We start from the raw sequence: 57,671 nt of genomic DNA, 5'->3' as shown, positions 1-57,671 counted from the left end.
GGTGCTGCTCGCCGGGGTGCTGCAGATCGTGCTGGCAATCTGCGGCGTGGCGAAGCTCATGCGATTCATCCCGCGCAGCGTGATGGTCGGCTTCGTCAACGCGCTGGCGATCCTCGTCTTCAGCGCCCAGCTGCCCCAGCTCATCGATGTGCCGTGGCCCGTGTACCCGCTCGTCGCGCTCGGCCTGCTCATCCTGGTCGCGATGCCGCGCCTCACCCGGGCGGTGCCCGCTCCGCTCGTGTCGGTCGTGCTCGTGACGGCGGTCGCCCTCGTGTTCGCGATCCAGGTGCCGAACGTCGGCGACCAGGGCGAACTGCCCCGCAGCCTGCCCGAGCTGTTCGTGCCGAACGTGCCGCTCACTTGGGAGACGCTCACCATCATCGGCCCCTATGCGCTCGCGATGGCGCTGGTGGGCCTCATGGAGTCGCTGCTCACCGCCAAGCTCGTCGACGACGTGACCGATACGCACTCCAACAAGACGCGCGAATCGTGGGGCCAGGGCGTAGCGAACATCGCGTCGGGTTTCTTCGGCGGCATGGGCGGCTGCGCGGTCATCGGGCAAACGATGATCAACGTGAAGGCCTCCGGCGCCCGGACGCGCATCTCGACGTTCCTGGCCGGCGCCTTCCTGCTGATCCTCATCGTGCTGCTCGGCGATGTTGTGGCGGTCATCCCCATGGCGGCGCTCGTCGCGGTGATGATCATGGTCTCGATCGGCACCTTCGACTGGCACTCCATCGCGCCCTCGACACTGCGGCGCCTGCCGAAGAGCGAGACGGCGGTCATGGTCATCACCGTGGCGGTCGTGCTCGCGACCCACAACCTCGCGATCGGCGTGGTCGTGGGAGTGCTCGTCGCCGCCGTCATGTTCGTGCGCCGAGTCGCGCATCTCGTCAACGTGCAGCGGGAGGTCACGTCCGAGGGCGGGGCGACCGTCGCCCGCTACACCGTCGAGGGGCAACTCCTCTTCGCATCGAGCAACGACCTCACCACGCTCTTCGAGTACGCCGACGACCCCGAGCGCGTCGTGATCGACCTCTCACGCTCGCACGTCTGGGATGCGTCGACCGTCGCGGCGCTCGACGCGATCGAGACGAAGTATCGTCAGCACGGCACGTCGGTCGAGTTCGTCGGCATGAACGCGGAATCCAGCGCGTTCCACACGCGGTTGAGCGGAGGGCTCGGACAGGGGCACTGAGGGGGCGCCGGCGGGGCCCGGGTCTCGATTCGACCTGCCCGCTACAGGTCCCCGAGCTCCTCGAGCACGCGCTGCGCGACGCCGAACGCGGAGTTCGCCGCCGGCACCCCGCAGTAGAGCCCGGCCTGCAGGATCACTTCCTTGATCTCCTCGACCGTCAGCCCGTTGGTGCGCGCGGCGCGCACGTGCATTGCGAACTCCGTCTCGTGGCCGAGCGCGATCAGCGCGGTGAGCACGGCGACCGAACGCGAACGCCGGTCGAGGCCGGGTCGCGACCAGATGTCACCCCAGGCCGTGCGGGTGATGAAGTCCTGGAAGTCGGCGGTGAACGGGGTCGCCTGAGCGTTCGCACGGTCCACGTGCGCGTCGGAGAGCACCGCGCGTCGCACGACCATGCCCGTTGGAGGTGACGGATCGCGCAGCGTCGTGCGCCGGGCGTGGCTGGCGGTCGCAGGACCGGGTCGTTCCGCGAGTATCCATTCGCCTGGTTCGGGGTGCTCTGCGAGGCCCCGCCGAGTGCGAGCGAGCTCATCTACAGCAACCCCGCCGACGGGTTCGCGCTGATCAGCCGGCGATCCGACACCGCAGCACATGTACTTCCAGTGCGATCCGAGCACTGACCCCGACGCGCTCTTCGAGGCCGAGATCTGGGAGACGCTGCAGCGCCGCGTGCCCGGCACGCAGCTCGCCGAGGGCCCGATCTTCCAGCGCTACGTGCTGCGCTTCCGCAGCTTCGTCGCGGGCGAGCTGCGCCGCGGGCGGGCCGCGCTGGTCGGGGACGCGGCGCACACGGTGCCGCCGACCGGCGCCAAGGGCATGAACCTCGCCGTCGCCGACGTGCTGCTGCTCGGCGATGCCCTCCGGCGGCTGCTGGGCGAAGGTGACGAGCGCGGCGTCGACGCCTACGCCGAGCGTGCGCTGCGCCGCATCTGGAAGGCGCAGCACTTCTCGTGGTGGATGACGAGCATGCTCCACGCGGCGCCCGGAAGCGACGCGTTCGACCGGCAACGGCAGCTCGGCGAGCTGCGCAGCGTCACGGAGTCGGAGGGTGGGCGGCACTACCTGGCGGAGGCGTACACGGGGTGGCCGCTGGAGCGCTGAGCGGGGCGCCCCGCTTCAATGCGCGTGGTCTCGATTAGCCTGATGAAGTGACGAAGAGGACAATGGGCGTTGTGAGAGCAGGCGACGACAACTATTCGAATGCAGTCTCCTCAGTGAAGACCGGGGTTCAGACCACCGCAACGTCGAAGGCTGCATACCGCGTCGCCGAGCATTTCGTGGCGCGAACGCTGTCGTCGAGGAGTAACGGCTCGAGGAGAGTTCGGTGAGTGCGCACACGCACATGGAGGATGCGCGTGATTCCGAGGCCGACGAGCAGCGCGCCCTCGGCATCCGACTGCGCACGCTGCGCAAGACGAAGCGCATGTCGCTGCGCGAAGTCGCGGCACTCGCCGAAGTCTCCGAGAGCTTTCTCTCGCAGATCGAGCGTGGGCTCACGAGTCCGTCCATCGCTTCGCTGCGACGCATCTGCGCGGCGCTGGGCGAGAGCATGGGGGCGCTGTTCGATGACTCGCGCGAACCCGATCAGGCCGACCCGCACCTGGTGCGCTACCAGGATCGCCGCCGCATATTCCGCCCCGACGGCAGCGCCAATTACTTGATCACGCCCTTGATCGCGAAGGACCTCGAGATTCACCAGAATGTCATCGCGCCGGGTCGCAACTCAGGTGCCGAGCCTTACAGCCACCAGGGCAAAGAGGAATGCGTGATCGTACTCGAGGGCCGGCTCCACTTCGAGTGGAACGGGAACACTTACGAACTCGGCACGGGCGACGCCGTGCTGATCGATCCGAAGATCGGGCACTCGTTCTCGAACGACACCAAAGAGAACGCTGTAGTGATGTGGGTGATCTCGCCGGCAAGGCACGACATCTAAGGGCGAGACGCGTCCACAGGCCTGCTGAAAGTCATAACGCGATCTCGCGGAGATCAACCTCGATGAGCGTCGGCCGATGCTGCGCGAGCGCCCAGGCAAGCGTCTCGCGGAACTCGATCTCATCCGCACCGTCTGCGATGATCGAGCGAGCCTCGACATGGAATCCTCGAGAGAGCGATACGAAGTCAGGGGCGGGGAAGCCGACCCCGACCGGTCGAATGCCCGCGCTCTCCATGCCGTCACGGATCTCCTGGTATCCCCCGTTGGTGAAGACGATGGTGATGATGGGCAGCCCGTATTCTGAGGCCGTCGCAAGTTCCTGCACGCTGAAGAGCATGCCCCCCTCGCCGGTGATGGCGACGACTCGGTCGACCTCGCCGGTGAGCGCGGCGCCGACGGCCGCGGGGATCGCGTAGCCCAAAGTGCCGTACCCGGCCGGGTAGAGGAAGCGGTTCGGGCGATTCGCTTTCCAGTAGGTGGCGGTGCCGAAGTAGGTGGCCTGCGAGGAGTCCCCGGTCACCGCAATGTCGAGCTGATCGGTGAGTTCCTGCAGGTGCTCGTGGAAGACGCGGTACACCTTGCCGTCCCGGGCGAGATCTTTCTCGACCGCACTTCCCGCGGAAGCCGCCCACTCCGCAGATGGCTGGGTTGGGAGACAGCACTCCAGGCGCTCGGCGAGCCGCGGCAAGATGCATTCGCTGCGACCGGCAAGGGCGAAGCGCGGCGACGCGTTCGCCGACATCGCCTCGGCATCGACGTCGACGCGCACCATCCGCCGTGCGTCTCCGGGGAAAGGCCCCCAGAACTCGGAGCTGCCCAAGTCACTGCCGACGACGAGCAGTACGTCAGCACGTTCGATGAGGCTCTTACCCGCCTTGAGGCGCAGTGATACTCCCAGCGAGAGCGCGTGCCGTTCATCGAGCACTCCCTTCGCGTTGGCCGTGCTCATCACGGGTGCCTGCAGACGTTCAGCGATTGCGCGCACCGCCTCCGCTGCCCGACGGTTCGTGGCGCCCCGACCGACGATGATGAGCGGCGACGAGGACGATGCGAGGAACTCGGCCGCCCGGTCGATTCCCTCGTCGGCAGAGTAATCCCAGGCCGCAGGTGCAGAACGCTCGGCAGGGAGCTTCGGGGGAATCTTCGCAGCGACATCGAAGCAGTCGAAGGGTACCTCGAGATAGGCGGGCGCGGGCCGCTCCGTCGCCCAGGATCGCGCAACATCATCGATGAATTCGACGGCCTCGACGCCGCTGCGCACTCGCATGCTTCGCAGCAGCTGGCTCATGAGGCCGATCTGCGACGGCAGATCGTGCAACCACCCCTCTTTCCTGCCTACACCCCGCTCAGGGATGCCGGGCGCGATCGCGAGTACGGGCACGGAGGCCGCGAGAGAGGTGGCGAGAGCGGTGATGATGTTGGTGATGCCCGGACCGGTCGTGGTGATCACTACCGCAGGCTTTCCGGTCACCCGCGCATACGCATCGGCAGCGTAGCCGAGGCCCTGCTCGTGATGCGCCGACACCACCTCGATGCTCGTCGCGTCGAAAGCGCGGAACAGCTCAAGGTTGTGGGTCCCGGGGATGCCGAAGACCCGCTCTACGCCGTACTGCGCGAGCCGCCGCGCAATCGCGTCAGCGACGGTCGCTCCTGACGGATGGCCGCCCGAAGTCTGCATCATTGCGCGGCGCTCGCAATGAAATCGGCAGTCGCGCCACTGGGCGGGTCGCCCTCGAAGGAGCCGTACACGACCTCGCCGCCGACGACCGCGGCGAGAGTGCGCACACGGTCGAACTCGTCGGCTGGAGTATCGAAGGGGTCCCGATCCACGACAGTGAGATCTGCGAGATATCCGGGCTTGATTCTTCCCTTCTGCGCCTCCTGCTTCGTAGCGTAGGCGGCGTCGACCGTGAAGGCTTTCAGCGCCGTATGCACGTCTACAGTTTCGGTGGCGTTGATCTCGACGCCGTTCTTGTTCCTGAGTTGCAGCATGCACTGCATTGTGAACCACGGATTGGTCGTGAACGGCTGCGCACCAGCCGTGTCCGAGTTGCCGGGAATGAGGCCCTGGATCCGATCGAGCGTCTTCAGCGCGTATTTGGCAGCACCGGGCGGCTGGCGACGTGCCGGATCGTCTGGCTCGGCGAACACGAAGCCGGGGTTCGGTACCGCAAGCCCGCCAGCTGCGACGAGCCGTTCAAGGTTCACCGTGTCGAAGCTCTCGTTGAAGAAGTGCTCGATGCGCAGGCGGTGGTCCAGATCCGGGAACACCTGATGAACCCGCTCGACTGCAGACACCGCGATCTCCTGCGCCAGATTTCCGATAGCGTGCGTGCACACCTGTAGACCGGCGCGCACCGCGGTGATGAGTTCGTCGACCAGCGTCGGGTACAGTCGCGTGAGAAGTCCCCAGCCGTCGGCCGGCCCCCGGAGGTCCTCGGTGCGAAAGGCACCGTCACGGCCACCGTCCATGAAGATCTTGATGCCCTGCACCCAGTAGCGGTTGTCGCCGAGCTGCGCACCGAGAACCTCGACCACGCGATGAGAGATCTCGATGAGCGGTTGGTGGCCGGGCTTCGCAGTGAGCAATACGCCGAGGCGGGGAATCTCTCGCTCGCGTGCCAAGCCCTGCATTGCACGCAGCCCGTCAGAGGTGCACGCGATCTCATGCACGGTGGTGACGCCGTTGCGGAGGAACAGCTCCCGCAGCGACTCTCGAATCGCCGGTGCAAGGCGCTCGCGCGAGTACGGTGGGATCGCGAGCAGATCCCACGCCTCCTCGAGCACACCATTCGGCCGACCGTCGGAGCCTCTCTGGATGCGAACGCCGGGGCCGGCGGAAGTGGTTTCATCAATGCCACTCGCGTCGAGGGCGGCCTGATTCACGACGTACTTGTGCATCGTCCACCGCACCGCTGCCGGTCGATCCGGAAAAGCCGCGTCGAGTTGCGCCTTGCTCGGCAGCTTTTGGCCGAACGTGCCCTGGCCGACTACCCAGTCCTCGGCCGGAAGTCCTCTCGCACGCTCGAGCAGTCGAGACACGATGGCTTCGGGCTCGGTGAGGTCGCGCACGTCGATCCAGAAGTGCCTGGAGAGCGCGATCATCTCTACATGCGTGTGCGCGTCGATGAAGCCGGGCAGCACCGAAGCGCCCGCGAGGTCGATCTCGGGTACACCCGGAGCTTCCATGCGCACCTCGTCGAGACGGCCTACCGCCAAGATCTCCCCGGCCGAGACTGCGATCGCCTCGGCGCGGGGAAGCTCATCATCCATGGTGACGACGTGGCAATTGCGCAGAACGTACTCTGCAGGTGCGGCGCTCATGGCCGAGGGTCGCCGATTGCGAAGTTGCCGAGTTCGCGGGGCTCGACGCGGCCTCCGCGCCAGTAGAACTCCCACGGCTTGCTCAGCGCCTTCGAGTGCGAGATCGCCGAGAAGAGTTTCGACCGCAGTGGCGTGAGCGACCTCGGCCACTTGTAGTTGAGCACGTCGTAGGTCGTGGTGAGCGCTTGCACCATGTTGATCCGGGGGCGAGCAGTCATCTCCCAGTCGTGCAGTGCATCGCGCACGTCGTCCTCGGCTGCGAGGCACTCTGCCAGCTCCCAAGCCGCGCAGATCGCCACTCCGGCGCCCTGCCCGAAGTTCGGCGGCTGTGCATGCGCGGCGTCCCCGATGATCGCAACGCGACCTTTCACCCAGCTATCGCACACCACGACCTCGTGCCGGTGGTGCACAGACAGCTCGGGTGTCACAGCGTCGAAGTACTGGGCGAGGTGCGGGAAGTTCCGCTTCCAATACGGCTTATCCAGGGGCACCCGTGTGGCACGGCGATCCTTCTCGGGACCGATGATGAACATGTATGTGTACTCGTCGGAGCACGGCGCGATGCCCACCCGCAACTGGCCCGACCAGTGCTCGGTGCTGTAGCGACCCTCGTTCGGATGCTTGGGCACGAGCACGCGAGTGGCGCCGTCGCCGAGGCCCACCTTCAGACGCGCGAGCTGCAGCGAGTCGCGCACGCGCGAGTGCAGGCCGTCTGCGCCGATCACGAGGTCGGCGTCGACGCGCTCGCCATCTGCGAAAAGCAGTACGCCCTTGGGATCAGCGCCCACGACGCGGCGGCCGGTGTGCACCCTGGCGCCGAGCTCGAGCGCCTTATCGCGTAGCGCGTTGTGCAGCTCCGAGCGGAGCGCGACGACCAGGCGCTCACGGCTCACATCGCGGCTCGTGACGATCACCTGGTCCTGGTCGACGATGCGGGCGGCATCGATACGGACTCCGACCTCGCTGATGCGTTCGCTGAGCTCGAGCTCATCGAGCACGTCAAAGATGTTCTCCTTGATGTAGATTCCCGCGCCGATCTCGCGCAGGTTGTTCCCCTGCTCGTAGACGTCGACGTCGAAGCCGAACTTCGCGAACGAGGCAGCGGCCGCGAGGCCCGCGATGCCGCCGCCTGCGATGGCGATATGTTTCGTCATTCTCTTCTCTCTCCTCTTAGTCCGGCGGAGCCGGCTGTTCATAGTGGTGCTGCGCTGCTAGCCCGCCATAACGGTGACGTCGGCAGCGGCGAGATGCACAGGCACCGTTTCACCCAGGCTGACACCCGTCCCGGTGCCGATGGGGCGCCGGATGACTGCGCCCTGTGTCCCGGGAATCGAGAGCTCGACCTGCTCGTTCTCGCCCAGCAGATTGATTTCCTCGACCCTGCCCGTGAGCTGAAAGCCGGGAGCATGCGAGGGAAGGTCCCCGATTCGGGTCATCCCAGGTCGCGCGGCAAGCTTCACGTCGCCCGTCAGATCGGATTCCACGCGAGCGCTCTGGCCGAAGGCCCGCAGCTCGCCGTCCGAGATCTCGGCGTCGAAGACGTTGGAGTCGGAGAAGAACTTGGCTACGAATGAGTTCGGCGGGTCTTGAAACAACCGCATGGGAGTGTCGAGGCCGGCGAAGTTGCCCGCATTCATGATCGCGACCCGGTCCGAGAGCACGAGCGCCTCTTCCTGGTCGTGCGTCACGTATATCACCGTCGTGCCGACCTGCCGGTGCACCCTCTTAATCTCCGACTCCATCTGCAGGCGCAGACTGCGGTCGAGCGCGCCGAGCGGTTCGTCCATGAGCAGGATCTCGGGTTCGTAAGCGAGTGCGCGGGCGAGTGCGACGCGCTGCTGCTGGCCGCCTGAGAGCTGGGCCGGCTTGCGGTCGCGCAGGTGCTCGAGACCCACGACCTCGAGCATCTCGTTCACCCGCTTGCCGCGCGCGGCACCGCGCACCTTGCGCACCTTGAGGCCGTACGCAACATTGTCAGCGACCGTCATGTGCGGGAACAATGCGTAGTTCTGGAAAACCATGCCGAGCTGACGCTCGGAGGGCGTAAGGCTCCGCAGATCGGTGTCTCCGATCCTCAGCTCGCCACTGGTCGCGTTCTCGAAGCCGGCGATGATCCGCAGCAGCGTCGTCTTACCCGACCCCGAAGGGCCCAGTAGAGTCAGGAATTCACCGTCGCTCACGTCAAGATCGAGTGCCTTCAGCACCTCCGTGTCACCGAAGTTCTTAACCAGTCGGCGAATGCAGAGCTTCGTCTTCCGGGTTTGTGCGGCGTTCCTTCCGAACTCAGAAATCATTTCTTTCCCTTTCGAAGCGTGGTGGCGAGCAGCATCAATGCGGTCGTCGTGACCATGAGCAGTGTGGCGATAGCGGTGATGGCCGGATCGACGGCGTACTGCACTGAGTCGAAGATGTACTTGGGGAGCGTGATGAGCCCGACGCCGCCGAGGAAGGTAATCAGCACCGCTTCGTCGAAGCTGGTGATGAAGCCCATGAGGAATCCCGCGAGAACGGACGGCATGAGCAGCCGCAGAGTGATCGTCCCCCAGGCCTTGATACGCGAGGCGCCCATCGTCATGGCGGCGAGCTCGAGATCTGGTGTGATCTGCTCGAGTGCGGTCGAGAGCACGATCACCACCAACGGCAGCGAATAGACGGTGTGGGCGAGGATGACGCCGAACTTCTCCCCGAGCAGACCGAGCTGGGCGAACACTCCGTAGAGACCGACCGCGTATGCAGCGACGGGGATCACGAGCGGCGCGATAGCGGACCCCTCGAGCGCTCCCCTTCCACGCAGCGTGCTGCGCTTGAGCGCGAATACGAGCGGGAGAGCGACGATCAGTGCGAGCGCGCCAGCCCACAAGCCGATCTCGATCGAGAGCGCGGTCGGCGCACCCCATTTGCCCGAGGTGAACACCTCGACATAGCGGCCGAAGCCCCACTCCCTAGGCGGAAATGAGATGCGCCTGTCGTCGGCGAACGACATAACGACGATCGCGAGCGCGGGGGCGAGCAGGAACACCAGACCGATGAGGGCGACGAGTCGGCCGAGCCACTTGCTGATCTGATCGATCGCACGCGGTCCGCGCCGAAGTTCTTGGTTCCTCGTGGAGTGAGTCATCCGCCGAGACCTCCTTTCAGCGCCTTCGCGCCGACTGAGCGCAATGCCGCGAACAGCACGACGAGCGCGATCACAAGCAGCACCACTGAGGAGGCTGCGGCCCGTGGGTAATTGAAGAAGCTGAAGATGTCATCGCCGATCACCGATGCCATGAAGGGCACCTGGGCTCCGCCCAGCAGCACCGGCGTGATATAGAAGCCGATGCTGATCGCGAACACGATCGCGGCGGCGGCGACGAGACCGGGCATCACGTTGGGCAGCCAAATCTTCACCATGGCCCCGGTGCGCGACGAGCCGAGGATCCGCGCCGAATTGATGAGCTCGCGGTTGAAGCCGGAGATGGTCGGGTACATCGCGAGGACGGCGTAGGGCAGCATCGTGTACGTCATGCCCAGAATCACCGCGAATGGCGTATACAGCAGCGCGAGCGGCTGGTCGATCACGCCGAGGGAGATGAGAAACGAGTTGATCACGCCATTCTTGGCGAGCAGCACGGACCAGGCATAGGTCTTCACGATCACGCCCATCCAGAAGGGCAGCAGGATCGCAGCCCACACGAGGGCTTTGACCCAGGCGCGCTGAGGTGTGGCAAGGATCCAGGCCAGCACGCCGCCGATGACGAGGCAAAGGATCGTCACGATGACAGACATGATCATCGTGTTGACCATCGAGTTCCGAATGGCGCCCGACGCGAATACCGCTGCGAAGTTGGAGAAGCCTCCATCGCCCTGCGTAATCGCGTCTACCGTCAGTTTGACCAGTGGGTAGATCACGAAGAGGAGAACGAGGATGACGAGCGGGATCACCATGAGGATCGCCGTCGGTTTCGGCAGGCTCGCCGACCACGCCTTGCGTTGGCGACCTGCAGTAGCAGTGGCCAGCAATTCGGTACTGGTGGGGCTGGACATCATCGTTCTCCTCTCCTTCGTGGCGATCAGCCGCGGAGGAACTCCTGCCAGCGGTCATTCACTTCCTGGTAGTTCGTCACGTACCACTCGAAGTTCATGTTGGCGAGCTCCTCGCGGTTCTCGGGGTAGTCAGCGAGGGTCTCCGCGATCTCCGGCTCGATGTAGTCGAACGATTCGGGGTTGGGCACCGAGTAGCCCAGGGCCTGCCCCCAGTTCGCCGCCGCCTCGGGGTTCGTAGCGATCCACTCGATGAATTCCCAAGCCTCTTCGGAGTGCGCCGACCCTTCTGCGACGTTCCAGAAGCCGGGGTTGTAGAGCCCCTCCTCCCAGTGGATTTCGAGGTTGGTCATGTCTTCTGCAATGGCATATGCGCGGCCGCTGTAGCCGACGCCCATGTCGGTCTCGTTGGTCGACATCACTTGCATGTACTGGTCGCCGCTGTTCCACCAGGTGCCACCTGCTGCCTTGAACTCCTCGAGCTTCGCGAACGCGCGGTCGAGATCGATTTCGTGCGTGGTGAGATCCTCCGGGGCGACGCCCGAGGCGATCTCGGCGAGGCTCAGGTTGACGAGCGGCGAGGTCGAGATGCTCGTCCGCGAGCCTGGGAACTCCGCTGTATCGAAGAGCTCGGTCGTGTTCTGCGGACAAGCCGCAACCGCATCAGCGTTGCACGCAGTGATGTAGCCGAGGATCGACCAAGTGATTCCGAAATCCGTTACCGCGTCTTCGGGCAGCGCCTCGGTGATGCGCTCCTTAACGGAGTCGGGCATCTTCTGGATGAGACCCTTGTCATACGCGATATACGCGTCGGGAGCCGAGGTGGAATCGAGCAGATCCCATTCGACGTTGTTCGCCTGGTTCTGAGCTTCCAGGCTCGCGACGTACTTGCCGGGTGCATCGACGATCGTCACGTCGTAGCCGGTCTCCTCCACGAAGGGATCGACCAGATACTCCTGGGTGGCGGAGGTGAAGGGATCACCCCAGCTCGCGATGACGAGTGAGACATCTTCGCGGCTGCCGCCCGCGCCGCCGGTAGCTTCGCCGCCGTTCGAGCACGACATCAGACTGAGAGATGTCACAGCAGCAAGTGCGACCACTCCGCCGAGCCTCAGCTGCCTCTGAATCTTCCTTGATTTCATTGCGCTTCACGCCTTTCTTAATGGGTGTGCTGTGGGAGGAAAGTAGGTTGATGCGTCGACTTCTTTGCCTGGAGCGCCACGGTCGAAACGGCCCCGTGCGCTCCGGGTGGGCTGACGATCCAGAGCACCTGGGCTGTCTCCCCACCGGCATTGACCACACGGTGCGGGGTCTCCGAGTGGTACGCAAGCGAATCGCCGTTGTCGAGCAGGTGCCGCTCATCCCCGAGCTCGACGCCGACACAGCCGCTAAGTACCAGGAGCAACTCCTCGTGGTGGCCATGCGCGTACTGCTCATCGCCTGTGGAGCCACCGGGCTCGAACGCGACCGCGAGCGCCTCGAATCGGCCGAGCCCTCGGGAACTGACGATGGTCTTGGTCGCGCGATCCCCGAACGGCATGAGCGGCCGCTCCGCGTTGCGTACGACGGCCGAGTACCCTTCGCTGCCGACGACGCCGAAGACATCATGAATGTTCATGCCGAGCGCTTCTGTGATCAGTCGAAGCGAGCTGATACTCGCCTGGGTGTGCCCGCGCTCGAACTGACTGAGGAAACTCTGCGAAAGCCCCGTTGCAGCAGACATCTGCTGCAGGGTCATGGCAGCGGCGCGGCGCATGCGCCGAATCACCGATCCGAGGTCTTCCTTGCCCATATGCCTTGCCTCACTGCAGAGCCCAACGTGAACGCGACGTGGATGACTCTACATCATGAGTGAAGTTTTCTACAGCATAAATTCATTTCCTTTCACACACCGCGAGATGGGTTGCGCGTCAGCGCAGGAGAAGGGACGACAACAGTCGCAAAGTGAATGAGCACTGAATTTTTATTCAGTATGAACGCATTCCGCTCCCGCTCGCGCGGTCCATAGACCGCGCTGTCTGCTCTCGTCATAGCCGAAGAGCTGCGATATCGGCAGACCACCGCCGATCGCGATAAGAGGAATGTCGAGCAGCACCCGCAGCGCATGGCGGCGATGCGCAGGGTCGCCTGGCTGACGCACGATCAGCCGCATCTCCTCCACGGCAGGCATGCTTCAGCGCAATATGCAGAGGCCGAGCATCAAGAACGCCATACCGGGGCTTCGGAGCATCGAGTCGACGGCGCACCCCGGGTGACGGGACCTATGAACTTCCGCCGGGGACCCCGCTGTACTCGGTCGCATCGCTGGCCTCCTGGACGGCAGCGCAATGCTGGAGTGCGATCCGCCGATCCTCGGGAGGAGCGCCGTCGGAACAGCTCCGGAAGTAGATTGCGCAGGGCCCGCAGTCGGCAAACGCTCGCAGCGCCGAGAAGCCCGATCCCGATCAGCCCGAGTGACGCGATGCCGACACCGTCAACGGCCACCCGCTGAGTCATCACGGGGACGTTCTGAAGGTTTGTGATCCGTCGAAGCCTGCCGTCGCCACCAGACGGCCGCAGCACGCGATGCGAATAGCTTCACCGCCTGGCGCAGGCTACTCCTCGATCGCCGCCTCCAACCGCTCCAGCTTCCCGTCGAGCTCGCCCGCGAAACCGGGGCGGATGTCGGCCTTCATCACGAGCGATACGCGTGAGCCGAACGGCAGCACGGCCTCGGTCGCGCGCTTCACGACGTCGAACACCTCGTCCCACTCGCCCTCGATCTCGGTGAACATGGACGAAGTGCGGTGCGGCAGCCCCGAAGCGCGCACCACCTTCACGGCCTCGGCGACGGCGTCCGATACGGAGGCGTCGCCCGTGCCCGACGGTGCGACGGAGAATGCGAGGATCATGCGGGAGTTCCTTTCACTGAACGGCGGGTAGGCACCAGCGAGGCATCACGCCTCCGACGGCACCTCGATGGGGTTGGTGGTGGTCTTCTGCGGGCGGCGCGCGAACCAGAGCGAGACGATCGCGCCGAGCAGGATCGCCGCGACCGGCAGCAGCATGGACTGCCCCATCGCGGCGGCGAACCCGTCGCGCGCCGCCTCCGGCAGCTGACCGTCACCCATGCCGGCCTCGCCGCTGGCAGCGCCCGCGGCACCGGCACCGCCGCCCGCACCGCCCAGCTCGGCGGCGATGCGCGACTGCATCAGAGCTGCGATCGCGGCCGAACCCAGCACGGCGCCCACCTGGCGCGAGGTGTTGTACACGCCCGATCCGGCGCCCGCGAGCTGCGGGGCCAGGCTGAACGTGGTGATCGATGCGAGCGGCCCCCACATGCAGGCGTTCGCCACCCCGAGCACCGCGCTGGGTACGAGCAGCAGCCAGAGCGGCGTCTCGGGCCGCAAGAGGAAGAAGTAGAGGAGCATGCCCGCGGCCACGAGCGTCAGACCGAACGTTGCGATGCGTCGCGGATCGGTGCGGTCGATGAGCAGGCCGACCGGGCGGGCGAGCCCCGCCGACAGCAGCGCCATGGGCACGAGCATCAGTGCCGACTGCGTCGGGGTGAGCCCACGCACGAGCTGGTAGTAGAACATGAGCGGCAGGCCCATGCTGGTGACGGCGAGGCCCACCGTGACGATGGTGCCCGTGCCGACGGAGAAGTTGCGATCCCGGAAGATCTCGAGCGGCAGCAGCGGCTCGCCGCGCTGCACGCGCTGCCAGACGACGAACAGCGCCAGCACGATCGCGCCGGCGATGATGAGGCTCCACACCGAGATCGGCCCCCAGATCACGCCCCATTCGTAGCTCTCGCCCTCCTGGATGCCGAAGACGAGCATGAACATGCCCGCGGCGCTCAACAGCACGCCGACCCAGTCGAAGTGGTGCGCGTGCGTGTCGAGGCGGGGCACGAACCGCATCGCGAGCACGAAGCCGATGATGCCGACCGGCACGTTGATGAAAAAGATCCACTCCCAGCCGAAGCCGTCGAGCAGCACCCCGCCGAGAATCGGACCGACGAGCGTGGCGACGCCCGCCGTGATACCCCAGACGGCCATTGCCGACCCGCGGTTGCGGGGCGAGAAGATGCGCGTGATCACCGCCATGGTCTGCGGCGTCATGAGCGCGGCGCCGAGCCCCTGGAACACGCGCGCCACGATGAGCGCCTCGATGGTGCCCGACATGCCGCACGCGAGTGACGACAGCGTGAACACGGTCAGCCCGACGAGGTAGATGCGGCGCGGGCCGAAGCGGTCACCGAGACGCCCGGTGATGAGCAGCGGCACCGCATAGGCGAGCAGATACGCGCTCGTCGCCCAGAGCGTCGCCACCATCGTCGTGCCGAGACCCTCCATGATCGAGGGGTTCGCCACGGAGACGATCGTGGTGTCGACGAGGATCATGAAGAAGCCGAGCACCAGCGACCAGAGGGCGGGCCACGGGCGGATCTCGGGCTTCGAGGAGGCGGGGGTCTGGGAGCTCACTCGAGAAGACTACTCCTGGCCTCCGACACGGCTAGGGGGTAGCGGCGGGCAGCTCCGACGGCCCGAAACGCTCGGGCAGGAGCTCGTCGATGGTGCGGATCCCCGCAGGCGTCTGCAGGTGCATCCCTGGGGCGGCGGCCTCCGCGAGCAGCTGTCGGCAGCGCCCGCACGGAGTGATCGGCTGCCCGTTGCCGACGCAGGCGAACGCGACCAGACGCCCGCCCCCGCCGAGGTGCAGCTGCCCGATCATCGCGCACTCGGCGCAGAGCGTGACGCCGTAGCTCGCGTTCTCGACGTTGCAGCCGGTGATCACTCGACCGTCGTCGACGAGCGCGGCGCAGCCCACCGCGTACCCGGAGTACGGGGCGTACGCGTGCTCCGCTGCGGCGAGCGCGGCAGCAGTGAGCGCGGTCCAGTCGATGTCGGTCCAGACGGGTTCGGCGGCCATGCATCCAGCGTATCCGGGCGGCAGGTGCGCTGCGGGCCACGGGCGCAACGTGGACACGGACGCGGGAACGCCCGGGGCGCGAGCCCCGGGCGTTCCGATCCTGCACTGCTCTCGCCGCTAGTCCTTCATCGCGTCGCGCAGCTTGACGCGCACGCCCGTGCGCAGAATCGAGTTGCTGTAGATGCGCGACCCGATCCAGATGACGACCGCGATCGTGGCGACCAGGATGCCGAGCGAGAGGATCGGCTCCCACCACTCGGCGATGCCGAGGTAGAGGCGCATCGGCATCGCGTTCGGCGCCGAGAACGGAATGTAGCTCATGATGCCGAGGGCCTGCGGGTTGTCGTTGAAGAAGATGATGGCGAAGAACGGGATCATCACGAGCATCATCACGGGGCTCGTCACCGATCCGATGTCCTCCTGCCGCGATACCAGCGCCGCGGCGGTCGCGTACATCGCCGCCAGCAGCACGAACCCGAAGGAGAACAGAATGCCGAACCAGATGAGCGAGGTGCCGAGCTCCCCGAGCAGCAGATCCTGCCCCGTGGCGAGCATGCCCACCGATGCGAGCGCGAGGATCGCGATCACCGTGCCGAGTGCGAGGATGCTGTTGCCCACGATCTTGCCGGCGAGCATGGTGCGGGCCGAGACGGTGGCGAGCAGGATCTCGACGATGCGGGTCTGCTTCTCCTCCACCACGCTCTGCGCGATCGTCGTGCCGAAGGTCAGCGCGGTCGTGTAGAAGATGGTGCCGAACGCGAACGCGATGATGTACGCGAGCAGCGGGTTCGTGCCGAGCGGTTCCAGCAGCTCGACCGCGGGCGCCGCTGAGAGCGCCTGCACGAGGTCGCTCGGAGCGCTCTCGAGGGCGACCACCGTGAGATCGAGCGGTGTATCCCCGCCCGGGACGATCGCCGCCTCGACGTCGCCGTCGCGGACGAGCTGCTCGGCCTCAGCGCGATCCGACGCTTCGGTGACGTCGAACCCGGCCGACTCGAGTGCGTCGCCCTGCGCGCTGCTCGACCCCGCGACGGTCGCGACCTGCGTGGGGCTGCCGAACCCGCCGCTCTGGGAGATGAGTCCGCTGATCACGACGCCGCCCAGCACGACGAGCAGGAGAATGCCCGTCGAGATGAGGAACGCCTTGCTGCGCAGACGCGTGGTGATCTCGCGCTCGGCGACGAGCCACGCGCCCTGGGCTCCGCCGATCGGACGCGACGCGGATCGCGAGGACTGGGTGGTGAGTGGAGCGGTCATCGCACGACCTCCTTGAAGATCTGAGCCAGTGAGGGGGTGATGGGGGCGAAGCGCCGCACCGAGGTGCCCGGGGCGCTCTGCTGCACGGCGCGCGCGAGCACGGCCTGAGCCGCCGCGGCGTCGGGGGCGTCGAAGCGGGCGAAGCCGCCGTCGAGGGTCGTGACCTCGATGCCGGGCTGGTCGCGCACCCACCCGGCGTCGGCCGCGGGCCCCTCCAGCTCGAGCTCGAAGCTGCTGCCGGCGTGCTGCGCGCGCAGACCCTCGCGGGAACCGGAGGCGAGGATCCTGCCGTCGCCGATCACCACGACGTCGTCGCAGAGCCGCTCGACGATGTCGAGCTGGTGGGAGGAGAACAGCACCGGCACGCCCTGGGCCGCGTAGTCGCGGAGCACCGCGAGCACGACCTCCACCGCCATGGGGTCGAGGCCGGAGAACGGCTCGTCGAGCACCAAGGCCGACGGCTCGTGCACGAGCGCCGCCGCGATCTGGGCGCGCTGCTGGTTTCCGAGCGAGAGGCTCTCGAGGGTGTCGGTGCCGCGCTCGCCCAGGCCGAGCCGCTCGATGAGGTCGCCGGCGGATTTCTTGGCGGCCGCCGCGCTCATGCCGTGGAGCCGCCCGAGGTAGACGAGCTGCTCGAGCACCTGCATCTTGGGGTAGAGCCCGCGCTCCTCGGGCATGTAGCCGAAGCGCGCGCGGTCGGCCGGGGTGAGGGTCGCGCCGTCGAGGCTCACCGTGCCGGCGTCGGCGGAGAGCACCCCGAGAATGATGCGCATGGTGGTGGTCTTGCCCGCGCCGTTGCCGCCGACGAAGCCGGTCATGCGACCGCCCTCGACCGTGAAGCTCACGTCGTCGAGCACGCGCCGCTCGCCGAAGCTGCGGGTGACGCCTGCGATGTCGATCATCTCGATCCCTTCTGTCGTGTGCTTCCAGCATGACCGGGGCGCGGGCCGGGCCGCTTCCCCCTCCGGGTGGATCCGCGTGCTCGATCGGCGGATCGATCCTCCCCCTGACGGCGGAGGCGCAGTGTCGGCGGCACGCCCTACGCTGGTCTCATGCACGATGACGCGGAGTGGAGCAGGCCGAGCCCGGGTCGCAGCGGGCTGCGCGCCGACGCCGGGCTCGCGCTCGTGCTCGCGATCGCTTCGGTGACGACCGCATTGCTGTATGCGCGCACCGGCATGTATCCCGGGGCGGCGGAGCCCTGGGTGTGGGCGGTCGGTCTCGGGCTCGCGACTCTGCCGCTCGCGCTGAGGCGCCGGTACCCGGTTCCGGTCGCTCTGGTCGTCTCCGTCGGATTCTTCGTCTGCGGTCAGTTCGGCGTACCTGAAGTGCTGATCATCAACATCTGCCTCTTCATCGCGCTGTACACGGTCGGGGCATGGGAGCGCCGCCGCGGCCTGGCACTCTGGGCGCGCCTCGGCATCGGCGTCGCCATGATCGTCTGGCTGGTGATCACCCTGATCATCGCCTCGTCGAGCAGCGACTACTTCGAGGGCATCTCGCGATCCGGCATCTTCTCCGCGTACGCCACATATGCGGTGATCCAGATCATCACGAATCTGCTGTACTTCGGCGGTGCGTACTTCTTCGGCGAGCGCTCGTGGAACGCGGCCCGCAATCAGGCGCTGCTCGAGGCGCGAGGGCGCGAGCTCGAGCTCGAGCGGCAGACGAGCGCCGCGCAGGCCGTGGCGCTCGACCGGCTGTCGATCGCGCGCGAACTGCACGACGTGGTCGCCCATCACGTGTCGGTGATGGGCATCCAAGCCGCCGCTGCCCGGCGCAGTCTCGAGCGCGACCCGGCTCGAGCGGCTGAAGCGCTCACCGTCGTGGAGGAGAGCGCGGGAACGGCCGTCGATGAGCTGCGACGGCTCGTCGGCACGCTGCGCGATCCCTCGAAGGAGGCGTCGGCGCCGACCACCATCGGCCTGGCCCATCTCTCCGCGCTCGTCGCGGAGGCGCAGAGCTCGGGAACGCCGACGACGCTCATCGTCGCCGGCGAACCGCGACCCATCCCGATGCTCGTCGATGTCGCGCTCTACCGGGTCGTTCAAGAGGCGCTGACCAATATCCGCAAGCACGCCGGGCGCGGCGCGACCGCAGAGGTGCGCCTCCGTTTCGGGGAGGAGTCGGTCGAAGTGGAGATCTCCGACGACGGCGTGCGGCAGGAGCTCGCGCAGCGATCGCGCGGCTCCGGTCTCGGTCTGCGCGGCATGCGCGAGCGCGTTGGGGCCGTCGGCGGCACCGTGCAGGCGGGGCGCCGGGAGCGCGGCGGGTTCCTCGTGCGTGCCGCCGTGCCCGTCGCACCCGTTTCTTCCGGCTCTCCCGCCTCTCCCACGGCCGCTCCGGTCGGCTGACCCCGCTTCCACTCCGAAAGGTGCCCATGATCCGCGTACTCCTCGTCGACGACCAAGCACTGGTGCGCTCGGGCTTCCGCATCATCCTGGAGTCGGAGCCCGACATCGAAGTGGTCGGCGAAGCTGAGAACGGCGAGATCGCGGTCGCTCTCGCAGTCGAGCTGCGCCCCGACGTGATCTGCATGGATGTCGAGATGCCCGTGCTCGACGGGATCGAGGCGTCGCGTCGCATCCTCGCGCCGGGCTCCGCGGCGGGGGCCCCGGCGGTCGGCAGCGGGGCGACGGGTGCGACCACGAACAGCGCGGCAGCGGACGGAGCGGCAGCGGACGGGGCGGCAGCGGACGGGGCGGCAGCGAGCAGCGCCCCTGCGATCCTCGTGCTCACCACATTCGGGCATGAGCGGTACCTCTTCGACGCGCTCGCGGCGGGCGTCAGCGGGTTCCTGCTGAAGACCGCGCGCGCGGAGCAGCTCATCGACGCCGTGCACTCGCTCGCAGCGGGCAACGCGCTCCTCGGTTCAGATGTGACACGCGCCGTGATCGAGCGGGTGTCGGCGAATTCGCCCGCGAACGCTGCGGCGCCGACCGGGCACGGCGATCCGGAACCGATCACAGTACCCGATGCGGCGGCCGCCGCAATGGAGGCGGCGGGTCTCACCGAGCGCGAGCGGGAGGTGCTCGCCCTCGTCGCGGAGGGGAAGTCGAACGGCGAGATCGCAGCAGCGCTGTTCCTCGGCGAGGCGACGATCAAGACCCACGTCTCGAACCTGCTGCAGAAACTCGGGGTGCGCGATCGCATTCAGGCGGTCGTCTGGGCGCACACCCGTTCCTGACCGACGTCCACGGAAATCGCGCAGGGCGCATCGATAGGATGCGGCACATGACGAACGCTTCGGGAATCGGTCGCGCCTACGCCTGGATCGCATTCGTGGAGGCCTTCACCTGGGCCGGGCTGCTGGTCGGCATGTTCCTGAAGTACATCACCGAGACCACTCCTGTCGTCGTCACGATCTTCGGGTCGCTGCACGGCGCCGCCTTCATCATCTACGGCCTGGTCACCATCGCCGCCGCGATCAAGCTCCGGTGGTCGTGGTTCGTCGCGCTGCTCGCGCTCGCGGCCTCGATCCCGCCGCTCTTCACCATTCCCATGGAGATCTGGCTGCGCCGCACCGGCCGCCTGGCTGCGCCCGAGCCGTCCGCGGCGGCCGCCGTCGCCTGACCGCCGCAGCCCCGCACCCGCACCCGCACCCCGCGCCGCCCGCCCCACCCCCTCGTTGATTCCGAAGCGGGGTCACTTCTCGTGCGTGTCGCACATCCGACACGCACTGAAAGTGACCCCGCTCGCTCGGTTAACCGGGGCACGGCGGAGCGGGGTCACTTTCGGAGCGTGTCGGGCGTCGTGGATGGCGCGACACACTCCCGAAGTGACCCCGCTCGCAGATGGTGGGGTGCGGTGGGGTGCGGCGAGGTGCGGTGGGGGTGAGGCGAGGCGAGGCGAGGGCGGCGCAGCGTAGGCGTCAGGCGCCCGCGACCGTCGAGGCGCGCACCACCAGTTCGGGGGTGAACTCGATCTGCTCGCGCGTCGCATCGGCGCCCGCCTGCGCCTCGGTGAGCAGCAGCCCCACAGCCGTCGCGCCGATCTCCACCGCCGGCTGCCGCACCGAGGTGATGGGCACGACTGCCGCGCTCGCGAAGTCGATGTCGTCGTAGCCGATGAGGGCGATGTCCTCGGGCACCCGCAACGATCCCGTCATGACGAACGCCTGCAGCACGCCCATCGCGAGCAGATCGTTGGCCGCGAAGACGGCGTCGGGCCTGCGGTCGGCGGGGAGGGCGAGAATCTCCTCGGCGATCCGGCGCCCCTCGAGCACGCTCAGGGCCTGAGTCTCCCGTACTTCGAGCGTGGCGTCCGCGACCTCAGCCACGACCGATCGGGCGCCGTTCAGGCGGTCGGAGACCTGCTTGATGCCGATCGGGCCGCCGACGAACGCGATACGGCGCCGCCCCTGCTCGAGCAGGTGACGCGCGGCGATGCGGCCGCCCTCGACGTCATCCACCGACACCGAGGAGAACGATCGGTCGCTCGACCCGCGGTCGACGAGCACGACGGGGATGCCGGCGTGCCGCAGTTTCCAGAGCTGCGTGAGGTCGGTGTCGACGGGCGAGATGAGCACGCCGGCGACGCGATGCTCCTCGAACATCTCGAGGATGCTGTGCTCGCGCTCGGGCGAATCATCGCTGCCGCCCATCAGCACCGTGTATCCGTCATCGATCGCACGCCGCTGCGCTCCGTACGCCAAGTCCATGAAGAAGGGGTTGCGGGTGTCGAGTACGACGAGCCCGAAGCTGGTGCTGCGCCCCGCGCGCAGTTGCCGAGCCGCATCGTTGCGCACGAAGCCCAGCTGTTCGATCGCCTGCGTCACGCGCGTGACGGTGGCCGCGGCCACGATCTCGGGGCGGTTGAGCACGTTGGAGACCGTCCCCACCGACACCCCCGCCTCGCGCGCGACGTCGCGGATGCTCGCTGCCATGGCGTGATCCCCCACTCCGGATTCGGAAAGCTCTGCGTTTCGGAGCAGTCTACCGATCGCATCACCGTTTTGAAACGCTTCAATAACGACTGCGAAACCGTCTCGACATCGACTTGACGCATTGCTGACTCGCGCCATAAACTCGCCTCAATCGCGATTGAAACGATTCACAGTCAGAATCGCGCACCGCCCCGAGATGCCCTTCCGATGGCAGGAAGTCCGTGAGTTCAATGAAGAAACCACCCTCCGGTGAACCGCTGCTCGAATTGCGCGGCGTCGCCAAGGCCTTCGGCCAGGTGATCGCCCTGCGCGACAGCACCCTCGCACTCTACCCCGGATCCATCCACGCGCTCGTGGGCGAGAACGGCGCCGGCAAGTCGACGCTCGTCAAGATCATCGCCGGCCTGTACCGGCGCGACAGCGGGGACTTCCGCTACGACGGCGAGACGGTCGACTTCTCCACGACCGCCGAGTCGAAGGCGGCGGGCATCGCGGTCATCTACCAGGAGCCGACACTGTTCCCTGACCTCTCGGTCACCGAGAACATCTTCATGGGCCGCCAGCCGCGCGGGCGCTTCGGGCGCATCGACCGCGGTGCCATGCGCGCCGAGGTGGAGTCGCTCTTCGCTCGGCTCGGCGTCGCCATGGACCCGGATCGCACGGCCGACGGCCTCTCGATCGCCGACCAGCAGATGATCGAGATCGCGAAGGCCATCTCGCTCGACGCCCGCGTGCTCATCATGGACGAGCCCACCGCGGCGCTCTCGGGCGTCGAGGTCGACCGCCTCTTCCAGGTCGCCCGCGCACTCCGCGACGAGGGCCGCGCGCTCGTCTTCATCTCCCACCGCTTCGACGAGGTGTTCGCGCTGTGCGACACGATCACGGTGATGCGCGACGGCAGCTACGTGTCGACCCGCGCCATCAGCGAGACCGACCCCGACAGCGTCGTGGCCGAGATGGTCGGGCGCGAGATCACCGACCTCTTCCCGAAGCTCGAGACCGAGGTCGGCGAGCCGCTGCTCGTCGTCGAGGGCCTCACCAGCCCGGGCGTCTTCTCCGACATCAGCTTCACGGTGCATGCGGGCGAGATCGTCGGCCTCGCGGGCCTGGTCGGCGCGGGACGCAGCGAGGTCGCGCGCGCCGTCTTCGGCGTGGACGCCTACCGCAGCGGCACCGTCACGGTGGCTGGCACGCGGGTGCCGGGGAGCAAGCCGACCGCAGCGATGCGCGCGGGCCTCGCGCTCGTGCCCGAGGATCGTCGCAAGCAGGGGCTCGTGCTCGATTCGAGCGTCGGGCGCAACACGACGTCGGTGATCCTCGACTCGCTCGCGAAGCTCGGCATCGTCACCACCGGCGCGGAGAATCGCGCCGCGCGCCCCTGGTCGGAGAAGCTCGAGGTCAAGGCGAACGCGCTGTCCACGATCGCGGGCACCCTCTCGGGCGGTAATCAGCAGAAGGTCGTGCTCGCCAAATGGCTGGCCACGGATCCGCGCGTGCTCATCATCGACGAGCCGACGCGCGGCATCGACGTCGGCACGAAGTCCGAGGTGCATCGTCTGCTGTCGACGCTCGCGAGCCAGGGCATGGGCGTGCTCATGATCTCGAGCGAGCTCCCCGAGGTGCTCGGCATGGCAGACCGCGTGGTCGTCATGCACGAGGGGCGGATCACCGCCACCATCGACCGCGACGACGCGACGCAGGAGAACGTGATGCGCGCCGCGACCCACAGCTCGAGCACGGAATCGGAGCACGCCGCATGAGCGCCACGACCTTGAATGCCCCCAGCGTCGGCTTCGGCGCGATCGTCGGGCGCCTCACGCGGGCGCGCGAGGCGAGCATCCTGCTCGCGGTGCTGCTCGTCGTCGCGGCCGCCACGATCAAGAACCCCAACTTCCTCTTCTCGACCGACGGCTACCGCGACCTGTGGCTGACGCCCTCACTGCTGCTGCTCGTCGCCGTCGGCCAGGCCGTCGTGCTGATCACCCGAAACGTCGACCTGTCGGTCGGGTCGATCCTCGGCCTGAGCGCGTATCTCACCGGCCGTCTCTTCATCGACATGCCCGGTCTCCCCGCCATCGCCGTCGTCGTGATCGCGATCGTCTTCGGCGGTCTGCTCGGCCTCATCAACGGAGCGCTCGTCGCCTTCGCGAAGGTGCCGGCGCTCGTGATCACGCTCGGCACCATGTACGCCTTCCGCGGCATCAACGTGCTGTGGACGGGGTCGGATCGCATCAACGCCTCCGACATGCCCCGCGGGTTCCTCGCACTCGGCACCGCCCAGGTGCTGACGATCCCGGTGCTCACCATCATCGCCGTGATCGTGCTCATCGCGGTCGCCTGGTGGATGAAGAACACGCGCGGCGGCCGCGAGTGCTACGCCATCGGATCGGACCCCGATGCCGCTCACCTCTACGGATTGCCCGTCACCCGCCGCGTGCTCACCGCGTTCGTGCTCTCGGGCGCCCTGTCGGGGTTCGCCGGAGTGCTGTACGCCGCGCGCTACGGCACGATCAATTCGCAGGCCGGTGCCGGCTGGGAGTTCGACGCGATCGGCGCAGCGGTGATCGGCGGCGTCGCGATCTTCGGCGGAGTCGGATCAGTGTGGGGCGCGGCGATCGGCGCAGCGCTGCTCATGACCATCAACCGCGCGCTCCCCGTGCTCGGCGTGCCCGACTTCTGGCAGCGCGCCGTGGTCGGCGTGCTCATCATCGGCGCCATCGTGCTCGACCGCGTGCTCTCGCTCCGGCAGCACCGCAAACTCATCGAAGAACGGGAGACGCAGCGATGACCGCTCAGACCACCGTCACCACCTCAACGACCAGCCTGCGTCGCATCGCCGACTACGACCGGCCGCTGTGGCAGCGCCTCTTCCTCACCCGCGAGAGCGCGATCATCGCCCTCGTCGTCATCGTCGTCGTCTTCGCGAGCATCGTGGTCCCGAACTTCGGCAGCAAGATCACGATGACCTACCTGCTGCTCGACATCTTCCCGATCCTCATCATCGCGCTGCCGATGACCGCGATCATCGTCACGGGTGAGATCGACCTCTCCGTCGCGAGCATCGTCGGCCTCTCGAGCGTGCTCACGGGCGTGCTCACCCAGGCGGGCGTGCCGTTCGGGCTCACCATCGTGCTGGCGCTCGCGGCGGGCCTGGTCGCGGGCCTGATCAACGGCTTCCTCATCACGGCGGTGGGTCTCCCCTCGCTCGCGGTGACCATCGGCACGCTGGCGCTCTTCCGCGGCATCGCCGTCGGCCTGCTCGGCACCACCGCCGTCACCGAATTCCCCGAGTTCTGGACTGACCTCGCGAAGGAGAAGATCGGCTCGACCGGCATCCCGGTGGTCATGATCCTCTTCGTCGTGCTCGCGATCGCCTTCGCGATCCTGCTGCACTTCACCAAGTTCGGCCGCGGCGTCTTCGCGATCGGCCTCTCGCCCGAGGCGGCCCGCTTCTCGGGCGTCGACGTCGCACGCACCAAGATGCTGCTCTACGTGCTCAGCGGTGCGGTCTCGGCTCTCGCCGGCATCTACTTCACGCTCCGCTACGGCAGCGCACGCGGCGACAACGCCACGGGGATGGAGCTGCAAGTCATCGCGGCCGTGCTGCTCGGCGGCGTGTCCATCTTCGGCGGCCGCGGCGCCCTGCACGGGGTCATCGCCGGCGTCGTGCTGATCGGGGTGCTCGGCAGCGCCCTGCGCCTCGCGAACGTCACCTCCGACGTCATCAACATCATCACCGGAGCGCTGCTCATCGGCGCCGTCATCTCGACCAGCGTGATCGCCGCGGTGAAGAACCGGCGGAGAACCGGGAAGAAGCTGCAGATCGCCGGCGCGCGCGCCGCGACCACGGCGTGAGGCCCGGGCGAGACGCCCTCCAGAGAACTTCCACGACCACCCACACCAGTCCCCGCACCGCGGGGTGATGAAAGGAAACAACGAACGATGTGGTTCCAGAACAATAAGAAGAAGGCCGGCGCGGTGCTCGCGCTGGCGGCGAGCGCGGCTCTGCTGCTCTCGAGCTGCTCGGGCGGAGATGCCGGAAACGGCGGGTCCGAGGGCGGATCCGAGGGAGGCGGCGCGAGCATCACCTTCCTGCCGAAGAACCTCGGCAACCCGTACTTCGATGCGTCGCGCACCGGAGAAGAGGCCGCCGCCGGCGAGTTCGGCGGCGAGTTCACCGAGGTCGGCCCGACCGAGGCGACGCCCGACGCGCAGGTGAGCTTCATCAACACCGCGACCCAGCAGGGCGCAGCCGCCCTCGCCGTCGCGGCGAATGACCCGCAGGCCATCTGCGACGCGCTGAACGAGGCGCGCGACAACGATGTCAAGGTCGTCACCTTCGACTCCGACACCAACCCCGAATGCCGCGACCTGTTCATCAACCAGGCCGACGCCGCGGGCATCGCCAAGGCGCAGGTCGACATGATCGCCGAGCAGATCGGCGGCGAGGGCCAGATCGCGATCCTCTCGGCCGCGGCCAACGCGACCAACCAGAACGCCTGGATCGACCTCATGAACGAGGAGCTCGAGGCCAACCACCCCGACATCGAGGTCGTCGAGACCGTCTACGGCGATGACGACGACCAGACGTCGTTCGACAAGACCGCCGCGCTGCTGCAGACCTACCCGGAGCTCAAGGGCATCGTCTCGCCGACCACCGTCGGCATCGCCGCTGCCGCTCGCTACCTCTCGACCTCCGATGCCAAGGGCGAGGTCGCGCTGACCGGTCTCGGCACCCCCAACCAGATGCGCGAGTACGTCGAGGACGGCACCGTCACCGAGTTCGCGCTGTGGAACCCCGAGGAGCTCGGCTACCTGACCGCCTTCGCCGCCAACGCGCTCGCCACCGGTGAGATCGCGGGCGAGGAGGGCGACACCTTCGAGGCCGGCGACCTCGGCGAGTACACGGTGGGCGCGGACGGAGAGGTCGTGCTCGGCGAGCCGACCCGCTTCAACGCGGACAACATCGACGACTTCGACTTCTAAGTCGTCGCTGGGCGGGGATCCTGATCCGATCCGAATGCATCAGGATCACGGTCAGGATCCCCACCACTCGCTTTCTGCCGCCCCCGACCCACACCCCGACCACCGCCCCCCTCACCCGCGACCCCTCGGAGAATCCCATGCGAGTCTGCTTCCAGATGCAGGTCAAGCCCGACCGCCTCTCCGAGTACGCCGAGCATCACGCGGCCGTCTGGCCCGACATGCTCGACGCGATCGCCGATGCGGGACGTCGCAACTACTCGCTCTTCCTCCGCCCCGACGGCCTCCTCATCGGCTACTACGAGACCGATGACGACGCGTCCGCCCAGCGAGCACTCGAAGCCGACCCGCGCACCGCCGCGTGGGAGGCGAAGATGGCCGACTACTTCGTCGCCTCGACCGGCCGCCCCGACCAGGAGGCCCCCCGACTTTCCGAGGTGTTCAACCTCGAAGACCAACTCGCGCGCCACCACGCGGGCACGAATCGCGCATAGCGCAGCACCACACAGAAAGCGCACATCACCATGAGCACCCAGCTGACTCCCGAAATCCTCAGCGCCCTCGAACAGCAGGCCGTCGAGGTCCCGTCCTGGGCCTACGGCAACTCGGGCACGCGGTTCAAGGTCTTCGGCACGCCGGGCACCCCGCGCGATCCCTTCGAGAAGATCGCCGATGCCGCAGAGGTCAATCGCCACACCGGCCTCGCGCCGACGGTCGCACTGCACATCCCGTGGGATCTCGTCGACGACTTCTCGGCGCTCCGCTCGCACGCCGAGGATCTCGGGGTGCAGCTCGGCACGATCAACTCCAATACGTTCCAGGACGACGACTACAAGTTCGGGGCACTCACGCACGAGGACCCCGCGATTCGCCGCAAGGCCATCGATCACCACCTGCAGTGCATCGACGTCATGGACGAGACCGGGTCGCGCGACCTGAAGATCTGGCTCGCCGAGGGATCGAACTACCCGGGCCAGGCAGACATGCGCGGCCGGCAGGATCGCCTGCAGGAGTCCCTCCAGGAGATCTACGCACGCCTCTCCGCCGACCAGCGACTCGTGCTCGAGTACAAGTTCTTCGAACCCGCGTTCTACCACACCGATGTTCCCGACTGGGGCACCTCGTACGCGCAGGTCGTCTCGCTCGGCGAGCGCGCCATGGTCTGCCTCGACACCGGCCACCACGCCCCCGGCACCAACATCGAGTTCATCGTGATGCAGCTGCTGCGCCTCGGCCGACTCGGTTCGTTCGACTTCAACAGCCGCTTCTACGCCGACGACGACCTGATCGTTGGAGCCGCGGATCCGTTCCAGCTCTTCCGCATCCTCGTCGAGGTCGTGCGCGGCGGCGGGCTGAACAATCCCGATGTGGCGTTCATGCTCGATCAGTGCCACAACGTCGAGGAGAAGATCCCCGGCCAGATCCGCTCCGTGCTCAACGTGCAGGAGATGACGGCCCGCGCCCTGCTGCTCGACCGCGACGCGCTGGCCGGTGCGCAGCGCGCGGGCGATGTGCTCGGCGCGAACGCCATCATGATGGACGCGTTCTACACCGACGTGCGCCCGGCGCTCGCCGAGTGGCGCGAGTCGCGGGACCTCCCCGCGGACCCGATGGCCGCGTACGCCGCCTCGGGCTACCAGGATCGCATCAACGCCGACCGGGTCGGCGGCGCCCAGGCCAGCTGGGGCGCGTAGGGATCTCCTCCCTCGCCACCCCCACCCCATATGCGAGCGGGGTCACTTTTCGTGCGAGTCGGCGGCTCGACACGCACGAAAAGTGACCCCGCTGCGGTTCTTGGGGTGGGTGAGCGGTTGACGCGGTTACCGCGGATCTGTGGCGGCGATAGCGAGCTCTGGGCGAACAGCTTCGCGTCTCACGATAGGATCGTTCAATGAACCATCCTCTTCACTGCACCGGGCGGTAGCACGTGGTGACTATTCGAGACGTCGCCCGCCTCGCAGGGGTGTCCTCGGGAACCGTGAGCAACGTGCTCAACCGCCCCTCCTACGTGCGCGCTGACACTCGTGAACGGGTGCAGCGCGCCATCTCCGAGCTCGACTTCATCCCCGATCAGCGATCGCGTCAGTTCCGCCCTGGTCGCACGCGAACCATCGGCATCACCGTCGCCGAACTCGGAAACCCGTTCTTCGTGGATGTCGCACTCGGCGCCGAAGCGGTGTGCCGGGAACGCGATCTCGGAGTGGTGCTCTGCAACAGCTCGTACGATCCGCAGTTGGAGTCCCAGAATCTCGACCTGCTCGTGCAGCAGCGGGTTCAGGGCATCATCATCTCTCCAGTGGATGAGCGGAGCTCCCGCCTCGACATGCTGAAGGATCGCGGCGTGCCGATGGTATTCGTGGATCGCGTTGGAGACGACCGCGACGTGTGGTCCGTGGTGATCGATGACCGCGAGGGCGGACGGCTGGGCGCTCGACATCTGGTCTCGCGGGGGCATCGGCGCATCGCGTTCCTCGGGCACCCGCACCGCTCCCCCAAGGTGAGGTCGCGGTACGAGGGCGCTCGCGAGGTCGTGCATCGATCGGACGGAGACATCACCCTCGAAGTCGTGACCACGGCATCGTGGACCGTGGACGAGGGCCGGCGCCTTGGGGCTGCCCTCGCGGCGCGCCCGCACGACAAGCGCCCGAGCGCGGTGATCTGCGCGAACGACATGCTCGCACTCGGCCTCATCCAGGAGCTCGTGCGCTGCGGCTTGCGCGTTCCCGACGACATCGCAGTGGTCGGTTACGACGACATCGAGTGGGCGTCCATCGGAGCGGTACCGCTCACTACCGTCGCACAGCCCAGGGAGCGGTTGGGCCGCACGGCGGTCGAGATGATGATCCAACTCATCGACCGACCGGGCCCGCTTCCGCAGGCCAACCACATCGTGCTCGCTCCCGAACTGGTCGTGCGCTCCTCCACCTGACCGGGGGACGATCTCGCAGCAAACTGATCGGGGGGCCATTTGACAGCAAAGGAACGGGCCCCGCTGCACAACGCGGGGCCCGTTCCGTGCCTCTCGGCGGGTGGATCTAGAACGCGGGTTCGACGTCTTCGACGTTCTCCGCGGTGACGACCGTCAGCGGAATGGGGATGCGATTCTCAACGGTCTCGCCCGCCGCGGCCTGGACGATCGTCTCGAGCGCGAGCTTGCCGTCCTCGACCGGCGACTGCACGATGGTCGCGTAGAACTGGCCGTCGCGAATCGACTCGAACGCGTCCTGCTGGCCGTTGATACCGACGATCGGCGGAATCTCCGCAGGATCCTTGCCCGCTTCAGCCCACGCGTCGATGAAGCCGCGCGCCATCGTGTCGTCGTTCGCGTAGACGCCGTCGATATCGTCCCCGAAGCGGGTGATCAGATCGCGGCTCGCGACGAGCGCCTTCTGCTGATCGAAGTCGGCGTTGACGGTCTGCAGCACCTCGATGTCCGAGCCGATCTTCTCGAGCTGCTCCGTGAATCCGTCGGTGCGTCCGATACTCGTGCCGTTGCCTGCCTGGCCGGCGATGATGACGACCCCGCCCTCGCCGCCGAGCGCCTCATCCATGGCGTCCGCCGAGAGCACTCCCTCCTCGTAGACGTCGGGGCCGGTGAAACTCTCCACCAGCTCGAGCGCCTCATCGTCCATCGGCGAGTTGATCAGCACGACCGGAATGCCCGCCGTCTGCGCCTGGATGAGCCCCGGGATGTACGCCTGCGGATCGAGCGGCCACAGCACGATCCCATCGGGGCTGCGCCCGATGCACGTCGTCAACTGCTCAGTACCGGTCTGGACGTCGAAATCCTGGCTCAGCATGGTAACTTTCGCCCCCGCCTCGTCCGCTGCAGCTTGAAACGCCTCGTTCGCGGGAGTGGCGTACGCGTGCGACTCGGCGGCGGTGATGTAGCAGATCTCCGCCCCTGCACCGGCTTCGGCGTCGGGTGACTCGGCGGCGGAATCGGCTCCTGAAGTCGAGCAGGAGGCGAGGAGGAGTGCCGCGGCGAACGCGGTCCCTCCGAGGAATACCTTCTTGATCATGCGGGTGTCCTTTCGGTTTCGTGTTGACGGGCGGCATCCCTCTTCGGTGAGAGGCGCCGCAGCAGTGCGGTAGGTGATACATCAGTGCCACGCTTCGCGTGGGTCAGACGGTCGAGCAGGATGAGGAGAAGCAGGATGGCACCGGTCACGATGTCCTGCACATACGCGGGGATGCTCTGGTACTCCATGGCGGTGGTCAGAGCGGCGAGGGTGAGCAGCCCGCCGAGTGTGCCGAGGGCCGAACCGACGCCTCCCTCGAGCCGGGTTCCTCCGATGACCACCGCGGCGATGGCGGTGAGCACGATCGTGTCGCCGAAGACCGGGGACCCCGTATTGGAGGCGATGCCGAACGTCACCCCTGCGAGACCGGCCATCAGACCGCTGAAGGCGAATGCTCCGAAGAGGTACCAGCGCGACCGGATGCCGCTCGCCGCCGCACTCGTCGCGTTGCTGCCGACCGCGAACAGGTTTCGCCCTGAGACCATCCGCGTCAGCCAGACATGCAGCAGGAGAATGAGCACGACGAAGATGAAGACGCGCGTGGAGAGCGTGCCGAGGACCGGCTGCGTCAGAGGAATCCCGAAGAACGGATCGATGCCGCTGATGGGCCGCGAATCGGTGATGAGGTGGCACACCGCGCGGAATAGCAGCATCGAGGCGAGTGTCGCGACGAGGGAGTTGATCCGGAGCAGCACCACCAGCACCCCGTTGCAGCAGCCGGCGAGCAGTCCGATGCCGAGGCCGGCGATGGCCGCGGGAACCTGACCCATGGATTCTTGGAGACCGACTGCCGCGATACCGGACAGCGCAAGGATCGCGCCCCCGGAGAGGTCCAGTTGGCCGGCGATCAGCACGACCGTCAGTCCGATCGCGATGAGTCCCATGGTCGCCACGCGATCGATGCCGAGGCTGAGCGTTCGAGCTTCGAAGAACCCGGGGACGAATGTGGCGGCGATGACGAGTGTCGCGATCAGGATCACGATGACGCGGTAGCGCACCAATCCGAGCAACGCGAGACTCCATCCGCCACGCAACGGTGATACCGCGCTCATGAGCGGCCTCCCTTCCGACGGAGGTAGATGTCGAGCGAGACGGCGCCGACGATGAGCAAGCCCTTCGCGATTCCCTGTACCGCCGTGGGTACGCCATGCAGCACCAGGATGTTGTTGAGCAGGGCGACGAACAGGAGTCCGCCGATCGCTCGAGGAATGCTGCCCGACCCGCCGAGCAGACTGATACCGCCGACGACAACGGCCGTGATCGCGTCGAACTCGTAGCCGACCCCGATCGCGGGCCTCGCCGTCTGCAGGGTGATCCCGAGCAGCGCGCCCGCAAGCCCGCTCAGCCCGGCGGTCATGACGAACGCGGACGCCCGGGTTCGTGCAAGCGGCACCGCACTCGCCCGCGTGGCGTCAGGATTGCTTCCCGCCGCATAGACCCAGCGACCGAGCGTCGTTCGCGAGAGCACCAGATGGCCGATGACTGCGACGATCACGAAGATGATGACGATCACCGGGATCCCGAACACCCGACTGTTCACGAAAGCCTGGGCGTCGGCGTCGGAGCCGTATACGATGACCCCGCCGACGCTCCACTGCGCGATGCCGAGCACGATGGTGCTGACGCCGAGTGTCGTGATCACGGGGTTGATGCGCGCATACCCGATCAGGATGCCGCTCACGACCCCGGCGCCGCACGCCGCCAGAATCCCGACGAGCGCTGCCGCGAAGGTGCCGATGGCCGGTTGGAGGCCGAGGGTGAGAATCGCACCGACGGCCACGGTGGCCGGGACCGAGAGATCGGCCACTCCGCGCGTGATGAAGACGAACGTCATACCCACCACGATCACGCCGAGTATCGAGATGTTGATCAGCACGTTGACCAGATTGCCGACCGAGAAGAACCTGTCGGAGAGCAGCGTGCCGATGACGAGGAGCAGCACGATGCCGACGGGCATTCCGATCACCGGACCGAGGCGTGCCCCCAGATTCGCGCGGGTGACCCGGCTCGTGCCCGGCACCCCCGTGATCGTCGTATCGAGTTTCGTATCGGTCATGCGTGCGCCGCCTCTCCCGTTGCCGCGAGCATCACGGCGGCCTCGTCGGCTTCGGTTCGATCCAGTTCAGCCGTCACGCGCCCCTCACTGAGCACGTATATCCGGTCGCTCACCGCGAGCACCTCTGGCAGCTCAGACGAGATGAGCAGAATCGCGGTGCCAGCGGCGGCGAGCTCGCCGATGATCGCGTGGATGTCTGCCTTCGCGCCGACGTCCACCCCGCGCGTCGGCTCATCGAGGATGAGCACTCGGGGTCGAGCGGCGAGCCATTTCGCGATCACCACCTTCTGCTGGTTGCCGCCGCTCAGGGTGTCGACGGCGCGTTCGATGACCGGCGGTGAGACCCCGAGCGTCTCGACCTGCTCGCGCACCAGGTCCCGCTCGCGCGAGCGGGAGATCCATCCCGCGGTCGAGAGGCTCCGCAGCACGGGGAGCGAAACATTGTCTTTGATGGATGCAGAGGGCACGATGCCGTCGCGCTTCCGATCCTCTGGCACGTACGCGATGCCCGCAGCGACTCCCTGCGCCGGTGTGCGCGCGACCAGCTCGGCTCCATCGACGCGCACGGCGCCCGCCTGCGCACGATCCAAACCGAACACGGCCCGCGCAACTTCCGTGCGCCCCGCCCCGACGAGGCCCGCCAGACCCACGATCTCTCCTGCGCGAACGTTCAGCGTCACGTCGGAGAACGCTCCGGCTCGCATGAGCCCATCGACCTCGAGCACGACGTCTCCGATCGGGACGACGCGTTTCGGGAAGATATCGGTGAGATCCCGACCCACCATCAGGCGGATCATCTCCCCCGCCGTCAACCCGTCCGAAGCCCGGGTGTCGATCTGCTGACCGTCGCGCAGCACCGTGACCTGGTCGGCGAGATCCAACACCTCGCGAAGCCGGTGACTGATGTAGATGATCGCGATTCCATCGGCGCGCATGCGGCGCACGATGTGGAAGAGCGCCTGTGCCTCGTGCTCGCTCAGTGACGATGTGGGTTCGTCGAGCACGATGATGCTCGGGTGCTGCGCGTACGCCTTCGCGATCTCGACGATCTGCTGCTGGCTCACGGTGAGCGACCCGAGAAGCGCCGAGGGATCGATCCGAGCGTTGAAGGCGTCGAGCACGGCAGACGCGGCATCGGAGAGCGCCCGTCGACGCACGAAGCCGAACCGGGCAGGGGTCGCGCCGAGCATGATGTTCTCCGCGACCGTCAGATCCGGCACGAGATTCAGCTCCTGGTAGACCATCCCGATACCGCGCTTTCGCGCGTCGATGGGCCCGGCGATCCGGGTTTCTGAGCCTCCGAGGACGATGGAGCCTGCATCCGGCTGATACACACCCGCGAGGATCTTCATCAGCGTCGATTTCCCTGCGCCGTTCTCGCCGACGATCGCGTGCACCTCACCGGCCCGGGCGACCAGATCGACATCCGCGAGTGCCCGGATGCCGGGGAACGATTTCGAGATGCCGCGCATCTCCAGTGCGACGGTCATGCGGATCCTCCTGACTCGGGTGAGCTGCTGACCCGGCTCGCTCCGCAGTGAAATTCGAGACGATAGTCCGCGCTCTCCCCGGCGGCGAGCATCGGCAGGACGCCGGCCTCGCTCGCGGCGGCACGGCCGCGGCTCCAGTCGACGTTCGTCGGTTCGAGCCCGAGTACGTAATGCCCTTCTCCCAGCATCTTCCACTGGTGCAGCGCCGGCAGCGAGGCGGTGTCGAACCGCACGGCGACGCGGACATCGCGCGTCGGGTTGTCGAGCGACACCTCCGCGATCCCCTGCCCGGTGAAATCGTGCTTGAACACCTGTTCGGCGTACCCCGGAACCGGCCCGGTGATCTCGAACCACTGCGAGAGTCCGTGTTCCGCGTCAGCGTCACGAGGGGACACCGAGACCGACGGCACCTCGAGCACCGAGCCGTCGTCGAGCAGAGGCCACCCGAGATTCGCGTGGTAGAGCACCATGTGCCCGGCCGCCGCCGACCCTTCGTTGGTCACGCGATCCTCCACCACGATCGACGCCCCGCCGATCGGTACGGTGATGCGGCGGGTGAGCAGCAGGTTGTCTCCGAAGACGCTGGCCTGACGCACCTCCGCTTCCACCACGAGTTCGGCGTCGGTCACCTGTGCCCGAGTGACGACCGACGGTATCGAACCGATTCGGCCGTGCATCGGGTACTCGACTCCCGCCAACGTGCTCGCGGGGCCGTACGAGTCGAGCCCGCAGGTCGCGAGCAGACCGCCTCCGAACGTGCGGAGCCACTCGCTCCCCGAATCCACCGTGAGGCCGGGATCGGCGAATCCGGTGGGAGAGTGCCAGGCGATCGGGACGCCCCGGTACGCCACCGCGCCGATGTCGAGTGCGCGATCGGGGTGCAGCTCGACCGTCAGCCCACCACCCGAGGTGAGCACGATGCGACGAGCGCCCCGAGCCGCGCCCTGCGTCTCGTCGAATTGGTCGATGCGGGCGAGCTGATGGAGCGAGCCGGTGCGACGCCTCACCTCCGCGAGTGTCCGGCCGTACAGCTTCGGTTGAGCGGACATCGTTAGAGTCCCAGCTCGACGCGTTCGCTCGCGAGCTGCTGATTGCCCGGCCCGAAGTGCTTCAGAATGACCAGATCGTCGGTCGCCGACGTGTTGACCACCTGCACCCCGCCCGATGCGGCTCCCGCCGTGATGAAGAACTCATCGCTCGAGAACTGCCCGTATCGGATGCTCGAGATCGCCGCGATGTGCTGCCCGCCGATGCTGCCGTGCCCGGCGACCGCGATGAGTCCGTGCGCGTCCCGGTCGCCCACGGTGACGGACCCGCCCGGAGCGACGGTGAGTTCCTTGGCGCTGAACGCAGTCGCGCGGTAGGTGATCCAGCGCTCCGTGTACTCAGGCGACCCGGCGCGGCTTTCGACCGTCTCGACCGGCGGAGTGAATCGGTGACTCCAGAAGTCGGCGTCGATGTTCAGATCCCAGTCCGCGAGATCGACGATGAAGTCCAGGTCGCCGACATTGCTCGCGGGCACGTCCTTCCACATCAGTTCGTCCGGAACCTCGCGATTGTTCGACCACGACTCGGTCATCGCGAACACATCGCACGCCGCCTGAGGCTCGTAGGTGCACATGCTGGCCGGTGCGTGCAGTACACCTGCGGGCACGTCCCATCCGGTGCCAGGGGTGATGCGATACGCCTTGGACAGGTCGGTGATGCGGTTGTCACCGCCGCGGAGGAACGCCTCGAGTTTGTCGCGGAGCTGCTCTTTCGTGACCTCCGGGTGAAGCCCGAAGAACGTGTACGGGAACTGTCCGCCATGGTTGTTCATCTGCGGTGGGAAGTAATAGGCCTCGGGCTTGCCGGGCTTGCCGACGAGGGCGGCGTGTTCATCGCGGTGATGGATGTGGAACGGCAGCGGGAACTCGTTGTCGAAGAACTTCGAGTACATCGGCCAGAGGCCGTGCGACGCCCACAGCGCACCGATGGCATCGCCCTTCGCGTGCGCGATGAGTTCATCGAGCGGGATCACCCCGCCGTCGGGATCGCGCACGAGGCTCAGGCCTTCGAACGGGTCGGTGCGCGGCCCGTTCTCGGCCCGGATCGCACTCGCCAACCAACGCTCGTCGATGCCGCCGCGCTCCTTGCCCAACGGGAAGTAGTCGTCTGGGTGCAGCCGGATACGCCGACCCGGGGTGCAGAACGCGCGCGGCACCCAAGCGGGAGCGAGACGCAGCACGCCGTTCGCATCGTTCATCGCGCGTTCGATCGCGGCTTCAGAACTCGTGACTCCCGCGTATGGACCGGCCTGTGCCATTACTCACTCCTTTGTGGTGATGCTGCGTGAATTTCTTTGGTTCATTGAACCAAGAAGGTTTCACTGAAACTACCAAATTGTTTCGCGCGGCACAATAGGCGGTGCGGCCGATGCGGAATCGTTACCCCGGATCGCCCTGCAGCGCTGCGCCATCGCTCGACACGGGCGCTCGGTTCCCTACGCATTCCCGGGCCGTGGACGTCGAAACGGATCAATGAAGCGGTCGAGCGGCGCGCAATACGCACCGCTGGCCCGCTCGGACCGAGGGAGAGGGGTCGACCGAGCGAGCCGGACCGCCGAGCGAGCGGAGCCTACCGAGCGAGCCGGACCGCCGAGCGAGCGGGGTTGGTGGTGGCAGGGTCGCCGCGACGGGGCAGAGGGCGCGTCGATTCGCGCGGCTCAGCGGCGGCGGTCGTTCAGGGCGCTGAGCGTCGCGAAGTGAGCAGTCCGTTCCGCGTAGGCCGCTGTCAACAGGGGGTCCGGCGTGAAGCTCGCCTCGAGTTCACGACCGTGCGAGCGGATCGCGTCGAGCGAGTCGATCGCGCCCGTCGCGATTCCTGCAAGCATGGCCGCCCCCTGCGCCGCACCGTGCCCGCTCGCGGGATGATCGACGCGCACCCCCAGCACATCGGCCTTGATCTGCGACCAGACGCGCGATGTTGAGCTACATGCTCCCGGAAGCGCCCTTCGGAGTCTACGTGCCCCCGGGCATGGCCACTCCCGACCTGGCGCACAGCGGCCTCGCCGACCTCCCCGACCGCGAACACATCTGGAGCGGTCAGTCGCTCGTCATGCTCGTTCGCGAGGGGTAGCCGGTCCGCATCGCAGCCACGCGGAGGCGAGGAATCAGGAGGCGGCGTGCGATGCACCCTGGGCCGTGCGGTCGACGGTCACGCCGAGGGCGCGCCACGGCGCCGCGTCGGCCTCGCTGAACTCGTCATCGGTGACGAGTCGATCGACCGCGGAGGCCGGAACCACGCTGTGCTGGCCGAAACCCGCAGCTTTCGAGGAGTCGAAGAGCCCGACGACGCTGCCGGCGGCCGACGCGATGGCGCGCTTCGTCTCGGCTTCGGAGAACGAGCGCTCGAGCAGCCCCTGCTCCGGCGAGAGCGCGGAGACGCCGAGGAAGGCGAGGTCGATCGTGCCGTACCCGCGCAGCAGTTCGGGCGGGAACCCGACGGTCGAGTGCGACGTGCGCCGCACCGTGCCGCCGAGCACCACGATCGCGGGGCCCGAGCGCTCCGCCAGCTGCGACGCGACCCGCAGTGAGTTCGTCACGATCGTCAGGTCGGTGCGATCGGCGAGTTCGAGCGCAAGATAGTACCCGGTCGACGACGAGTCGATCGCGATCACGGCGTCCGTCTCGACGAGTTCAGCGGCGCGTCGAGCCACGGCCCGCTTCGCCCCGACGCGGTGCCCGAGCCGCTCGGCCAGCGGCCCCTCCTCCGCGGTCCGCAGACGCGCGCCTCCGCGAACCCGCTCGATCACGGCGCTGCGCGCGAGCCGGTCGAGATCCTTGCGCATGGTCACCGCAGAGACGCCGATGCTCGAGGCGAGCTCGCCGACGGACACGAGCTCGCGACCCTCCAGCAGACCGAGGATGCGCTCGTCGCGCTGATCTGCGGATGGCGTCATAGTCGGTTACTCTACCGCGATCCTGCGCGGAGAGGCGGGCATCGAAACCGGCATCGCTTTCGAACGCAACTTTCTACGCTTGCATTCGAAACAAGCGGAGCTTAGGCTGGGCGCATCCCCCGGAGCTCGAAAGGCCGCCCATGACGCACACCGACCCCACCGCCCAGGCTCTCATCGCCCGCTCGAATCGACTCGGCGCCGACAAGAAGAACACGAACTTCGCGGGCGGCAACACGTCGGCGAAGGGGTTCACGAAAGACCCAGTGACCGGCGAAGACGTCGAGCTCATGTGGGTCAAGGGATCCGGCGGCGACCTCGGCACGCTCACCGCCGCCGGCCTCTCGACGCTGCGCATCGACCGACTCCGCGCGCTCGTGAACGTGTACCCCGGCCTCGAGCGCGAGGACGAGATGGTCACGGCCCTCGACTACTGCCTCCACGGCAAGGGCGGCGCCGCGCCCTCGATCGACACGGCTATGCACGGCCTCGTCGACGCGGCGCACGTCGATCACCTGCACCCCGACTCGGGCATCGCCATCGCGACCGCGGCAGACGGCGAAGCGCTCACCGCGAAGATCTTCGGCGACCGCGTCGTCTGGGTGCCCTGGCGCCGCCCCGGCTTCCAGCTCGGTCTCGACATCGCCGCCATCAAGGCGGAGCATCCCGAGGCGATCGGCTGCATCCTCGGCGGCCACGGCATCACCGCCTGGGGCGACACGAGTGAGGAGAGCGAGCAGAATTCGCTTTGGATCATCGACACCGCTGCCGCCTACATCGCCGAGCACGGGTCCCCCGAGCCCTTCGGCGGGGTCGTCGCCGGCTTCGAGCCGCTCCCCGAAGAGGAGCGCCGCGCCCGCGCAGCCCAGCTCGCACCGGTGGTGCGCGGCATCGCCAGCACCGACAAGCCGATGGTCGGGCACTTCACCGATTCCGACGCCGTGCTCGACTTCCTCTCGCGCGAGAAGCTCGCCCCGCTTGCGGCACTCGGCACCAGCTGCCCCGACCACTTCCTCCGCACCAAGGTGAAGCCGCTCGTGCTCGACCTGCCCGCCACCGCCACGGTCGAGGAGCAGGTCGCGCGCCTGCACGAACTGCACGAGGCATACCGCGAGGACTACCGCGCGTACTACGAGACGCACGCCGACGAGGCGAGCCCCGCCATGCGCGGCGCGGATCCGCTCATCGTGCTCATCCCGGGCGTCGGCATGTTCAGCTACGGCGCGAACAAGCAGACCGCCCGCGTCGCCGGCGAGTTCTACGTCAACGCCATCAACGTGATGCGCGGCGCCGAGTCGCTCTCCACCTACGCCCCCATCAGCGACGCCGAGAAGTTCCGCATCGAGTACTGGGCGCTCGAGGAGGCCAAGCTCCAACGCATGCCGAAGCCAAAGTCGCACCAGGGCCGCATCGCGTTCGTCACCGGCGCGGCGTCGGGCATCGGCAAGGCGATCGCCACGCGCCTCGCCGCCGAGGGCGCGTGCGTCGTCGTCGCCGATCTCGACCTCGAGAAGGCTCAGGCCGCTGCAGCCGAGCTGGGGAATACCGACGTCGCCATCGGCGTGGCCGCGAACGTCGCCGACGCGACGGCCGTGCAGCAGGCGATCGACGCCGCGGTGCTCGCATTCGGCGGCATCGACCTCGTCGTGAACAATGCCGGGCTCTCGCTCTCGAAGTCGCTGCTCGACACCACCGAGGCCGACTGGAACCTGCAGCACGACGTCATGGCGAAGGGATCCTTCCTCGTCTCCCAGGCGGCCGCTCGTGCCATGATCGCGCAGAAGCTCGGCGGCGATGTCATCTACATCTCATCCAAGAACAGCGTCTTCGCCGGCCCGAACAACATCGCCTACTCGGCGACGAAGGCCGACCAGGCCCACCAGGTGCGGCTCCTCGCCGTGGAGCTCGGAGAACACGGCATCCGCGTCAACGGCATCAACCCCGACGGCGTCGTGCGCGGATCCGGCATCTTCGCGGCCGGGTGGGGCGCGAACCGCGCCGCGACGTACGGCGTCAAGGAAGAGGATCTCGGCCAGTTCTACGCGAACCGCACCATCCTGAAGCGGGAGGTCGTGCCCGAGAACGTCGCCGACGCGGTGTACGTGCTCACCGGCCCCGAGCTCACCCGCACGACGGGCCTCCACATCCCGGTCGACTCCGGCGTCGCCGCCGCGTTCCTGCGATGACCGACACGGCTGCAGGATCGGCGGGCACCGGCGTCGGGGTCGGCGCCCCGGCCGCCGGCCGCGCCGTCGCCGCCGTCGATCTCGGAGCGACCAGCGGGCGCGTCATCGTGGGGCGCATCGAGCAGACGGCCGACGGCGCCGAGCTCCGCACCCAGCACATCGCACGATTCGCGAACGACCCGGTGCGCACGAGCGACGGCCTGCACTGGAACTTCCTCGAGCTCTACCACCAGGCCCTCCAGGGCCTCGCCGCCGCCGAGCGCAGCGCGCCGGGTGAGATCGCCTCGATCGGCATCGACTCGTGGGCGGTCGACTACGGACTGCTCCGCCACGGGCGCCTGCTCGGCATCCCGTACCACTACCGCGATGCGCGCTGCGAGCTCGGAGTCGCAGCGGTGCACGCGCGTGTTCCGGCCGAGCGCCTCTACGCCCGCAACGGGCTGCAGCACCTCACCTTCAACACGATCTTCCAGCTCGCCGCCGAAGACGGCCTGCTCGATGTCGCCGACCGCGCACTGCTCGTGCCCGACCTGCTGAACTACTGGCTCACCGGCGTCGAAGCAGCCGAGCGGAGCAACGCCTCGACGACCGGCCTGCTCGACCCGCGCTCCCGCGAGTGGGATCGCGATCTCGCAGCGGAGGTCGGCATCCCCGCGCGGATTCTGCCGCCGCTCATCGACGCCGGCGCGCGACTCGGGCCGGTCGCCGGAGACGCGGCGAAGGTCATCGGACGCGCCATCGACGTGGTGGCGGTCGCCTCGCACGACACGGCCTCCGCAGTCGCAGCGGTGCCGGCCACGCGATCCGACTTCGCGTACATCTCGTGCGGCACCTGGGGCCTCGTCGGCCTCGAACTCGATGCGCCGGTGCTCACCGACGCCGCGCGCCTCGCGAACTTCACCAACGAGGGCGGCATCGAGGGCACCACGCGCTTCCTGCACAACGTCATGGGCACCTGGCTGTTCTCGGAGTCGCTGCGCCACTGGGAGCCCGGCGCGACCAACGCTCAGCGATCGAGCCTGCTCGGCGAGTTGCTCGCCGCCGCCGAACAGGTCAGCGGCCCGATCCCGGTCTTCGACGCGAACGACCCCCAGTTCATGCCGCCCGGCGACCTCCCCGACCGCATCGTGCGCTGGTTCGAGGAGCGCGGGGAGCGCGCGCCGGAGGGCCGCGTCGAGATCGTGCGCTCCATCACCGAGAGCCTCGCCGTGGCGTTCGCGAACGCCGTCGACACCGCGAGTCGATTGGCGGATCGCGAGGTGTCGACCATCCACGTCGTCGGCGGCGGATCCCAGAACACGCTGCTCTGCCAGCGACTCGCCGACCGCTCCGGCCTCGAGGTGCTCGCGGGCCCGGTCGAGGCGACCGCGATGGGCAACCTGCTCATCCAGGCGCAGACGCTCGGCCTCATCGGCCCCGGGCTCGCCGAGTTGCGAGCCGTGGTGGCCCGATCCACCGCTCCCATCCGTTACACCCCCGCCGGGGGTGCGCGGGCGCGCGGCATGCGGGACGACGCGGCGACCTTGGACACGGCCGCGGGGGCGGGCGCCGACTGCGATAATCAAGAGCGATGAAGGCTCACGAAGCGGTCATGGAGTGGGTGACCGAGGAGCTGCGAAGCGGGCGGCTCCACATCGGCGACCACCTGCCGGGCGAACGCGTGCTCGCCGAGACGCTGCAGGTCTCACGCAGCTCGCTGCGCGAGGCGCTGCGCGTGCTCGAGGCGCTCGGCACGATCCGTACGGCCACAGGCTCGGGCCCGCGATCGGGCACCATCATCACGGCCTCCCCCGAGCAGGCGCTCACGCTCGCACTGAACCTGCAACTCGCCACGAGCCAGGTGGAGCACCATCACGTCTATGAGATGCGCTTGCTGCTCGAGAGCTGGGCGGCCGAGCACTCCGACTCTTCGCGGGGCGATTGGGAGCGCGCGGGTCGGCTACTCGACCGCATGGACGACCCCGATCTACCGGTCGAGGAGTTCCTCGCCCTCGACGCCGAGTTCCACGTGCTGCTCTCCCGGGCCGCGAACAACCCGCTGACCAGCACATTGATGGACGCACTGCGCGTCTCGATCGCCGACCACACGCTGGAGCGCGCGCAGGCGCTTCCCGACTGGACGCGCACCGTGCAGCGCCTGCGCGCCGAGCACCGCGGCATTCTCGAGAGCCTGCGCGACGGCGACCGCGATGCCGCTGTCGAAAGGATCCGCGCGCATATTCGCGGGTACTACTTCGAGACCGCCCGCTGATCCCCCGCTCGTCCCCGGCCCAGATTGACGGATCGCGAAGACCGCACCTACACTACTTGTGGTCATACCACATGGTCTGACCACAAGCGTTTCGCAGAGATGACATCTTCACGACCGACATTCTCAAGGGAGAGATGACATGACGACCCCCGCAGTCCGGCCCGATGAGGCGTCCGGCATCAATTACCGCGTCCTCCTCGGCAGCCTGAGCGGCAGCGTGATCGAGTGGTTCGACTTCCTCGTCTACGGCACCGTCGCCGCGCTCGTCTTCAACAAGCTCTACTTCCCGAGCGACAACGAGTTCGTGTCGACCATGCTCGCGTTCGTCTCGTTCTCGCTCACCTTCTTCTTCCGCCCCCTCGGCGGCATCCTCTTCTCCCACATCGGCGACCGCATCGGCCGGAAGAAGACGCTCTTCATCACGCTCACGCTCATGGGCGGCGGCACCGTCGCCATCGGATTGCTGCCCGACTACGCCGCCATCGGCGTCGCCGCGCCGATCCTGCTCATCTGCTTCCGCATCCTCCAGGGCCTCGGCATCGGCGGCGAATGGGGCGGCGCCCTGCTGCTCGCCTACGAATATGCGCCCAAGCACCGCCGCGGCCTCTACGGCGCCGTGCCCCAGATGGGCATCAGCCTCGGCATGCTGCTCGCGGCCGGCGTCGTCGCCCTCCTCACGCAGCTGCCCGACGGCCAGTTCATGACGTGGGGCTGGCGCGTTCCCTTCGTCGCCAGCATCGTGCTCGTGTTCATCGGGCTGTGGATCCGCAACGGCCTCGACGAAACGCCCGAGTTCAAGCGCGTGCAGGAGACCGGGGCCCGGCTCAAGCTGCCGATCAAGGAAGTCGTCACGAAGCACTGGGGCGCCGTGCTCGTCTCCATCGGCGCGAAGGCCGCCGAGACCGGGCCGTTCTACATCTTCGGCACGTACATCGTCGCGTACGCCACCGACATCCTCGGGGCCCGCGACAACGTCGTACTGCTCGCCGTCGCCGCGGCCGCGCTCGTCGCCACCATCTGGATGCCGATTTTCGGCAGCCTCTCCGACCGCATCTCCCGCGCGACGCTCTACCGCTGGTCGGCGTGCACCACGATCGTGCTCGTCGTGCCCTATTACCTCATCCTCAACACCGGCGAGACGTGGGCGCTATTCGTCGCGACGATTCTCGGATTCGGCTTCCTGTGGGGCAGCGTGAACGCGATCCTCGGCACCCTCATCGCCGAGAACTTCGCACCCGAGGTGCGCTACACCGGCGCCTCCCTCGGCTACCAGCTCGGCGCCGCCATCTTCGGAGGCACCGCCCCGCTCATCGGCGCCTGGCTGCTCGAGATCAGCGGAGGCGAGTGGTGGCCGATCGCGCTCTACGTCGCGATCTGCGCCGCGATCTCGATCGTCGCCTCGCTCTTCATCAAGCGCGTCGCGCACGTCGAGGATGAGCAAACGCGAGAGCCACTCGCCCCCGCCAGCCACGCGGTGTAGCGTCCCGATCCGTCCCGCCGGCCCTGATTCCCACCCCGAGAGGCACACCAGATGAAGCGTCAACTTCCCAAGCCCTCCGAGCTCCTCGAGCTCATGCAGTTCAAGCGCCCCGAGCTCGACGGCAGGAAGCGCCGACTCGATGCCGCGCTCACCATCAACGACCTGCGCGCCATCGCGAAGCGCCGCACGCCCAAGGCGGCATTCGACTACACCGACGGCGCCGCCGAGGGCGAGCTCTCGCTCGGGCGCGCGCGCCAGGCGTTCGAGGACGTCGAGTTCCACCCCGGCATCCTGAAGCCCGCCGCGAACGTCGACACCTCGGTGCAGATCCTCGGCGGATCCTCCGCTCTGCCCTTCGGCATCGCCCCCACCGGCTTCACGCGCCTCATGCAGACCGAGGGCGAGAGCGCGGGTGCCTCGGCCGCCGGCGCGGCGGGCATCCCGTTCACGCTCTCCACCCTCGGCACCACCTCGATCGAGGACGTGAAAGCGGCGAACCCGCACGGCCGCAACTGGTTCCAGCTGTACGTGATGAAGGATCGCGAGATCTCGTACGGGCTCGTACGCCGCGCGGCCGAGGCCGGCTTCGACACCCTCCAGTTCACCGTCGACACCCCCGTCGCCGGCGCCCGCCTGCGCGACAAGCGCAACGGATTCTCGATCCCACCCCAGCTCACGCTCGGCACCATCGTCAACGCGATTCCCCGCCCGTGGTGGTGGATCGACTTCCTCACCACGCCGAAGCTCGAATTCGCGTCCCTCTCCACCACCGGCGGAACGGTCGGCGAACTGCTCGACGCCGCCATGGACCCCACCATCAGCTACGACGACCTCACCGTCATTCGCGAGATGTGGCCGGGCAAGCTCGTGGTGAAGGGCGTGCAGACCGTCGAGGACGCAGCGAAGCTCACCGACCTCGGCGTCGACGGCATCATCCTCTCGAACCACGGCGGGCGCCAGCTCGACCGGGCCCCGATCCCGTTCCACCTGCTGCCGGAGGTCGTGCGCGAGGTCGGCCGCGACGCGACCGTGATGGTCGACACGGGCATCATGAACGGCGCCGACATCGTCGCGTCGATGGCGCTCGGCGCGAAGTTCACCCTCATCGGGCGGGCCTACCTGTACGGGCTCATGGCCGGTGGGCGCGCCGGGGTGGATCGCACGATCGCCATCCTGCGCGACGAGATCGAGCGCACGATGAAGCTGCTCGGCGTCTCCTCGATCGCGGAGCTCGAGCCCGCGCACGTCACCCAGCTGCAGCGCCTCGCCCCGCGCCCGCACGGCGCCCCGAGCCTCACCCGCTAGCGGCGCCGCCCGCACGCCCAAATCTGCGAGCGGGGTCACTTTCGGAGCGTGTTTGGTGGCCGAACGGCTTCAACACACTCCGAAAGTGACCCCGCTCCGAGGATTGTGAGGAGGTAGTGAGCGTCGCGCGGCTTCTTCGTGCACAGCGCTCCTCGTAATGAGATATCGGCGGTGTGTCCACGGCTCTCCCGTAGAGTCCTCGACTGCGTCGACGCACGCGCGATGCTCGCTGCATGTCACATCGGCGCACGATTCACGCACCTGCACAGGCCTACCGAACCGCAGAGCTCATTCAGGCTGGCGTTCATCCGAAGCGGCTCGGAGCGGGAGACATTCGACGGGTCGGACGAGGTCTTCTGCTTCATCCCGATTTCGCATTCGACGACTTCAGCTACCGGGAGCGCTGCATCGCGATCGGAATGACGCTGAAGCAGGAGTTCTTCCTCTCTCGTCGCTCTGCAGCGATCGTTCACGAGATTCCCTGCTCTCCGCATCCCCGAGGGCTCGTCGACGTCGCATCGTTCTCGCCACAACGTGCTCCCCGTCACCGGCGTATCGACGGACACCGTGTGAAAAGCGGAGTACTGCAGTGGACCGAGCGAGCAGGCCTCACGCTTCCCTCGGCCAGCGATGTCTGGTGCCAGTTGGGCCCCATCACCACTCTCCCCGAGCTCGTCGCGGCAGGGGACTTCCTCATCTCAGGCGAACGCATTCCCGGGTCTGGCGGCAAACGCACGATCCCGCTCTGCACGATCGATGACCTTCGCCGAGCTCATGATCGTCACCGCACGACTCTCGGAGCGCCACTGAGGACTCGAGCACTCGCGCTCATCCGAGCGCCTGTGGATTCTCCACCGGAGAGTCACCTGCGGGTGGCGCTGATCACCGCCGGGTTCGACGAGCCGACAGTGAACTGCCCGGTCCCGACCGCGTACCGAACCTTTCACTCCGACCTCGGCTATCCGGAGCTTCGCATCGCAATCGAGTACGAGGGGCGCTACCACTTCACGAGCGCCGAGCAAGCACGTTTCGATGTGCAGCGGCGCCGCAGCATGATCGAAGCGGGCTGGACGGTGCTGCAGGCGCTGGATGCCGATGTTGACGATCCCCGCAGCTTCTTCGCGACACTCACCGGCGCGATTCAGTCGGCGCGTTCGCGTCTCCGCTGAGCTCGCCCCCCCCCCCCCGTCAGCGGGGTCACTTCGGGAGTGTGTTGCGCCCATGTCACGCTGCAACACACTCCCGAAGTGACCCCGCTCGCAGAAGTGGGTGGGTGGTGGCGGAGGGGGCGGGGGCGGACGGGGCGGGCGGCGGCCGGCGCCGCCCGCCCGCCGCCTAGTGGTGGACGGGGTGACGGCGCTCCAGCGCCGAGCCCTCGACATCGACGTTCGGGATGATGCGGTCGAGCCACTTCGGCAGCCACCAGGCACCGCGACCGACGAGGTGCATCACGGCGGGCACGAGCAGCATGCGCACGACGATCGCGTCGAGCAGCACGCCGAGCGCGAGGCCGAAGCCCATCGACTTGATCATCACCGAATCCGACGCGATGAACCCGCCGAACACCGAGACCATGATGATCGCCGCCGCGATGACGACGGTGCGGCCGGCCCGGAATCCCTGAGCCACCGCGAGCTTCGCCGGCGCCCCGTGAGCGTAGGCCTCGCGCATGCCGGTGGCGAGGAAGAGCTGATAGTCCATGGCGAGCCCGAAGAGGATGCCGACGAGGATCACCGGGAGGAAGCTCAGGATCGGCCCGGGGTTGTGCACCCCGAGCCACTCGGCGCCCCAGCCCCACTGGAACACGGCCGTCACGGCTCCGTAGGTCGCGAAGAGCGACAGCACGAAGCCGCCGGTCGCGATGAGCGGCACCAGGAGGGAGCGGAACACCATCACCATGATGAGGAAGGAGAGCCCCACGACCACGACGAGGTAGAGCGGCAGCACCTCCTGCAGCCCCTCGGAGATGTCGATGTTGATCGCGGCCTGCCCGGCGACGCCCAGCGCGATCTCGCCGTCGACCGGCGGCAGCTCGCGCAGATCGCGCACGAGCGTCTCCGTCGACTGACTGTTGGGCCCTTCGGCGGGCACGACCTGGAAGGCGGTGAGCCGGTGGTCGTCGGAGACGGCGACCGGTGCGACGGCGGTGATGTCGTCCATCGCGGCGAGCTCGCTGGCGACTGCGAGCTGCGCCTCGAGCACGCCGTCGTCGTCGAGCCCCTCGGGCAGGTCGGCGGTGATGAGCAACGGCCCGTTCGCGCCTTCGCCGAACGCCTCGTTCGTCAGCGTGTACGCCTCGTACGCGGTGGATCCCTCGGCCTCCGATCCCCCGTCGGGCAGGCCGAGGCGCATCGACATCGACGGAATGGCGATGACCAGCAGCACAACGGTGGCGACGACCGCGGTGACGATGGCGCGCAGGTTGGTCATCGGCTTGACGCCGCGATCGGTGTCGGATGCCGAGCCCGGTTCGCTTGCGGCGGCGAGCTCTGCCCGCGCACGCGCCTTCTTGCTCAGCAGTCGCGTGCCGGCGAGCCCGAGCAGCGCGGGGGTGAGCGAGATCGCGATGAGCACTGCGACGGCGACGCTGACGGCGCCGGCGGTGCCCATGAGACCGAGGAACGGAATTCCGGTGATGTTGAGCGCGAGCAGTGCGACGATGACTGTCGCACCCGCGAACACGACCGCGTTGCCGGCCGTGCCGTTGGCGAGACCGATCGATTCGACGACGCCCGCGCCCTGCAGCATCTGCTTGCGGTGCCGGTACAGGATGAAGAGCGAGTAGTCGATGCCGACGGCGAGTCCGAGCATCACGCCGAGGATGGGCGTGACCGAGGCCATCTGCGTCACCCCGGAGAACGCGAGAGTCGCCATCGCGCCGATGCCGACGCCCACGAGCGCGGTGACGATGGGGAACGCGGCGGCGAGGATCGACCCGAGCACGACGATGAGCACGATGGCGGCGATGACGACGCCGACCACCTCGCCGACGCCGAGGATCTCGGGCACCCCCTGCGCGATGTCGGTCGAGATCGCGGTCTGCACCCCGTCGATGGGCGTTCCCTCGAAGTGCTCGATCACGGCGTCCTTCGTCTCCTGCGAGAGATCGAGGCGCGGTTCGGTGAAGGAGACGTTGACGAGCGCAGTGGCCCCGTCGTCGGAGACCACGCCGATGCCCTCGGCGTACGAGGCGAGCTCGGCGCCCTGCTCGAGCTTCGCCTGGTTCTCGTCGAGCTCCGCGACCCCCGCATCGAGCTGCTCCTGCTGCGCGTCGAGCTCGGCATTGCCGGCGTCCAGCTGCTGCTGCTGCTCTTCGAGCGCGGCGAGCTGCGGCGCCCGCATCTCCTCGGGCATTTCGACGGCCGCGAGCTGCGCGCTGGCGGCATCGAGCTGAGCCTGACCCTCGGCGATCTGCGCTCGTGCGGCGTCGAGCTGCTGCTGCCCGGCCTCGGCCTGCGCGCGACCATCGTCGATCTGCTGACGGCCGTCGACGATCTGCTGCTGCTGATCCTCGAGCTGCTGCTGCGCTTCGAACGGATCGACCACATCCGCGACGTCGGGTAGGTCCTTCGCGCTTTCGGCCAGAGCGGTGATGTCGGATCGCTGGGCCTCGGTCAGCGGCGCCCCGTCCTCGGAGTGGAAGACGACCGTGCCTGAGGCCCCGCTGAAGTCGGGGAGGGATTCTTCGAGCTCTTCGAGCACATCGCCGGAGGCGGTACCCGGTACATCGAAGCTCGAGCTCAGGCCCTTGAAGCCGACGAGGAACCCGCCGACGGCGATGCCGAGGATGACGATCCACGCGAGTATCACCGTCCAGGCGCGCTTCGCGGCGAACGTTCCCAGGCGGTGCAGCAACTCGGCCATGCAATCTCCCATTCTGCGCGGCGGCCGCGACAGGACGGGCCGCCATCGTCGTCGACCAGCAGGGGATAAGATAACACGGACCGTCTCGTCTTTACTGAATGGAGTTCCTGTGGCAGCCTCATCCCGCAGCGGCCCAGTGCGCAGCGAGGCAGCACGCCAGGCGATCCTGCATGCCGCCATCGAGATGCTCGCGGAGCGCGGCTACGACCACCTGGCGATCGAGGGCATCGCCTCGCGCGCGGGAGTCGGCAAGCAGACCATCTACCGCTGGTGGAAGTCGAAGAGCGCGATCATCGCCGAAGCCCTGCTGGAGGGCATGATTCTCGGCGAGCGGCTCGAGGTGCCCGACACCGGCGATGTGCGACGTGACCTGACGACGTGGCTGCGGGCCGTCGGCGACGTGCTGCTGAGCCCCCAGGGCGAGGGCCTGGTGCGCTCGCTCATCGCGGCGGCGACCGACAACGCCGATGTGGGTCAGCGTCTCCGCGACGCCATTGCGGGCTCGGGGTCGGGCGCACTCTCCACACGGCTCGCGGCGGCGATCGGCAGCGAGCCGCACCTGCCCGCGCGGGCGCCGATCGACGACATCTCCGAGGCCCTCGTCGGGGCGCTCCTGCTGCGGGCGCTCAGCCGCTCACCGCTCGACGACGATGCAATCGCAGCGCTCGTCACGGTCGCCGTGGGGCCGCCGCGCCCCTGAACCGCCCTACCGGGCGAGACGGCGCGCGAGGCGGTGCTCGAGCCCGAGCCGCACCCCGGGCCACTCGGGCTCCGTGATCGAGAAGACCACGGTGTCGCGCAAGTATCCGGCTGCGGGCCGCAGGTGAGCGCGCAGGATGCCATCCTGCTTCGCGCCGAGCCGCGCGATCGCCGCGCGCGACTGATGGTTGTTGTGATCGGTGCGGAACTCGACGGCGGTGCACCCCCACACCTCGAAGGCGTGCCGCAGCAGCAGCAGTTTCGACTCCGCGTTGGTGCCGGTCCCCTGCGCACTGAGGGCGTTCCAGGTGGATCCGATCTCGACCCGCGGCGTGGTCGCGTCGATGTTCATGAACGTCGTCATGCCGATGATCGCTCCGGTGTCGTTTCGGCGCGCGGTGAACGGCAGCATGGATCCCTCCTCCTGCAACCGCAGACGGCGCCGGATCTCGGTCTCTATCTCGTCGGGAGCCGGAATCGCCGTGTACCAGAGCTTCCAGAGCTCACCGTCGCGGGAGGCCTCGGCGAGCCCCTCCAACTGGTCGAGGGCGAGCGGTTCGAGGGTGACGAGTCGTCCGCTGAGCGTGCCGGGGTGATCGAGAGCCATGCCCTCATTCTCCTCGCAACGCGGCCCTTTGTGCGAGCGGGGTCACTTGCGGAGTGTGTCGACCGGCTTTCGGCGCGCGACACGCTCCGCAAGTGACCCCGCTCCACGAGGCGGCGGTGAATCGGCGGCGGTGGTCGGTGCGGCGGCGGTCGGTGCGGCGGCGGTGGTCGGTGCGGCGGCGGTCGGAGCGGCACCGGCGGAGGGCGCGGCGGCGACCTCGATCACTGCGTCGAGCACTGCCCGCGCGACCCGGTCGTGAACGCGGAAGGGCAGTGCGTCGATGCCCGGCCGCGTGAACGCGCCGCCGGTGAGTCCGGCGACGAACGGCCCGAACGCGAACTGCCGGGAGGATCCGGGCACGCGCCCGCCCGGCCCGACCTCGATCAGGCCCGTTCCCTCGACGCCGGTCTCGTCGACGACGGTGAGCTCGCGAAGTTGACCGCTCTCGACGAGCTGGCGCAGCAGCGGGTTCTCACTGCGCGACGCCCGAGCTTCGGGCAGCCACGCGTCGATGAGCGTGCGCGCGCTGACCGAGGCGACTGCCGTGCCCGGTCTTCCGCCGGCCGCGTGAGGCACGACCGCCGCTCCGGAGGCGGTGAACACGCCGCGCTCCGCGTCCGCTTCCAGCTGCACGTTCCCTCCGAGGAAGCGCACGACGCCCGATTCCGCGAGCGCGACCAGTTCTTCGAGACGGTGCCCGGGCGGCCCGCTCGCGAGGTAGCTGAAGTACGCGAACCAGCGCCCGGGAAGGTCGCGGGTGCGGCTGCGAGCGTTCCACAGCTCGGGCGGAACCTCGGCGAGCGCGAGGAACGCGAAGAGACCCGTCATGAACAGCGCCTGCGACGCACTGTGATCCGGGTCGGTGCGGAGCCGAAGATCCGCGGCGATGTGCGCGAGCACGCGCTGCTGCACCGCGTCGCAGGCGAATGATCCGGGGGTGGAGTCGACGCCCGAGGCCGCGACGGTGCCCGATGCGGCGACGGCTTCCAAACCCTCAGGCGGAAACCCCAGTGGCCGATCGAAGGAGGCGAGCTCGAAGCGGTCGTCGGGATCGGGCACGTGCGCCCGCACGAGTTCGGCGAGCTCGCGCGATGCGAACCCGCCCGGCCGAGCGAGCACCGCCCGCAATCGGGGAGCGAAGTGCTGCCACGGTGCAGTCACTCGCGCCGGGTGCCCGGTGAAGAGCTCACGGTAGTAGCCGGTGAGCAGTTCCGCAGCGACGAGCGGCCATGCGTCTCGGGCGAAATCGAGCGGTTCTCGGCGAGTGGCGAGCGAATCTCGGAACGCGTCGCCCAGATATTCGAGCGCGACGGGCTCGCCCACCAGACGGCTCGTGACTTTGGAGCGGTAGGGCACGCCGCGGCGGGAGCCCAGGTGCAGCAAGGGCTCCCGCCCGCTCGGCACGTAGCGGAGCATGCCGTCGGGACGGGTCTCGAATCGGCCGCCCCGGCCGCCGGTGAGCATCACCGCGAGGTCGATCGCGGCGAGCCCCATGCCGCGAACGATGACATCGGAACCGGCGGGCAGGTGGTCGAGGTCGAGGTCGGCCGTGAACGCCGGTGCGACGTACTCGAGACCGTGCGCGGCGGCGAAGTCGGCGAGCCGCACGGATTCGGGCGAGGGCTCGGTGCCGTTATGCCCGAGAGCGAAGATCACGATGTCGGCGGCAAGCGCGTCGCCCGAGGCGAGGCGCACGATCTGGCGCTCCGCCCCGCCGCCGCGCTGCCCCGGCGCGGGCTCGGCCCGCTCGACCGCGACCGCGGTGTCGCTCACCCACTCGACTGAAACTCGGCCCGAGGCGCGCCGCACCGTCTCCGCGAACACCCACGAGAGGTAGGCGTGGTTGAGGCGGCGCGTGGGGAAGTCGCGGTCCCCGATCTCCGCGATCTCCCGCTCGAGTGCGGAATCGGCCCAGTCGGGCACCGCGATCTCCCCCGCGCGCACGGCGCGCACCCACTCGGCGAGCGAGGGGCCCGGCGCGACGGGGCCGTCGATGCTGCTCGACGCGTCGGTGAAGCAGGCGACGTCTTCGAGCATCGAGTTCAGTTTCAGCAGGGGCGACTGATCCCGCCGCCAGATGCGGCCGCCGCCGGGGCGGTGCGGATCGACGAGGCGCACGTCGATCCGCTGCTCGGGGTCGCGGTGCGCGTGGTTCGCCGCCAGGCGTTCGAGCATCATGATCGCTGCGGGCCCGGCCCCGATGCACACGACGGAGACGGCTGCGGCGGCGGATCGCTGCGACGGGCTCATGGCTTCGGCAGCCCGGGCGGGTTGATGAGCGACGCGGGTACGGCCTCTTCGGTCTGCCCCCACCGTTCGAGCACGGCGTCGTACTGCCCGTTCTCGATGAGCGACGCGATCACGAGCTGCACGGGTTCGACGAGACCGTTGCCTTTCGCCGTGACTGCACCGATCTGGCCGTCGACGGGGTAGGCGCTGTTGAACTTGCCGACGATGCGGGTCTCGCCGAGCGTCTGCTCCCGGAACGCGGCGAGCGCGTACGGCTCGATGCTCGCGTCGGCCCGCCCCGAGGTGAGTGCGAGCAGCCCGGCCGCCGAGTCGTCGTAGTAGACCGGTTCGCCCGCGTCGATGCCGGCCGCGTCGTTCTGCGCGAACCAGTCGAGCAGGTACTGCTCCTGGTTGGTGCCGCTGCCGACGATCACGCGCAGGCCCGAGACGTCTGCGGGCTCCGCGATCTCCGAGATCTCGGAGTCGGCGGCGACGCTGAACGCCATCACGGCATCGCGGTACGTGGCGAAGTCGAAAAGCTCCTTGCGCTCCTCGGTGACCCCGATGTTGATGAGCGCGAGATCGTACTTGCCCGACTCGACGCCGAGCGGCCAGTCGGCCCAGGCGACGTTCTCGGGGGTGTACTCGAGCCCGAGCCCCTCGGAGATGAGCGACGCGAAGTCGGCGTCGCTGCCGATGATCGTCTGAGCGTCGTCCTCGGCGAAGAACGAGGTGGGCGGGGCTCCGGCGCCGAGGATCGCCACGGTGAGCCGCCCGGGCTGCACCGGCTCGAACCCGCTCGCCTCGAGCGCCTCGACGGCCTCGGGGATCGCCTCGATGTGCGGACGGGTGTCGAGGTTCGCGGTCGTGAGATCGAACGCGGCCTCGGTCGTCGCGGGGCCGGCGCCCTCGGGCGCGGCGCCGGATCCGGATCGCTCGTCGTCGCTGATCACCGCCGAGCAGGCCGTCAGCGCGAGCGCCGATGCGGCGAGGAGGCCGAGCGCGGCGAGGCGGCGGCGCGGGGAGCGGGCTCGCGGCGAGGTCGGGGCGGATGGTGCGTGGGTCATGAGTTCTCCAGTGGTGCGCCGCGCGGTGCGGCGCGGCTGAGGTGTGCGATGCGGGGCGTGCGCTACGGGCGGGGAAGGCCGGCCGGGTTGACGAGCGACTCGGCGACCGCCTCGTCTTCGAGATCCCAGCGCGCGAGCGCCTCCGCGTAGGTGCCGTCCTCGATGATGGAGTTGAGCACGATCGCTACGGGATCGATGAGGCCGTTGCCCTTCGCCGTGGTGACGCCGATCTGCGCGTTCTCGGGGTAGCCGCCGTTGAGGGTGCCGACGACCTTCGACTCGCCGCCGACGGCGGCGACGTACGATGCGGTGGGGTTCGGCCCGAAGATGGCGTCGACGCGGCCCGAGACGAGCGCCAGCTGACCTGCGGCGTTGTCGTCGTAGTACACCGCCTCGCCCGGCTCGAGACCGTTCCGCTCGTTCTCGGCGAACCAGTCGAGCAGGATCTTCTCCTGGTTGGTGCCGCTCCCGACGACGACGGTGAGACCCGCGACGTCCTCGGGGCCGTCGATGGAGTCGATCTCGCTGTCGGCGGCGACCGAGAACGCGAGCACGTCGTTGCGGTGCGTCGCGAAGTCGAAGAGGTCCTTGCGCTCCTCCGTGACGGTGACGTTCGACACCACGACGTCGTACTTGCCCGATTCGACGCCGAGCGGCCAGTCGGCCCAGGCCACGTTCTCGGGGGCGTACTCGAGCCCGAGTCCGTCGGCGACGAGGTTCGCGATGTCGGGCTCGATGCCGAGCAAAGTCGCGTTGTCGTCTTCGGCCAGGAATCCGAGCGGCGCCTCGTACGCGGAGTGCGCGACGGTGAGCTTGCCCTCCTGCACGGGATCGAAGCCGCTCTGCTCGAGCGCCTCGACCGCCTCGGGAACCGGGTCGATGTGCAGGCGCTCGTCGGCGTTCGCGCTCGTCAGGTCGAAGGGCGAACCGGCGCTGTCGGCGCCGCTCGTCGCGGCGGGTTCGGCGTTCGCCTGATCCTCGCTGACGACCGCGCTGCACGCGGTGAGCCCGCCGAGCGCGAACGCGGTGAGTGTGAGGAGTGCGGCGCCGGTGCGGATGCGGGGGCTGATGGTGGGCATGGGTGACGTCCTTCGGGTGGTGGTTGCTGATGAGATGGGGGAAGAGCGGGTGGTGCTGCGCGGGGCGGGCCCCGTCAGATGACCCAGTCGAGGAACTCCTGGGTGCGGGCCTGCTCGGGGGACCGCAGCACCTGCTGCGGAGGGCCGGCTTCGACGACCCTGCCGGCGTCGAGGAAGACGACGTGGTCGGAGACCTCGGAGGCGAACCCGATCTCGTGCGTGACGATGATCAGCGTGGTGCCGCCGTGGGCGAGGTCGCGGATCACCCGCAGCACCTCACCCACGAGCTCCGGGTCGAGCGCGCTGGTGGGCTCGTCGAACAGCAGCACGTCGGGTTCGAGCGCGAGGGCCCGCGCGATCGCCACGCGCTGCTGCTGGCCGCCCGAGAGCTGACGCGGGTAGTGGCCGGCGCGATCCGCCAGCCCGACGCGTTCGAGCAGTACTCGGGCCTGCGCCACCGCCTCGCTGCGACGGGCTCGCTTCAGCCCGATGGGCGCCTCGATGATGTTCTCGAGCGCGGTGAGATGGGGGAACAGGTTGAAGTTCTGGAAGACCATGCCGACGCGCGTGCGCCGCGCCAGCACCTCCTTCTCGGGGAGCTCGTGCAGCACGTCGCCGCGGCGCTCGTACCCGATGTACTCGCCGTCGATGGTGATGGAGCCGCCGTCGATGGTCTCGAGGTGGTTGATGGCGCGCAGCAGGGTCGACTTGCCCGAGCCGGAGGGGCCGAGCAGGCTCACCACCTGCCCGGGTTCGACGCGCAGCGAGATGCCGTGCAGCACCTCGTGCGCGCCGTACGACTTGTGCACGCCGTCGATCTCGACGAGCCCGGCGCGGCCGGTCGCGCGGGTCTCGCGGGGGGCGGCGGTTGCGGTGGGGGTGGTCATGCGATGCTCCTATTGGGCGTGGGCGGTGATCGCCGCGACGGAGTGGGCGGATACGGGGCCGGTCGATGCGATGGCGCGCGCACCGCGCTGCCGTTCACGGCCCGAACGCGGCCCCCGTCGGGCGTCGCCCGCGAGCGTCGCGATCCGGCGGCGCGCGCGCTGCAGCGGCGTGGGGGGAAGCTCGCGGGCGGTGCCCCGCGAGAACCGGCGCTCGATGTAGTACTGCGCGATGCTGAGCACGGTCGTGAAGATCGTGTACCAGACCGCGGCGACCAGCAGCAGCGGCACCACCTGCTGATTGCGGTTGTAGATCACCTGCACGGTGTAGAAGAGCTCGGGCAGGGCGACGACGAAGACCACCGAGGTGCCCTTGAGGAGCCCGATGACCTCGTTGAACGCGTTGGGCAGGATCGCGCGCGCCGCTTGCGGCAGCACGATGCGGAAGAAGCGTCGCCCCCGCGGAATGCCGAGCGCGCGCGCGGCCTCGAGCTGCCCCTGGTCGACGGAGAGGAGCCCGCCGCGGATGATCTCGGCGGAGTACGCGGCCTGGTGCAGTGAGAGGCCGAGGATGGCCGCGACGGAGCCCGAGAGCAGTCGCACCGTGTCGAACTCGACGACGAAGAAGTCGTAGGTGAAGGGCCACCCGATGCCCAGCGTCGGGAAGAGGTACCCGAGGTTGTACCAGATGACGAGCTGCACGACGAGCGGCACGGAGCGGAAGAACCAGATGAACCCCCACGCGAACGAGCTGAGCAGCGCCGACCCCGAGAGCCGGGCGACGGCGAGGATGCCGCCGAGCGCGAACCCGATCACGGCGGAGATGCCGGTGAGCCAGAGGGTGAGCCAGAGCCCGCGCAACACGGCCTCGTTGAAGAAGTACTCGGCGAACACGTTCCAGCGCCACTGCGGGTTGGAGAAGAACGTCCAGATGAGCTGCGCGAGCAGGAAGACGGCGACGGCGCTGAACGCCCAGCGCCACCAGTGGCGGAGCGGCACGACGTCGAGGGCCTTCGGCCGAGCGGCGCGGTTCACCGCCTCGGTCTGCGGGGTGTCGAGCGTGGTCGTCATGATCGATCCTCCTGCGGGGCGGTGGGCCTGGTGTCGAGGGGCACTGCGTGATCCGGATCGGGCGCCGCCATCGGCGGCAGCGCCTTCTCGAACGCGTGGATGCCGATGTCGGCGGCGTCGCGGCGTGGATCGAAGAGCGGGGTGTAGCCCGCGCGCAGGTAGAGCGCGACGGCCTCCGGCTGACGCGGCCCGGTCGTGAGGTGCACGCGGTCGTAGCCCAGCCGAGCCGCCTCCCGCTCGAGGGCGCTCAGCACGCGCCGCGCGAGACCGCGGCCGCGCAGGTCGGCGCGGGTCCACACCCGCTTGAACTCGGCCGTGCGCTCGTCGAACCTCATGAACGCGCCGCCCGACACGGGAGCGCCGTCGAGCAGCAGCACGAGGAAGGCGCCGGTGGGGGCGACGAACGACTCGACCGGATACCGGTTCAACTCGACCGCGGCCGCCTCGCCGAACACCTCGACGCCGTACCGGGCGTCGTACTCGCGCTCGAGATCGGCGAGCAGGGGCCGCGCCAGAGCGTCGTCGGGATGCACGATTCGCACGGCGAGCGATGCGGCCTCGGGGTCCGCTCCCGCGAGGGTCGCCTCGCGGGCCGCTGTCGCCTCGCGCTCCGCCTCGGCCGCGAGCGGCGCCGTCGCCGTCACGCCGCCGCCTCCCGCTTCACGGCGTCGCGCGCGGGGCGCGGCGGCTGCGGCAGGCCGAGCGTGCGCCGCAGGGTGACGGCAAAGCCGGTCTCGGGATCCGTCTCGTACCGCTCGCGGAACACGCCGCGCTCCTGCAGCAGCGGCACGACGCGATCCACGAAGGGGTCGAGCCCTCCGGGCGTGAGGTGCGGTACCAGCACGAACCCGTCGGAGGCTCGACCCTGCACGTGGCGGTCGATCTCGGCGGCGATGGTCTCGGGCGAGCCGACGAAGGTGTGCG

Annotated in this window: 52 protein-coding genes and 1 pseudogene (2 of these 53 running past the window's edge); 20 read left to right on the top strand and 33 right to left on the bottom strand. The window is 68.2% G+C overall.

Features of this window, described 5'->3' with window-relative positions; all coding sequences use genetic code 11:
* Window positions 1-1,198 carry the 3' portion of a SulP family inorganic anion transporter gene (locus PQI23_RS03915; RefSeq protein ID WP_339971725.1) on the top strand. 326 nt of this gene lie to the left of the window's left edge, so the window shows 1,198 of its 1,524 coding nt (coding positions 327-1,524); its start codon lies off the left edge, out of view; it ends in the stop codon at window positions 1,196-1,198.
* A gap of 41 nt (window positions 1,199-1,239) precedes the next feature.
* On the opposite strand, the gene PQI23_RS03910 is transcribed toward PQI23_RS03915, so the two are convergent.
* Window positions 1,240-1,593, bottom strand: a complete 354-nt coding sequence (locus PQI23_RS03910; protein WP_339971723.1) for a carboxymuconolactone decarboxylase family protein — start codon at window positions 1,591-1,593, stop codon at window positions 1,240-1,242.
* Window positions 1,594-1,786: 193 nt separating this feature from the next.
* On the opposite strand from PQI23_RS03910, the pseudogene PQI23_RS03905 reads away from it, so the two are divergent.
* Window positions 1,787-2,299: pseudogene (locus PQI23_RS03905) on the top strand (FAD-dependent monooxygenase); the annotation flags it as partial.
* 223 nt (window positions 2,300-2,522) lie between these two features.
* Window positions 2,523-3,134 (top strand): cupin domain-containing protein, encoded by a 612-nt coding sequence (locus tag PQI23_RS03900; RefSeq protein ID WP_339971721.1) that lies wholly within the window; start codon window positions 2,523-2,525, stop codon window positions 3,132-3,134.
* 31 nt (window positions 3,135-3,165) lie between these two features.
* Here the strand turns inward: PQI23_RS03900 and PQI23_RS03895 are convergent, their stop codons facing one another.
* The 14 genes from PQI23_RS03895 to PQI23_RS03830 all read right to left on the bottom strand — a co-directional run bounded on the left by PQI23_RS03895 (window position 3,166) and on the right by PQI23_RS03830 (window position 17,554).
* On the bottom strand, window positions 3,166-4,815 hold the full coding sequence (locus tag PQI23_RS03895) for a thiamine pyrophosphate-binding protein (protein ID WP_339971719.1): 1,650 nt from the start codon (window positions 4,813-4,815) through the stop codon (window positions 3,166-3,168).
* Window positions 4,812-6,458 (bottom strand): amidohydrolase, encoded by a 1,647-nt coding sequence (locus PQI23_RS03890; RefSeq protein ID WP_339971717.1) that lies wholly within the window; start codon window positions 6,456-6,458, stop codon window positions 4,812-4,814. Before PQI23_RS03890 ends, PQI23_RS03895 begins: the two co-directional genes overlap by 4 nt.
* On the bottom strand, window positions 6,455-7,612 hold the full coding sequence (locus PQI23_RS03885; RefSeq protein ID WP_339971715.1) for an NAD(P)/FAD-dependent oxidoreductase: 1,158 nt from the start codon (window positions 7,610-7,612) through the stop codon (window positions 6,455-6,457). The genes PQI23_RS03890 and PQI23_RS03885 overlap by 4 nt, the downstream gene beginning before the upstream one ends.
* Window positions 7,613-7,669: 57 nt before the next feature.
* A complete protein-coding gene (locus PQI23_RS03880; protein ID WP_339971713.1) occupies window positions 7,670-8,752 on the bottom strand; it encodes an ABC transporter ATP-binding protein in 1,083 nt (360 codons plus the stop codon).
* Window positions 8,749-9,576, bottom strand: coding sequence for an ABC transporter permease (locus tag PQI23_RS03875; protein WP_339971711.1), 828 nt, complete (start codon window positions 9,574-9,576; stop codon window positions 8,749-8,751). The genes PQI23_RS03880 and PQI23_RS03875 overlap by 4 nt, the downstream gene beginning before the upstream one ends.
* A complete protein-coding gene (locus PQI23_RS03870) occupies window positions 9,573-10,484 on the bottom strand; it encodes an ABC transporter permease (RefSeq protein ID WP_339971709.1) in 912 nt (303 codons plus the stop codon). Before PQI23_RS03870 ends, PQI23_RS03875 begins: the two co-directional genes overlap by 4 nt.
* A gap of 26 nt (window positions 10,485-10,510) precedes the next feature.
* The gene (locus tag PQI23_RS03865; RefSeq protein WP_339971707.1) at window positions 10,511-11,563 is read right to left on the bottom strand and encodes an extracellular solute-binding protein; all 1,053 of its coding nucleotides are present in this window, start codon (window positions 11,561-11,563) and stop codon (window positions 10,511-10,513) included.
* Between the two features lie 77 nt (window positions 11,564-11,640).
* Window positions 11,641-12,273 (bottom strand): helix-turn-helix domain-containing protein, encoded by a 633-nt coding sequence (locus tag PQI23_RS03860; protein WP_339971705.1) that lies wholly within the window; start codon window positions 12,271-12,273, stop codon window positions 11,641-11,643.
* 171 nt (window positions 12,274-12,444) lie between these two features.
* Entirely contained in the window at window positions 12,445-12,642 is a 198-nt protein-coding gene (locus PQI23_RS03855) for a hypothetical protein (protein ID WP_339971703.1), read from the bottom strand.
* Between the two features lie 433 nt (window positions 12,643-13,075).
* On the bottom strand, window positions 13,076-13,372 hold the full coding sequence (locus PQI23_RS03850; RefSeq protein ID WP_339971702.1) for an MTH1187 family thiamine-binding protein: 297 nt from the start codon (window positions 13,370-13,372) through the stop codon (window positions 13,076-13,078).
* A gap of 45 nt (window positions 13,373-13,417) precedes the next feature.
* The gene (locus PQI23_RS03845) at window positions 13,418-14,947 is read right to left on the bottom strand and encodes a DHA2 family efflux MFS transporter permease subunit (protein WP_339971700.1); all 1,530 of its coding nucleotides are present in this window, start codon (window positions 14,945-14,947) and stop codon (window positions 13,418-13,420) included.
* A gap of 31 nt (window positions 14,948-14,978) precedes the next feature.
* Entirely contained in the window at window positions 14,979-15,395 is a 417-nt protein-coding gene (locus PQI23_RS03840; protein ID WP_339971698.1) for a cytidine deaminase, read from the bottom strand.
* A gap of 117 nt (window positions 15,396-15,512) precedes the next feature.
* Entirely contained in the window at window positions 15,513-16,652 is a 1,140-nt protein-coding gene (locus PQI23_RS03835) for an ABC transporter permease (RefSeq protein WP_339971696.1), read from the bottom strand.
* Entirely contained in the window at window positions 16,649-17,554 is a 906-nt protein-coding gene (locus PQI23_RS03830; RefSeq protein WP_339971694.1) for an ABC transporter ATP-binding protein, read from the bottom strand. Before PQI23_RS03830 ends, PQI23_RS03835 begins: the two co-directional genes overlap by 4 nt.
* A 150-nt stretch (window positions 17,555-17,704) precedes the next feature.
* Here PQI23_RS03830 and PQI23_RS03825 point away from each other — a divergent pair, with 150 nt between their 5' ends.
* From PQI23_RS03825 to PQI23_RS03815, 3 genes are read left to right on the top strand one after another with little or no spacing between them, the layout of a single operon-like run.
* Complete coding sequence (locus PQI23_RS03825) at window positions 17,705-19,006, top strand: sensor histidine kinase (protein ID WP_339971692.1); 1,302 nt, start codon at window positions 17,705-17,707, stop codon at window positions 19,004-19,006.
* 26 nt (window positions 19,007-19,032) lie between these two features.
* Window positions 19,033-19,839 carry a response regulator transcription factor gene (locus PQI23_RS03820; RefSeq protein WP_339971690.1) on the top strand — a complete coding sequence of 269 codons (807 nt, stop codon included), beginning with the start codon at window positions 19,033-19,035 and terminating at the stop codon, window positions 19,837-19,839.
* 47 nt (window positions 19,840-19,886) lie between these two features.
* Window positions 19,887-20,225, top strand: coding sequence for a DUF3817 domain-containing protein (locus PQI23_RS03815; protein ID WP_339971688.1), 339 nt, complete (start codon window positions 19,887-19,889; stop codon window positions 20,223-20,225).
* Between the two features lie 298 nt (window positions 20,226-20,523).
* Here the strand turns inward: PQI23_RS03815 and PQI23_RS03810 are convergent, their stop codons facing one another.
* Entirely contained in the window at window positions 20,524-21,537 is a 1,014-nt protein-coding gene (locus tag PQI23_RS03810) for a LacI family DNA-binding transcriptional regulator (RefSeq protein ID WP_339971686.1), read from the bottom strand.
* Between the two features lie 230 nt (window positions 21,538-21,767).
* Between PQI23_RS03810 and PQI23_RS03805 the strand changes: the two genes are divergently transcribed.
* From PQI23_RS03805 to PQI23_RS03775, 7 genes are all read left to right on the top strand, one after another.
* Entirely contained in the window at window positions 21,768-23,297 is a 1,530-nt protein-coding gene (locus tag PQI23_RS03805; protein WP_339971684.1) for a sugar ABC transporter ATP-binding protein, read from the top strand.
* The gene (locus PQI23_RS03800) at window positions 23,294-24,325 is read left to right on the top strand and encodes an ABC transporter permease (RefSeq protein WP_339971682.1); all 1,032 of its coding nucleotides are present in this window, start codon (window positions 23,294-23,296) and stop codon (window positions 24,323-24,325) included. The genes PQI23_RS03805 and PQI23_RS03800 overlap by 4 nt, the downstream gene beginning before the upstream one ends.
* On the top strand, window positions 24,322-25,392 hold the full coding sequence (locus tag PQI23_RS03795; protein WP_339971680.1) for an ABC transporter permease: 1,071 nt from the start codon (window positions 24,322-24,324) through the stop codon (window positions 25,390-25,392). The genes PQI23_RS03800 and PQI23_RS03795 overlap by 4 nt, the downstream gene beginning before the upstream one ends.
* An 87-nt stretch (window positions 25,393-25,479) precedes the next feature.
* Complete coding sequence (gene rhaS, locus PQI23_RS03790; protein WP_339971678.1) at window positions 25,480-26,523, top strand: rhamnose ABC transporter substrate-binding protein; 1,044 nt, start codon at window positions 25,480-25,482, stop codon at window positions 26,521-26,523.
* Window positions 26,524-26,660: 137 nt separating this feature from the next.
* Entirely contained in the window at window positions 26,661-27,014 is a 354-nt protein-coding gene (locus PQI23_RS03785) for an L-rhamnose mutarotase (protein ID WP_339971676.1), read from the top strand.
* A gap of 30 nt (window positions 27,015-27,044) precedes the next feature.
* Window positions 27,045-28,214: an L-rhamnose isomerase gene (gene rhaI / locus PQI23_RS03780; RefSeq protein ID WP_339971674.1), complete on the top strand. Its 1,170-nt coding sequence runs from the start codon at window positions 27,045-27,047 to the stop codon at window positions 28,212-28,214.
* Between the two features lie 233 nt (window positions 28,215-28,447).
* Window positions 28,448-29,449, top strand: a complete 1,002-nt coding sequence (locus PQI23_RS03775; RefSeq protein ID WP_339971672.1) for a LacI family DNA-binding transcriptional regulator — start codon at window positions 28,448-28,450, stop codon at window positions 29,447-29,449.
* A 106-nt stretch (window positions 29,450-29,555) separates the two neighbouring features.
* Here the strand turns inward: PQI23_RS03775 and PQI23_RS03770 are convergent, their stop codons facing one another.
* The 8 genes from PQI23_RS03770 to PQI23_RS03735 all read right to left on the bottom strand — a co-directional run bounded on the left by PQI23_RS03770 (window position 29,556) and on the right by PQI23_RS03735 (window position 38,028).
* On the bottom strand, window positions 29,556-30,542 hold the full coding sequence (locus PQI23_RS03770) for a sugar ABC transporter substrate-binding protein (protein WP_090146067.1): 987 nt from the start codon (window positions 30,540-30,542) through the stop codon (window positions 29,556-29,558).
* Entirely contained in the window at window positions 30,539-31,594 is a 1,056-nt protein-coding gene (locus PQI23_RS03765; RefSeq protein ID WP_339971664.1) for an ABC transporter permease, read from the bottom strand. Before PQI23_RS03765 ends, PQI23_RS03770 begins: the two co-directional genes overlap by 4 nt.
* Window positions 31,591-32,598 (bottom strand): ABC transporter permease, encoded by a 1,008-nt coding sequence (locus tag PQI23_RS03760; RefSeq protein ID WP_339971663.1) that lies wholly within the window; start codon window positions 32,596-32,598, stop codon window positions 31,591-31,593. Before PQI23_RS03760 ends, PQI23_RS03765 begins: the two co-directional genes overlap by 4 nt.
* Window positions 32,595-34,088: a sugar ABC transporter ATP-binding protein gene (locus tag PQI23_RS03755; protein ID WP_339971661.1), complete on the bottom strand. Its 1,494-nt coding sequence runs from the start codon at window positions 34,086-34,088 to the stop codon at window positions 32,595-32,597. Before PQI23_RS03755 ends, PQI23_RS03760 begins: the two co-directional genes overlap by 4 nt.
* A complete protein-coding gene (locus PQI23_RS03750) occupies window positions 34,085-35,095 on the bottom strand; it encodes an aldose 1-epimerase family protein (RefSeq protein ID WP_339971659.1) in 1,011 nt (336 codons plus the stop codon). Before PQI23_RS03750 ends, PQI23_RS03755 begins: the two co-directional genes overlap by 4 nt.
* Before the next feature lie 44 nt (window positions 35,096-35,139).
* Window positions 35,140-36,393, bottom strand: a complete 1,254-nt coding sequence (locus PQI23_RS03745) for a hypothetical protein (RefSeq protein WP_339971657.1) — start codon at window positions 36,391-36,393, stop codon at window positions 35,140-35,142.
* A gap of 399 nt (window positions 36,394-36,792) precedes the next feature.
* Window positions 36,793-36,960 (bottom strand): hypothetical protein, encoded by a 168-nt coding sequence (locus PQI23_RS03740; RefSeq protein WP_339971655.1) that lies wholly within the window; start codon window positions 36,958-36,960, stop codon window positions 36,793-36,795.
* A gap of 279 nt (window positions 36,961-37,239) precedes the next feature.
* Window positions 37,240-38,028, bottom strand: a complete 789-nt coding sequence (locus PQI23_RS03735; protein ID WP_339971653.1) for a DeoR/GlpR family DNA-binding transcription regulator — start codon at window positions 38,026-38,028, stop codon at window positions 37,240-37,242.
* 140 nt (window positions 38,029-38,168) lie between these two features.
* On the opposite strand from PQI23_RS03735, the gene PQI23_RS03730 reads away from it, so the two are divergent.
* The 6 genes from PQI23_RS03730 (at window position 38,169) to PQI23_RS03705 (ending at window position 46,416) form a co-directional block, all read left to right on the top strand.
* Entirely contained in the window at window positions 38,169-40,211 is a 2,043-nt protein-coding gene (locus tag PQI23_RS03730; protein WP_339971651.1) for a bifunctional aldolase/short-chain dehydrogenase, read from the top strand.
* A complete protein-coding gene (locus PQI23_RS03725) occupies window positions 40,208-41,785 on the top strand; it encodes a rhamnulokinase (RefSeq protein WP_339971649.1) in 1,578 nt (525 codons plus the stop codon). Before PQI23_RS03730 ends, PQI23_RS03725 begins: the two co-directional genes overlap by 4 nt.
* Window positions 41,782-42,462 (top strand): FadR/GntR family transcriptional regulator, encoded by a 681-nt coding sequence (locus PQI23_RS03720; protein ID WP_339971647.1) that lies wholly within the window; start codon window positions 41,782-41,784, stop codon window positions 42,460-42,462. The genes PQI23_RS03725 and PQI23_RS03720 overlap by 4 nt, the downstream gene beginning before the upstream one ends.
* 139 nt (window positions 42,463-42,601) lie before the next feature.
* Window positions 42,602-43,942 carry an MFS transporter gene (locus tag PQI23_RS03715; protein WP_339971646.1) on the top strand — a complete coding sequence of 447 codons (1,341 nt, stop codon included), beginning with the start codon at window positions 42,602-42,604 and terminating at the stop codon, window positions 43,940-43,942.
* Between the two features lie 51 nt (window positions 43,943-43,993).
* Window positions 43,994-45,247, top strand: a complete 1,254-nt coding sequence (locus PQI23_RS03710; protein ID WP_339971644.1) for an alpha-hydroxy acid oxidase — start codon at window positions 43,994-43,996, stop codon at window positions 45,245-45,247.
* 872 nt (window positions 45,248-46,119) lie between these two features.
* The gene (locus PQI23_RS03705) at window positions 46,120-46,416 is read left to right on the top strand and encodes a hypothetical protein (protein ID WP_339971642.1); all 297 of its coding nucleotides are present in this window, start codon (window positions 46,120-46,122) and stop codon (window positions 46,414-46,416) included.
* Between the two features lie 166 nt (window positions 46,417-46,582).
* Here PQI23_RS03705 and PQI23_RS03700 read toward each other — a convergent pair whose 3' ends face one another.
* Entirely contained in the window at window positions 46,583-49,111 is a 2,529-nt protein-coding gene (locus PQI23_RS03700; RefSeq protein ID WP_339971640.1) for an MMPL family transporter, read from the bottom strand.
* A gap of 109 nt (window positions 49,112-49,220) precedes the next feature.
* Between PQI23_RS03700 and PQI23_RS03695 the strand changes: the two genes are divergently transcribed.
* Window positions 49,221-49,811: a TetR/AcrR family transcriptional regulator gene (locus PQI23_RS03695; protein WP_339971638.1), complete on the top strand. Its 591-nt coding sequence runs from the start codon at window positions 49,221-49,223 to the stop codon at window positions 49,809-49,811.
* Between the two features lie 6 nt (window positions 49,812-49,817).
* On the opposite strand, the gene PQI23_RS03690 is transcribed toward PQI23_RS03695, so the two are convergent.
* From PQI23_RS03690 to PQI23_RS03655, 8 genes are all read right to left on the bottom strand, one after another.
* Window positions 49,818-50,417, bottom strand: a complete 600-nt coding sequence (locus PQI23_RS03690; protein WP_339971636.1) for a GNAT family N-acetyltransferase — start codon at window positions 50,415-50,417, stop codon at window positions 49,818-49,820.
* A gap of 42 nt (window positions 50,418-50,459) precedes the next feature.
* Complete coding sequence (locus PQI23_RS03685; protein WP_339971635.1) at window positions 50,460-52,667, bottom strand: FAD/NAD(P)-binding protein; 2,208 nt, start codon at window positions 52,665-52,667, stop codon at window positions 50,460-50,462.
* Entirely contained in the window at window positions 52,664-53,713 is a 1,050-nt protein-coding gene (locus tag PQI23_RS03680; protein WP_339971633.1) for a transporter substrate-binding domain-containing protein, read from the bottom strand. The genes PQI23_RS03685 and PQI23_RS03680 overlap by 4 nt, the downstream gene beginning before the upstream one ends.
* Window positions 53,714-53,775: 62 nt before the next feature.
* Window positions 53,776-54,792 (bottom strand): ABC transporter substrate-binding protein, encoded by a 1,017-nt coding sequence (locus PQI23_RS03675; protein ID WP_339971631.1) that lies wholly within the window; start codon window positions 54,790-54,792, stop codon window positions 53,776-53,778.
* A gap of 74 nt (window positions 54,793-54,866) precedes the next feature.
* Window positions 54,867-55,679, bottom strand: coding sequence for an amino acid ABC transporter ATP-binding protein (locus PQI23_RS03670; RefSeq protein WP_339971630.1), 813 nt, complete (start codon window positions 55,677-55,679; stop codon window positions 54,867-54,869).
* Window positions 55,680-55,688: 9 nt separating this feature from the next.
* Entirely contained in the window at window positions 55,689-56,747 is a 1,059-nt protein-coding gene (locus PQI23_RS03665) for an amino acid ABC transporter permease (RefSeq protein WP_339971628.1), read from the bottom strand.
* Entirely contained in the window at window positions 56,744-57,391 is a 648-nt protein-coding gene (locus PQI23_RS03660; protein ID WP_339971626.1) for a GNAT family N-acetyltransferase, read from the bottom strand. The genes PQI23_RS03665 and PQI23_RS03660 overlap by 4 nt, the downstream gene beginning before the upstream one ends.
* Window positions 57,388-57,671, bottom strand: the 3' end of a protein-coding gene (locus tag PQI23_RS03655; RefSeq protein ID WP_339971624.1) for an NtaA/DmoA family FMN-dependent monooxygenase. The gene runs 1,108 nt beyond the window's last position; 284 of the gene's 1,392 nt are visible here — the last part of the coding sequence; the start codon falls outside the window, past its right edge; the stop codon is at window positions 57,388-57,390. Before PQI23_RS03655 ends, PQI23_RS03660 begins: the two co-directional genes overlap by 4 nt.

The organism is Leucobacter sp. USCH14, from assembly GCF_037619215.1.
Lineage (GTDB): Bacteria > Actinomycetota > Actinomycetes > Actinomycetales > Microbacteriaceae > Leucobacter.
Note: the sequence above shows the minus strand (reverse complement) of the source record. Positions and strands in the feature narration are given on the sequence as shown.

Coding starts and splice junctions, on each gene's coding strand:
- PQI23_RS03725 (WP_339971649.1), top strand. CDS start 40,208: ATGACCGACACGGCTGCAGGATCGGCGGGCACCGGCGTCGGGGTCGGC.
- rhaS (WP_339971678.1), top strand. CDS start 25,480: ATGTGGTTCCAGAACAATAAGAAGAAGGCCGGCGCGGTGCTCGCGCTG.
- PQI23_RS03800 (WP_339971682.1), top strand. CDS start 23,294: ATGAGCGCCACGACCTTGAATGCCCCCAGCGTCGGCTTCGGCGCGATC.
- PQI23_RS03870 (WP_339971709.1), bottom strand. CDS start 10,484: ATGTCCAGCCCCACCAGTACCGAATTGCTGGCCACTGCTACTGCAGGT.
- PQI23_RS03850 (WP_339971702.1), bottom strand. CDS start 13,372: ATGATCCTCGCATTCTCCGTCGCACCGTCGGGCACGGGCGACGCCTCC.
- PQI23_RS03825 (WP_339971692.1), top strand. CDS start 17,705: ATGCACGATGACGCGGAGTGGAGCAGGCCGAGCCCGGGTCGCAGCGGG.
- PQI23_RS03755 (WP_339971661.1), bottom strand. CDS start 34,088: ATGACCGTCGCACTGGAGATGCGCGGCATCTCGAAATCGTTCCCCGGC.
- PQI23_RS03860 (WP_339971705.1), bottom strand. CDS start 12,273: ATGGGCAAGGAAGACCTCGGATCGGTGATTCGGCGCATGCGCCGCGCC.
- PQI23_RS03715 (WP_339971646.1), top strand. CDS start 42,602: ATGACGACCCCCGCAGTCCGGCCCGATGAGGCGTCCGGCATCAATTAC.
- PQI23_RS03890 (WP_339971717.1), bottom strand. CDS start 6,458: ATGAGCGCCGCACCTGCAGAGTACGTTCTGCGCAATTGCCACGTCGTC.
- PQI23_RS03665 (WP_339971628.1), bottom strand. CDS start 56,747: ATGACGACCACGCTCGACACCCCGCAGACCGAGGCGGTGAACCGCGCC.
- PQI23_RS03875 (WP_339971711.1), bottom strand. CDS start 9,576: ATGACTCACTCCACGAGGAACCAAGAACTTCGGCGCGGACCGCGTGCG.
- PQI23_RS03740 (WP_339971655.1), bottom strand. CDS start 36,960: ATGCTTGCAGGAATCGCGACGGGCGCGATCGACTCGCTCGACGCGATC.
- PQI23_RS03760 (WP_339971663.1), bottom strand. CDS start 32,598: ATGACCGATACGAAACTCGATACGACGATCACGGGGGTGCCGGGCACG.
- PQI23_RS03910 (WP_339971723.1), bottom strand. CDS start 1,593: ATGGTCGTGCGACGCGCGGTGCTCTCCGACGCGCACGTGGACCGTGCG.
- PQI23_RS03830 (WP_339971694.1), bottom strand. CDS start 17,554: ATGATCGACATCGCAGGCGTCACCCGCAGCTTCGGCGAGCGGCGCGTG.
- PQI23_RS03815 (WP_339971688.1), top strand. CDS start 19,887: ATGACGAACGCTTCGGGAATCGGTCGCGCCTACGCCTGGATCGCATTC.
- PQI23_RS03835 (WP_339971696.1), bottom strand. CDS start 16,652: ATGACCGCTCCACTCACCACCCAGTCCTCGCGATCCGCGTCGCGTCCG.
- PQI23_RS03785 (WP_339971676.1), top strand. CDS start 26,661: ATGCGAGTCTGCTTCCAGATGCAGGTCAAGCCCGACCGCCTCTCCGAG.
- PQI23_RS03690 (WP_339971636.1), bottom strand. CDS start 50,417: ATGGCTCTCGATCACCCCGGCACGCTCAGCGGACGACTCGTCACCCTC.
- PQI23_RS03675 (WP_339971631.1), bottom strand. CDS start 54,792: ATGCCCACCATCAGCCCCCGCATCCGCACCGGCGCCGCACTCCTCACA.
- PQI23_RS03810 (WP_339971686.1), bottom strand. CDS start 21,537: ATGGCAGCGAGCATCCGCGACGTCGCGCGCGAGGCGGGGGTGTCGGTG.
- PQI23_RS03880 (WP_339971713.1), bottom strand. CDS start 8,752: ATGATTTCTGAGTTCGGAAGGAACGCCGCACAAACCCGGAAGACGAAG.
- PQI23_RS03765 (WP_339971664.1), bottom strand. CDS start 31,594: ATGAGCGCGGTATCACCGTTGCGTGGCGGATGGAGTCTCGCGTTGCTC.
- PQI23_RS03680 (WP_339971633.1), bottom strand. CDS start 53,713: ATGACCCACGCACCATCCGCCCCGACCTCGCCGCGAGCCCGCTCCCCG.
- PQI23_RS03735 (WP_339971653.1), bottom strand. CDS start 38,028: ATGACGCCATCCGCAGATCAGCGCGACGAGCGCATCCTCGGTCTGCTG.
- rhaI (WP_339971674.1), top strand. CDS start 27,045: ATGAGCACCCAGCTGACTCCCGAAATCCTCAGCGCCCTCGAACAGCAG.
- PQI23_RS03895 (WP_339971719.1), bottom strand. CDS start 4,815: ATGATGCAGACTTCGGGCGGCCATCCGTCAGGAGCGACCGTCGCTGAC.
- PQI23_RS03720 (WP_339971647.1), top strand. CDS start 41,782: ATGAAGGCTCACGAAGCGGTCATGGAGTGGGTGACCGAGGAGCTGCGA.
- PQI23_RS03730 (WP_339971651.1), top strand. CDS start 38,169: ATGACGCACACCGACCCCACCGCCCAGGCTCTCATCGCCCGCTCGAAT.
- PQI23_RS03770 (WP_090146067.1), bottom strand. CDS start 30,542: ATGATCAAGAAGGTATTCCTCGGAGGGACCGCGTTCGCCGCGGCACTC.
- PQI23_RS03885 (WP_339971715.1), bottom strand. CDS start 7,612: ATGACGAAACATATCGCCATCGCAGGCGGCGGCATCGCGGGCCTCGCG.
- PQI23_RS03700 (WP_339971640.1), bottom strand. CDS start 49,111: ATGGCCGAGTTGCTGCACCGCCTGGGAACGTTCGCCGCGAAGCGCGCC.
- PQI23_RS03710 (WP_339971644.1), top strand. CDS start 43,994: ATGAAGCGTCAACTTCCCAAGCCCTCCGAGCTCCTCGAGCTCATGCAG.
- PQI23_RS03670 (WP_339971630.1), bottom strand. CDS start 55,679: ATGACCACCCCCACCGCAACCGCCGCCCCCCGCGAGACCCGCGCGACC.
- PQI23_RS03840 (WP_339971698.1), bottom strand. CDS start 15,395: ATGGCCGCCGAACCCGTCTGGACCGACATCGACTGGACCGCGCTCACT.
- PQI23_RS03685 (WP_339971635.1), bottom strand. CDS start 52,667: ATGAGCCCGTCGCAGCGATCCGCCGCCGCAGCCGTCTCCGTCGTGTGC.
- PQI23_RS03805 (WP_339971684.1), top strand. CDS start 21,768: ATGAAGAAACCACCCTCCGGTGAACCGCTGCTCGAATTGCGCGGCGTC.
- PQI23_RS03795 (WP_339971680.1), top strand. CDS start 24,322: ATGACCGCTCAGACCACCGTCACCACCTCAACGACCAGCCTGCGTCGC.
- PQI23_RS03745 (WP_339971657.1), bottom strand. CDS start 36,393: ATGGCACAGGCCGGTCCATACGCGGGAGTCACGAGTTCTGAAGCCGCG.
- PQI23_RS03820 (WP_339971690.1), top strand. CDS start 19,033: ATGATCCGCGTACTCCTCGTCGACGACCAAGCACTGGTGCGCTCGGGC.